This window comes from Citrobacter sp. CK188 (assembly GCF_030333525.1).
In the GTDB taxonomy this organism is placed as follows: Bacteria; Pseudomonadota; Gammaproteobacteria; order Enterobacterales; family Enterobacteriaceae; genus Citrobacter_B; species Citrobacter_B koseri.
In genome coordinates this window covers 862,937-920,607 of the sequence record NZ_JAOWFU010000029.1, presented here as the reverse complement: position 1 = coordinate 920,607, position 57,671 = coordinate 862,937, and the positions used below count along the sequence as shown (strand labels likewise).

Sequence of the window (57,671 nt, the reverse complement as noted above, 5' to 3'; positions counted from 1 at the left end):
GAAAGCAACATTCGTACTGCACGGTTGGTGGCGCACTTCCTGATTTCGGGCAGTGTATGACGTCTGCAATAAGCAACCAGATACCCGGCCCGCCAGATGAGCGGGCTTTTTTTTGAACAGAATGAATGAGAATAACGATGCAAATACAAAAACCAACACTCGAATTGCTTTCCTGCAATGCCGCCTACCGTGAGAACCCGACGGCGTTGTTCCATCAGGTTTGTGGCGACCGCCCGGCAACGCTGCTGCTGGAATCTGCTGATATCGACAGTAAAAATGATCTGAAAAGCCTGCTGTTGGTCGATAGCGCGCTGCGCATTACCGCTTTGGGTGACACTGTCACTATCGAAGCGTTAACGGATAACGGTGCATCCCTGCTCCCGCTGCTGGATGCCGCGCTGCCTGCGGGCGTTGAAAATGCAGCGCAGCCCGGCAGCCGGAAGCTGCGCTTTCCCGCAGTAAGCCCGCTGTTAGATGAGGATGCGCGTCTGTGTTCGCTGTCGGTATTTGACGCATTCCGTCTGTTGCAGAACCTGGTGAATGTGCCTGCTGAAGAGCGCGAAGCCATGTTTTTCGGCGGTTTGTTTGCCTATGACCTGGTGGCGGGATTTGAAGCGTTACCGCAACTGGAAGCCGGTAATCGCTGCCCGGATTACTGTTTCTATCTGGCGGAAACGCTGATGGTGATTGACCATCAGAAGAAAAGCACCCGTATTCAGGCAAGCCTCTTTACCGATAATGAAGCGGAAAAACAGCGTCTGACGGCGCGCCTCGCGCAGCTGACGCAGCAATTAACCGAACCCGCGCCGCCGTTGCCCGTTACGCCAGTGCCGCAAATGCGCTGCGAATGCAGCCAGAGCGACGAAGAGTTTGGCGCCGTTGTGCGTACCATGCAGAAAGCGATTCGCGCAGGAGAGATTTTCCAGGTGGTGCCTTCCCGCCGCTTCTCATTACCCTGCCCGTCACCGCTGGCGGCCTATTACGTACTGAAAAAGAGCAACCCAAGTCCATACATGTTCTTTATGCAGGATAACGATTTCACCCTGTTTGGCGCCTCCCCGGAAAGCTCGCTGAAGTACGACGCGACCAGTCGCCAGATTGAGATATACCCCATCGCCGGCACGCGCCCGCGCGGTCGCCGTGCCGATGGCTCGCTGGATCGCGATCTCGACAGCCGCATTGAGCTGGAGATGCGCACCGACCATAAAGAGCTGTCTGAACACCTGATGCTGGTCGATCTGGCGCGTAATGATCTGGCGCGCATTTGTACTCCCGGCAGCCGCTACGTTGCCGACCTGACGAAAGTCGATCGTTATTCGTTCGTTATGCACCTGGTGTCCCGCGTGGTGGGTGAATTACGCAGCGATCTGGATGTGCTGCATGCTTATCGCGCCTGTATGAATATGGGCACGCTGAGCGGCGCGCCAAAAGTTCGCGCCATGCAGCTTATCGCCGGTGCCGAAGGGCGTCGTCGCGGCAGTTATGGCGGTGCGGTGGGCTACTTCACCGCGCATGGCGATCTTGATACCTGCATTGTGATTCGCTCTGCTCTGGTAGAAGACGGCATCGCCACCGTGCAGGCCGGTGCCGGAATCGTGCTGGATTCTGTTCCGCAGTCTGAAGCCGACGAAACCCGTAATAAAGCGCGCGCGGTTCTGCGTGCTATTGCCACCGCGCACCATGCACAGGAGATTTTCTAATGGCTGACATTCTGCTGCTCGATAACATCGACTCTTTTACTTACAACCTGGCAGATCAGCTACGGGCCAACGGCCACAATGTGGTGATTTACCGTAACCATATCCCGGCGCAGACCTTAATCGACCGTCTTGCGACGATGAAAAACCCGGTGCTGATGCTTTCTCCAGGGCCAGGCGTCCCCAGCGAAGCCGGTTGTATGCCGGAGTTGTTGACCCGTCTGCGCGGCAAGCTGCCCATTATCGGCATCTGCCTCGGACACCAGGCGATTGTTGAAGCCTACGGTGGCTACGTCGGTCAGGCGGGCGAGATTCTCCACGGCAAAGCGTCGAGCATTGAACATGACGGACAGGCGATGTTTGCCGGTCTGGTGAACCCGCTGCCGGTTGCTCGTTATCACTCTCTGGTGGGCAGCAACGTGCCTGCGGGGCTGACGATTAACGCCCATTTTAACGGCATGGTGATGGCGGTACGTCACGACACGGATCGCGTCTGTGGTTTTCAGTTCCACCCGGAGTCCATTCTTACTACGCAAGGTGCGCTGTTGCTGGAACAAACGCTGGCCTGGGCGCAACAAAAACTGGAGCCGACCAATACGCTGCAACCGATTCTGGAAAAATTGTACCAGGCGCAAACCATGACCCAGCAGGAAAGCCACCAGCTTTTCTCTGCCGTGGTCCGTGGCGAACTGAAGCCAGAACAACTGGCGGCGGCGCTGGTCAGTATGAAAGTGCGTGGCGAACATCCGAATGAAATCGCTGGCGCCGCTACCGCGCTGCTGGAAAATGCCGCGCCGTTCCCGCGCCCGGACTATCTGTTTGCCGATATTGTCGGCACCGGCGGTGACGGCAGCAACAGCATCAATATTTCCACCGCCAGCGCCTTTGTGGCGGCGGCCTGTGGACTGAAGGTGGCCAAACATGGCAACCGCAGCGTTTCCAGTAAATCCGGTTCGTCCGATCTGCTGGCGGCATTCGGTATCAATCTGGATATGAACGCCGATAAATCGCGTCAGGCGCTGGACGACCTGGGCGTCTGCTTCCTGTTCGCACCGAAATACCATACAGGTTTCCGTCATGCGATGCCGGTTCGCCAGCAGCTTAAAACCCGCACCTTGTTCAATGTGCTGGGGCCGCTGATCAACCCGGCTCACCCGCCGCTGGCGCTGATTGGCGTCTACAGCCCGGAGCTGGTACTGCCCATTGCCGAAACCCTGCGGGTACTGGGTTATCAGCGTGCGGCGGTGGTTCACAGCGGCGGTATGGATGAAGTGTCGCTGCATGCGCCAACCATTGTGGCTGAACTGCACGACGGCGAAATCAAGAGCTACCAGCTCACGGCGGAAGACTTCGGCCTCACCCCGTATCACCAGGAACAGCTGGCAGGCGGCACGCCGGAAGAAAACCGTGACATTCTCACCCGCTTGTTACAAGGTAAAGGTGAAGCCGCTCACGAGGCCGCTGTCGCTGCGAATGTCGCCATGTTAATGCGCCTGCATGGTAAGGAAGATTTAAAGGCCAATGCGCAAACTGTGATTGATGTACTGCGCAGTGGCGCAGCTTATGACCGGGTTACCGCACTGGCGGCAAGAGGGTAAATAATGCAAACCGTTTTAGCGAAAATCGTCGCGGATAAGGCGATCTGGGTAGAAGCCCGTAAACAACAACAACCGTTAGCCAGTTTCCAGAATGAGGTTCAGCCAAGTGCCCGCCATTTCTATGATGCGCTGCAAGGCACGCGTACCGCATTTATTCTGGAGTGTAAAAAAGCGTCCCCCTCCAAAGGGGTGATTCGTGATGACTTCGACCCCGCGCAGATTGCCGGTGTTTATAAACATTACGCGTCGGCGATTTCCGTTCTGACCGATGAGAAATATTTCCAGGGGAGTTTTGACTTTCTCACTGTTGTCAGTCGTATCGCGCCGCAGCCGGTTCTGTGTAAGGACTTCATCATCGATCCTTACCAAATCTATCTGGCGCGTTACTACCAGGCCGATGCCTGTCTGCTGATGCTCTCCGTACTGGATGACGAGCAATATCGCCAGCTTTCCGCCGTCGCCCACAGTCTGAAAATGGGCGTGCTGACGGAAGTCAGTAACGAAGAAGAACTGGAGCGCGCCATCGCGCTGGGTGCGAAAGTCGTCGGCATTAATAACCGCGACCTGCGCGATCTGTCGATTGACCTTAACCGTACCCGTCAGCTTGCGCCAAAACTGGGGCACGGCGTGACCGTGATCAGCGAGTCCGGGATTAATACCTATGCACAGGTGCGCGAGCTAAGCCACTTCGCTAACGGTTTCCTGATCGGTTCTGCATTGATGTCCCATGCCGATCTGCACGCCGCCGTGCGTCGCGTGTTGCTTGGCGAGAACAAAGTCTGCGGCCTGACGCGCGGGCAGGATGCAAAAGCCGCTTACGAAGCGGGCGCCATTTATGGCGGGCTGATTTTTGTTCCCTCGTCGCCTCGCGTCGTAAATCTCGACCAGGCGCGCGAGGTGATAGCCGCCGCCCCCCTGCAATATGTCGGCGTATTCCGCAATACCGCTATCACCGAGGTATGTGAAAAAGCGACCACCTTGTCGCTCAAGGCCGTGCAACTGCATGGCAGCGAAGACCAGGCTTATGTCGATGCTCTGCGCGCTGCATTACCGGAACAGGTACAAATCTGGAAAGCGCTTAGCGTGGGCGACACACTGCCTGCTCGTGATTACCAGCACGTTGATAAGTACGTTCTTGATAACGGCCAGGGCGGCAGCGGCCAACGTTTTGACTGGTCGTTATTGAACGGTGAAACGCTGGACAACGTATTGCTGGCGGGCGGATTAGGCGCAGACAACTGCGTGGAAGCGGCAAAAACCGGCTGTGCCGGTCTCGATTTTAATTCTGGTGTAGAGTCACAGCCGGGCATCAAAGATGCACACCTTCTGGCCTCGGTCTTTCAGACACTGCGCGCATATTAAGGAAGAAAACATGACAACATTACTCAATCCCTACTTTGGTGAATTTGGCGGCATGTATGTCCCGCAGATTCTGATGCCTGCCCTGCGCCAGCTGGAAGAAGCGTTCGTCAGCGCGCAGAAAGATCCGCAGTTTCAGGCCCAGTTTGCCGATCTGCTGAAGAACTATGCAGGCCGTCCAACCGCGCTGACCAAATGCCAGAATATCACCGCCGGCACCAAAACCACGCTGTATCTGAAGCGTGAAGATTTACTGCACGGCGGCGCGCACAAAACAAACCAGGTACTGGGTCAGGCGCTGCTGGCGAAACGCATGGGTAAAACAGAGATTATCGCCGAAACGGGCGCAGGTCAGCATGGCGTGGCTTCCGCGCTCGCCAGCGCCCTGCTCGGTTTGAAATGCCGTATCTATATGGGCGCAAAAGACGTCGAGCGTCAATCGCCAAACGTCTTTCGTATGCGACTGATGGGCGCGGAAGTGATCCCTGTACACAGCGGCTCCGCCACCCTGAAAGACGCCTGCAACGAAGCGCTTCGCGACTGGTCCGGCAGCTATGAATCCGCGCACTATATGCTCGGAACTGCGGCAGGCCCGCACCCGTTCCCGACCATCGTCCGTGAATTTCAGCGCATGATCGGGGAAGAGACGAAAGCGCAGATCCTCGAAAAAGAAGGTCGTCTGCCGGATGCCGTGATTGCCTGCGTGGGCGGCGGCTCCAACGCAATCGGCATGTTTGCGGACTTCATCAACGAAACCAGCGTGGGTTTGATTGGCGTCGAACCTGGTGGCCACGGGATTGAAACAGGCGAGCACGGCGCGCCGCTGAAGCACGGCCGCGTAGGCATCTATTTCGGCATGAAAGCGCCGATGATGCAAACCGAAGAAGGGCAAATTGAAGAGTCCTACTCCATTTCCGCCGGGCTGGATTTCCCGTCCGTTGGGCCGCAGCACGCGTATCTGAACAGCATTGGTCGCGCCGATTATGTGTCGATCACCGATGATGAAGCGCTGGAAGCCTTTAAAACGCTCTGTCTGCATGAAGGGATTATCCCGGCGCTGGAGTCGTCCCACGCCCTGGCTCACGCCCTGAAAATGATGCGTGAAAATCCAGAAAAAGAACAGTTGCTGGTCGTTAACCTTTCCGGTCGCGGCGACAAAGACATTTTCACCGTACACGATATTCTGAAAGCGCGAGGGGAAATCTGATGGAACGCTATGAAAACCTGTTTGCACAGCTGAAGGATCGCAAGGAAGGCGCATTTGTCCCCTTCGTGACCCTGGGCGATCCTTCCGTTGAACAGTCACTGAACATTATTGATACGCTGATTGAAGCCGGCGCCGACGCCCTTGAACTCGGCATTCCGTTCTCCGATCCGCTGGCAGACGGGCCGACCATCCAGGAAGCCACGCTGCGCGCGTTTGCCGCAGGCGTAACGCCTACGCAATGCTTTGAGATGCTGGCGCTGATTCGTCAGAAACACCCGACGATTCCGATTGGTCTGCTGATGTACGCCAACCTGGTGTTCAGCAAAGGGATCGCCGAATTCTACGCGCAGTGCGAGAAAGTCGGCGTGGATTCCGTACTGGTGGCGGATGTGCCTGTTGAGGAGTCTGCGCCCTTCCGTCAGGCGGCATTACGCTACAACGTGGCGCCGATTTTCATCTGCCCGCCCAATGCCGATGACGAGCTGTTGCGCCAGATAGCCTCTTATGGACGCGGCTATACCTATCTGCTTTCGCGGGCAGGCGTGACGGGCGCAGAAAACCGCGCCGCATTACCGCTGCATCATCTGGTGGAAAAACTGAAAGAGTATAACGCCGCGCCCCCGTTGCAGGGCTTTGGCATCTCTTCCCCGGAACAGGTTACAGGTGCCATTGAAGCCGGCGCCGCCGGGGCGATTTCCGGGTCAGCAATCGTTAAGCTCATTGAGAAAAACGTCGCAAACCCCGGGCAGATGCTGACCGAGCTGAAAGCGTTTGTCACGGCAATGAAAGCCGCGACCCGCGCATAATATTGCTCAGGCAACAGGCCCGATAATGCCATGCTTATCGGGCCAATCCCGTCATTCCCTCACCTGCTTCATTTTGTACATTTCGTTATCCGCATCCTGAATAGCCGTATCCAGATCGCGGGTTACTTCTGCGACGCCCCATGACACCGACAGCGGTACAACATGACCATCAACCATAAATGCATAATCATTTATCTGGCCGGTTATCCGCTCCGCGATGGCTATCGCGTCACCGATCTGCGCACGGTAAAGCAAAATAACGAACTCATCGCCGCCGGTACGAATCACCAGGTCATGACTGGTGCGGGTGTTAGAGAGCATTCTGTTGGCGATGATTTGCAACGCCCGGTCTCCCGCCACATGCCCCCAGGTGTCGTTGATGGTTTTAAACTTATTACAATCCAGCAGCACCACGCAGCTGCGCGTTAAGTCCCTGCGCTTCACAATATCAAGGATCTTGCGGTTAAAGCAGCCCGTCAGCGAGTCGATATACACCTTCAGGTCGCTCGCGTTCAGCCAGTATTTTAAGCCGAGGAAGATCAGGATAAAGAAGAATGGCGCCAGCAGAATCGCAATCCCGGCCTGCGTGTCGTATCTGACGAACCGATGCAGAGAGAGCGAGGAATGGAACGCATATTTTGCAGACATTGCGCGGATGGACTCCCCGGCGACAGGCTGGCAATCACCGCTCAGGCAGAGACTTTCCTGCGTGGGCGTATGCACCAGAGCCACATTAAGGCCGGGTGGAATATGATGTTCAAAGGCCTCCGTCAGCGCCTCCTGTAGCTCAGGTTTAGAATGGTCATACACCAGATACGCAACGATATGATCGGAGATCTCTTTTCCAGAAAGATCGTAAATATAACTGACTACGCTGTACGCTTTTTCATTCGTGATTTTGTCCGTATAAAAGTCCGTTGAACTGAGCGACTTGGATTTGACATTCTTTTGCAGCAGACGCGTATAAAAGCCCACGGGCGGTAAGAAAAAGTCGGTGATATCGCCCGCCATTTTAGAGTCGCTAAAATAGAAGGGTTTTGCATCTGCTGGCGTGAACCAATAAAAATAGCTGGCATCTTTGGCGATAATGTAGCGATGCGCGGCATAATTCCCCGGATTAAGGGTGTTCATCCGATCCCGAATAAACTCCGCCGCCGCAAACATACATAAAGCGTTAATATTGGGCTGACGGGAAACAATAGTGCCCGTTGCGGAATGGATCCGCGCCCGGTCGGCATTGATTCCCCATGAATCCGCATCTCTGGGGGAAAACCTTGAGAGGTTGCCGCACTGCCCGGCATTTTTGATCTGGTGATAGCGAACCCCTGTCGCATCGGCGATGAGTTCGTTATCGTTGAAAATATCCATCATCCGCGTTTGCAGACGACTCATCCCTTCATTCACAACGGCCTGTCGTTGTTCGTAAATAATAAAGAGATACAGTGAAGTAAAAAGTAAAGTGATAAGCGCTGACATCAACAACGCCTGGCTATTTCTTAGGCTGTCCTGAACAATCTTCACTGAGGCACCTTAAGCCTGAATCGCGGGGCCGAATACGTTAGTAGATTTTGCTGATACAGTACAGTTTTCAGTGATTAATCATCTCCTTCAATCGGGTATCCCGCCCTGCGAATAGCCTCACGGCAGTCACTGACGCCAGCGGCGTACCCAGCTTCAATCTCACAAACCGGACTCGAACTGCAATAAGGTAAACGGACGGGCGTAGTAATATTCTCTTCCAGCGCATCAATCTTATGCATTGCATCCAGCAGCATACGCAGCGCCTGTAAAGTGAACTCAGCCTCTTCATCTCTGACTATCGATTCCAGGGTCGCGATTTTTTGTTGCAGAAGGGCTTGAGTTACTATCATCGTCAATGCTCTCAAAACAGGCTTGTTTCAAAGATAGCATCTCAGGGAGAGGTATGATGTTGAAATCAGCAGAATATAAAAAGCGGGCTGTATGACAGCCCGCTTTTTAGATGGGTCACATAAACTCAGAAACGATAACCGGCAGAGAACATAAATACCCACGGGTCGAGGCGGACGCTGTCATGCTGCTGGGCACCACCGAGTTTATAGCTTGCGGTAGTATCGATATCCATATACCAGACCGACATGTTAATTAACCAGTCCCGGTTAATCAGGTAATCCATACCCACCTGCCCGGCCATTCCCCAGGAATCCTTCAGACTCAGATCGGACAACCCTGTCTCTTTACCATTGTTGTTGAAACCTTCGTCAAAGAAGGTGGTGTAGTTTACACCTGCGCCAATATAAGGACGCAGTTTGCTACTGGCGTCGCCAAAGTACCACTGCGCCATTAATGTCGGCGGCAGGTGACGCACGGTAGCGATATCACCGGTATCCCCTGTCCCAATTTTATGACGGAACGGCGTCGCCGCCAGCAGTTCAATACCAATGTTGTCGGTTGCCATATAAGTAAAAGTCAAACCGAGTTGCGTATTGTTACTGACGTCAAAACCGTTCAGATGCCCCAGCGTTCCGCCTGCCCCTTCCGTCGGTCTCACGGTCGCCGAGCCCGCACGGATAAAAAACTCACCGCTCTCATGCGCAAGCGCACTACCAGAGAGAAGAGTACTTACTGCCAGGGCTGCCACTGTTAACTTTTTCATATCCGCTCCATCGTTATGGTTATAAATGCGTCACGAATATACCTACAATGGAGTAATAAGTGATCCAATACAGATCACATTAGGCCCTGTAATTTAACCTTTATTGATCCAGATTAATTTAGAACTTGCATCTAAAATCCTGGTTAAAGCCGTTTGAATCAAATTTTCCGAATTTTAGTGATAAATGGCTTTTTTCAACCAGGCGGATGGATTGTAAAAGAGAGGACGGCTGGCGCTTTCGCAGCCAAAATTACCCGCGCTTTACAAAGATATGCTTTTCCATACACCCCGTGATGCTGCCACTGTAGAGTTATCCAGGGTACAATTGCCCGCAAATTAACACCTGCAAAACTCAAGGAGAGTGCATGTCTATCACGGCGAAGTCCGTTTACCGTGACACGGGGAACTTTTTCCGTAATCAATTTGTAACCATCTTGCTGGTTTCGTTGCTGTGCGCATTTATTACGGTGGTTTTAGGTCATGCCTTTTCCCCCAGCGATGCCCAAATCGCGCAACTCAGTGAAGGGGACCATCTGACCGGTAGCGTTGGCCTGTTCGATCTGGTGCAGAACATGACGCCGGAACAGCAGCAAATATTATTACGGGCTTCAGCGGCATCAACATTTTCAGGACTCATTGGCAATGCGATCCTGGCAGGGGGCGTTTTGCTGATGATCCAGCTGATTTCCGCCGGTCATCGGGTCAGCGCATTACGTGCTATCGGTGCCAGCGCGCCGGTTTTACCTAAATTGTTTGTCCTGATTTTTCTGACTACCCTGTTAGTGCAAATCGGTATTATGCTGATTGTCGTACCGGGGATTTTGATGGCGATTCTGCTGGCGCTTGCGCCGGTGATGCTGGTTCAGGACAAGATGGGCGTATTTGCCGCCATGCGCAACAGTATGCGTCTGGCGTGGTCTAATATGCGACTGGTCGCTCCGGCGGTGATCGGCTGGTTACTGGCGAAAACGCTCTTGCTGCTGTTTGCCCCCAGCTTTGCAGCGCTGACGCCAAATGTTGGCGCAGTGTTGGCGAATACGCTGAGCAATTTGATTTCCGCCATATTGCTCATCTATTTGTTCCGCCTGTATATGTTGATTCGCCAATAACCCTGAACGTGTTAAGGGCCAGTTTGCCCAAAACTTTTGATTACGGAATCGAAGAATGAAGCAGTTTCTTGATTTTTTACCGCTGGTTGTCTTTTTTGCTTTTTATAAGCTGTACGACATCTATGCGGCGACCTCCGCCCTGATTGTCGCAACAGCCATTGTGTTGATCTACAGTTGGGTTCGCTATCGCAAGGTCGAAAAGATGGCGTTGATCACTTTCGTTCTGGTTGCCGTGTTCGGCGGCCTGACCATTTTCTTCCACAACGATGAGTTTATTAAGTGGAAGGTGACGGTGATTTACGGCCTGTTTGCCGGTGCGCTGCTGATAAGCCAGTGGGTCATGAAAAAGCCGCTGATTCAACGCATGTTAGGGAAAGAACTGACGTTGCCGCAGCCGGTCTGGTCTAAGCTGAACCTGGCATGGGCCGTATTTTTCATCCTCTGCGGGCTCGCCAATATCTACATCGCGTTTTGGCTGCCGCAAAACATCTGGGTCAACTTCAAAGTGTTCGGTTTAACCGCGCTGACGCTGATTTTTACCCTTCTGAGCGGGGTCTACATTTACCGCCATCTGCCGCAGGAAGATAAATCCTGAGTTCTGTTTGCCAGACCGTCTGGTCTGGCATCCCCCTTCACGCCAGCCTGGCGCACGTTTCCCCTCTGTTCTCCCTGCGCAAATCATAGTAGCATTCGCGCCTGAAATCTTTCTTCACAGTCGGTTCTACAATGACAACAACAAATAACGCTCCTCAGGGCGAACTGGTTTTACGCACGCTGGCCATGCCCGCCGATACCAATGCTAACGGCGATATTTTTGGCGGCTGGCTCATGTCACAAATGGATATTGGCGGCGCGATTCAGGCTAAAGAAATTGCTCATGGTCGCGTAGTGACCGTGCGCGTTGAGGGAATGAGCTTTCTGCGCCCTGTCGCCGTAGGCGACGTCGTATGCTGTTATGCCCGCTGCGTTAAACGCGGCACAACGTCTGTCAGCATTAATATTGAAGTGTGGGTGAAAAAGGTGGCGTCAGAGCCAATCGGTCAGCGTTATAAAGCAACCGAGGCGCTGTTCATCTATGTGGCGGTAGACAGTGACGGTAAACCTCGCCCGCTGCCGGTTCAGGCATGAATTACCGGATAAGGCGGTACGCCGCCTTATCCGCTCTACGATTTAAGGGGATCGCGATTACTCGATCTGCGTGGTGCCGTTCAGACGGAAGATGATATTAACCACTAAGCCCGACCCCGGTTTCCCTGCTTCATAGCGCCATCTGCGCATCGCGTTTTTCACTTCACGCTCAAACATGTTCGCTGGCTGAGCGGAAAGCACCTGAACATTCTCCACTCGCCCGTCCGAGGTGACGTCGAATTTCACTTTCACGCGGCCTTCAATACGCAACGCTTGCGCTCGTGCCGGATACTGCGGCTGGTTGCGGCTCAATGCGCGAGGCCCCGCAGGAACACTGACGGCCGGTTTGCTGGTTGCCGCTGCGGTATTCGTTGTCGGACGTGACGGCGCCGTATTTTCAAACGGTGCGGCCGGGCGCGGTTCAGCAGGCTTAACATCACGTTTAGGCTGCTCCTGAACCTTTTTCACCGGTTTAGGTTTTGGCTTCGGCTTAGGTTTCGGCTTCTCAATCACCACCGGCGCCTCTTTTGGCGGCTCAGGAATAGGTTCCGGTTCCGGCTCAGGTTCGACGACGGGTTCCGGCGGCGGCTGAACCGCCTGTGGTGGCTCAAGATCGACAGGCGCGACCATTGTGATTGAGATCGGCTGCGCGGGCGCAGGCAGTTCAATAACCTGATGTACCGAGGTATACAGCAGACCCGCCACTACAGCACCATGAATGCCAACGGAAAGTAACGTCGGCCAGGGAAAGCGACGAGGTAAATCAAGGGTCATTGAAGTCATAATCGTTTCAGTTAAAAAACCAGGCCTCGATTTTAAATGCAAATAGCAATCATATTCAATAAGACATCACGGTAAGCCGCATTTAAAACGCAATATTACCGCAAAAAGTCCCTGTGTTATGCACGGTCTTAACAAAGTCGTTATCTTTGCGTTGCAGTTGAAAGACCTTTCCAATAACGTAATTAACGACTTTTACCGATTAAGGAGCTCTACCCGTGCTGTATGTCATTTACGCTCAGGATATCGCCGATTCTCTTGAAAAACGTCTTTCCGTCCGCCCTGCCCATCTGGCGCGCCTGCAACTGCTCCATGATGAGGGCCGACTGTTGACCGCTGGCCCTATGCCAGCCGTCGACAGCAACGATCCCGGTGCAGCCGGGTTTACCGGCTCAACCGTGATTGCACAATTCGAATCGCTGGAAGAAGCGCAGTCCTGGGCAGACGCAGACCCGTATGTGGCTGCGGGCGTGTATGCGCAAGTCTCTGTAAAACCGTATAAAAAAGTCTTTTAAATCAGGCGGGGTTTGCATTCATGGGCACCGAATACGGTGCCCTGGTTGTATCAGATGCTGTGAATCGCAAACAATAACGTGTTACGTTGATGATTGAGAATGCATTTTCTGATTGAGTGGATACGCATATTACGACGCGATTGTCCTTCAAGCCAACGCGCTTTACGGCGGCTAGCCTGACGTTGCATGCGCCAGCGTCCCACTTCCGTTCTACTACGCTTCATGTTAACTACTCTTACAGTGCCAGAGCAGGCATTATACCCTCTCGTCAGGAGCAGACCAGCGCTTTTCCGGTGTTTTTATTTGCCAGATGAAGCCTGATGCGTAAACTCTTAACAATACGCTTTCAAAAGGATTTTTAAATTTATGACAACCTTCTACACAGTGGTGAGTTGGCTGGTCATTCTGGGGTACTGGATACTTATTGCCGGTGTGACGTTACGTATTTTAATGAAACGACGCGCCGTTCCCTCCGCGATGGCCTGGCTCTTAATCATCTATATTCTGCCGCTGGTAGGGATTATTGCTTATTTATCATTCGGTGAGCTGCATTTAGGGAAACGCCGCGCCGAACGCGCCAGAGCGATGTGGCCGTCCACCGCTAAGTGGTTGAACGACCTCAAAGCCTGTAAACACATTTTCGCCGAAGAGAACAGCAGCGTCGCTTCGTCACTGTTTAAGCTGTGTGAACGACGCCAGGGAATCGCTGGCGTTAAAGGCAATCAGCTGCAACTGCTGACCGACTCTGACGATGTGATGCAGGCGCTTATCCGCGACATTCAACTGGCGCGCCATAACATTGAGATGGTGTTCTACATCTGGCAGCCCGGCGGCATGGCGGATCAGGTTGCAGAGTCGCTGATGGCGGCGGCGCGACGCGGCATTCATTGCCGTCTGATGCTGGACTCCGCCGGGAGCGTGGCCTTTTTCCGCAGCCCGTGGGCGGCCATGATGCGTAACGCCGGAATTGAAGTGGTTGAGGCGCTGAAGGTCAATCTGATGCGTGTCTTTCTGCGCCGTATGGATTTGCGCCAGCACCGCAAGATGGTGATGATTGATAACTACATCGCCTATACCGGCAGCATGAATATGGTCGATCCGCGTTTCTTCAAACAGGACGCCGGCGTGGGACAATGGGTTGATCTGATGGCAAGAATGGAAGGCCCGGTAGCGACCGCGATGGGGATTGTCTACTCCTGCGACTGGGAAATCGAAACGGGTAAACGCATCCTGCCGCCGCCTCCAGACGTCAATATCATGCCGTTTGAGCAGGCCAGCGGACACACCATTCATACTATCGCCTCAGGGCCCGGCTTCCCGGAAGATCTGATTCACCAGGCGCTGCTGACGGCAGCCTATTCCGCTCGTGAATATCTGATCATGACAACGCCCTATTTCGTCCCCAGCGACGATTTACTGCACGCGATCTGCACGGCGGCGCAGCGCGGCGTGGATGTCAGCATCATCCTGCCGCGTAAAAATGACTCCATGCTGGTCGGCTGGGCCAGCCGCGCCTTTTTCACTGAACTGCTGGCCGCCGGAGTCAAAATCTATCAGTTTGAAGGTGGATTGTTGCACACCAAGAGCGTGCTGGTGGATGGCGAGCTGAGTCTGGTTGGCACCGTGAACCTGGATATGCGCAGCCTGTGGTTAAATTTTGAAATCACGCTGGTGATTGACGACGCCGGATTCGGCGGCGATCTGGCTGCGGTTCAGGATGATTATATTTCGCGTTCTCGCCTGCTTGATGCCCGCCTGTGGGTAAAACGGCCATTATGGCAGCGGATTACTGAGCGACTGTTTTACTTCTTCAGTCCGTTGCTGTAAAACGTGCCCAAGAGACGGTAAACGGGTAGTCATTATGGAAATGGATCTGAACAATCGCCTGACTGAAGACGAAACGCTTGAGCAGGCCTATGATATTTTTCTCGAACTGGCGGCAGATAACCTCGATCCGGCAGATATTATTCTGTTCAATTTACAGTTCGAAGAGCGCGGCGGCGCGGAGTTATTCGATCCGTCAGAAGACTGGCAGGAACACGTTGATTTTGACCTCAACCCTGACTTTTTTGCCGAAGTCGTGATTGGCCTGGCGGATAGCGAAGACGGTGAAATTAACGATATTTTTGCCCGCGTGCTGTTATGCCGCGAAAAAGATCACAAACTTTGCCATATCCTTTGGCGTGAATAAGAAAGACGTCGAGCGATCGGGCCAGTGCCAAAAAAAAGGGCTGACATCATGTCAGCCCTTAAATTTATAGCGGGTCCACCTTCAGGCAGGAAACCGCATGCCTGAAACTGCCCTCCAGCACCGGTCGGGTTTTCGCGCACTCCGGCCCGGCAATCGGGCAACGCGTGCGGAAAACACACCCCGACGGCGGATTGATGGGTGACGGTAATTCTCCTTCCAGCAACTGAATCGTCTTGTTCTTTTCCAGATCGGGGTCGGGAATCGGCACGGCGGACATCAGCGCTTTGGTATAAGGATGCAGCGGATTATGATACACCTCATCGTAGGTTCCCAACTCCACCGCATGACCCAGGTACATCACCAGCACACGATCGGAAATATGCTTCACCACCGCCAGATCGTGAGCGATGAAGATCAGCGATAACCCCATTTCACGCTGTAGCTGTTGCAGCAGATTCACCACCTGCGCCTGAATCGACACATCCAGCGCCGAAACCGGCTCATCGCAAATAATCAGCTTCGGCTCCAGGATCAGAGCACGCGCGATACCAATACGCTGGCACTGGCCGCCGGAAAACTCATGCGGGTAACGGTTAATCAGATTCGGCAGCAGCCCCACCTTCATCATCATCGCTTTCACCCGATCGCGCACTTCCTGACGCGGCAATTTAGGATGATAAGTGCGTAATGGTTCAGCGATGATTTCTCCAATGGTCATGCGTGGGTTCAATGACGCCAGCGGGTCCTGGAAAATCATCTGAATATCGCTGCGTACGTCCCGCCATTCATCAGGTTTCATCCCCAGCAGATCTTTCCCTAACCACGCCACGCGGCCATCGGTCGCTTTCACCAGACCAATAATCGCTCGCGCAAAGGTCGATTTACCGCAGCCGGATTCCCCAACCACCCCCAGCGTTTCACCTTCATACAATCGCAGCGTAACGCCATCGACCGCTTTCAGGGTTTTCGCCGGCTGCCAGAACCACTGTTTGCCATCTTTGATATCGAAATGCACTTTGAGATCGGCAATTTCGAGGAGCACTTTTCTCTCCTGGGTCACAGCATTCATACCAGTTCCTCCACCGGTTTAAAGCAGGCGCGCAAACGCCCCGGACTGAACTCCTCCAGGGGTGGAGTTGAACTGCAAATCTCCATCGCATACGGGCAACGCGGCTGGAATGGACACCCTTTAGGCAAGCGCAGCAAGTTCGGCGGGTTGCCCGGAATGGTCAGCATCGTTTCCCCTTCGGCATCCAGACGCGGAACCGCATTGAGCAAACCGATGGAATACGGATGAACAGGCTGGTAAAAGACGTCGCGCGCCTTGCCGTATTCCATCGTACGCCCGGCGTACATCACCAGCACCTTATCGCAAATACCGGCCACGACGCCAAGGTCGTGCGTAATCATGATAATCGCCGTGTTAAATTCGCGTTTCAGTTCATTAAGCAACGTCATGATCTGCGCCTGAACGGTCACGTCCAGCGCGGTTGTCGGTTCATCCGCAATCAGTAATTTCGGCCGACACAGCAGCGCCATCGCAATCATCACACGCTGGCGCATCCCGCCGGAAAACTCATGCGGATACATCTTCATCCGTTTCCGCGCTTCCGGCATTTTCACCGCGTCCAGCATTCTGACAGACTCTTCAAACGCTTCGGCCTTGCTCATACCTTTATGCAGCATCAGCACTTCCATTAACTGCTCGCCAACCCGCATATACGGGTTAAGAGAGGTCATTGGGTCCTGAAAAATCATTGAGATTTGTTCAGCGCGTAGCCTGTTGAGTTCACGCTCCGGCAGGTTGAGAATTTCGCGGCCGTTAAACGTCGCAGAACCACCAATGCGGCCATTCGCCGCCAGCAGCCCCATCAACGCAAACGCCGTTTGCGATTTGCCTGAACCTGACTCGCCGACAATGCCTAAGGTCTCCCCGGCACGCAGCGTAAAGTTCAGGTCGTTTACGGCCGTCACATCGCCGTCGGGTGTACTAAACGTCACGCGAAGATCTTTCACGTCCAGCAGTGCGTTAGCCCGTTGCTGCGCGAGTGGCGCGGTTGAGGTTTCAATTACGCTCATGGCTGCACTCCTTAACGATCTTTCGGGTCGAGGGCGTCACGCAGGCCATCGCCGATAAAGTTAAAACAGAATAAGGTCACAACGAGAAAACCCGCCGGGAACAGCAGCAACCAGGGTGAAACCTCCATAGAGTTCGCACCATCGCTCAACAATGCGCCCCAACTGCTCAGCGGCTCCTGCGTCCCTAAACCCAGAAAGCTGAGGAAGGATTCAAACAGGATCATGCTCGGCACCAGCAGCGATGCATAAACCACCACCACGCCCAGCACGTTCGGCACAATATGACGCACAACAATACTGACCGTTGAAACCCCGCCAACCTGCGCCGCTTCGATAAACTCTTTGCGTTTCAGGCTTAACGTCTGCCCGCGAACGATACGCGCCATATCCAGCCAGGAGACCATCCCGATCGCCACAAAAATCAGCAGGATGTTTTGGCCGAAGAAGGTCACCAGCAAAATGACGAAGAACATAAACGGAAAAGAGTTGAGGATTTCCAGCAGACGCATCATTACGGAGTCAATTTTGCCGCCAAGATAGCCGGACAGCGACCCGTACAGCGTACCGACAACCACCGCCACCAACGCGGCAGCAATGCCGACCATCAGCGAGATTCGCCCGCCTATCGCCACACGAACCAGCAGATCGCGCCCGGAGGAGTCCGTACCAAAATAGTGGCCCGACTCCATATCCGGCGCGCTGGACATCATGCCCCAGTCGGTATCGAAATAGGTGAACTGCGACAGCATCGGCGCCAGTGTGACAAACAGCGCGATAATGACCAGAACGATAAGGCTGGCCACCGCCGCGCGGTTATGCATAAAACGACGGCGAGCATCCTGCCACAGGCTGCGCCCTTCAACCTCCAGCTTCTCACTGAAATTCTCCAGCGTCTCGCTGTTTTTCTTACTTAACATCATAGCGAGCTCCAGTATCAGTAACGAATTTTCGGGTCGATAACGGCGTACAGCACATCGACAATCGCATTAAACAGAATGGTGAGCGTACCGACGAGAATGGTCAGACTCAGCACCAGCGAATAGTCGCGGTTCAGCGCCCCGTTCACGAAAAGTTGCCCGATACCCGGCAAACCATAAATCGTCTCGATAACCATTGAACCCGTAATGATACCGACAAAGGCCGGGCCCATATAAGACAGTACGGGTAACAACGCCGGTTTTAAGGCATGACGGAAGATAATCCGGCGCATCGGCAAACCTTTTGCGCGCGCGGTACGGATAAAATTGGAGTGCAACACTTCAATCATGGAGCCACGGGTAATACGGGCGATACTGGCGATATAGGCGAGCGACAGCGCGACCATCGGCAGAATCATAAATTTCAGCGCCCCGCCATTCCAGCCGCCGCCGGGCAGCCATTTTAAGGTGATGGCAAATATCATGACTAATAAGGGGGCGACCACGAAACTGGGAATCACGACCCCGGTCATTGCCACCCCCATCACCGTATAATCCCAGCGCGTATTTTGTTTCAGCGCCGCAATCACGCCCGCGCTCACGCCAATAATAACGGCAAGGAAAAAGGCGGCTGCACCCAGCTTCGCCGAAACCGGGAAACTCGATGCCACCAGATCGTTGACCGTATAGTCCTTATATTTAAACGAAGGCCCAAAATCGCCATGCGCCAGTTGTTTCAGATAGCTGAAGTACTGCGTCATGATGGGATCATTAAGATGGTATTTCGCTTCAATATTCGCCAGCACTTCCGGCGGTAATGCGCGCTCTCCGGTGAAAGGACTTCCCGGTGCGAGACGCATCATAAAGAACGAAATCGTAATAAGTATAAAAAGCGTCGGAATCGCTTCCAGACAGCGACGTAAAATAAATTTTAACATTGCCCGTACCTTCTGGCGTGTGCCTTTACATCTCGTCATTCAGACGCACTGAAAGAGAGATGTTTATAGTGCGATGAAAATAAGACACTGTGGGGCAAAACACATTTGCCCCACGCTTTGCCATTAATGCTTGATAATATACAAGTTCTTAACGTAGATATTATCCATCGGGTCTTTACCGGTATAGCCGCCTACCCACGGTTTCACCAGACGCGCGTTCACATAGTAATAGAGCGGCACAATCGCAGAATCTTTATCAAGCTGCTGTTCCGCTTTGGCATACAACTCGGTGCGTTGCGCTTCGTCGGTCACTTTCAGCGTGTCGGCAATCAGCTTGTCAAACTCCGGGCTCTTATAGTGAGCGGTGTTGTTTGAGCTGTCGGACAGCATGGTGTTCAGGAAGGACGTCGGTTCATTGTAGTCTGCGCACCAGCCCGCACGCGCGACATCAAACGTCCCCTGATGACGGGTATCAAGGAAGGTTTTCCACTCCTGGTTTTCCAGCTTCACGTTGGCACCCAGGTTTTTCTTCCAGATTGATGCGACCGCGATCGCCAGTTTTTTATGCAGATCGGAGGTGTTGTACAGCAGGTCAAACGTTAACGGCTTATCGGCGGTATAACCGGCTTCCGCCAGCAGTTTTTTCGCTTCTTCGTTACGTTTTTCCTGTGACCATGTGAACCACTCAGGCTCAACCAGTTTCGCGCCATCGGTATACGGAGGGGTGTAGCTGTAGGCTGGCAAATCGCCCTGGTTCTTCACTTTATTAACGATAATGTCGCGATCCATCGCCAGTTTCAGCGCGGTGCGAACGCGTACGTCGTTAAACGGCGCTTTCTGGTTATTAATTTCGTAATAGTAAGTGCACAGATACGGGTCAACGCGCACTTCATTTGGGATCTCTTTTTTCAGCTTCTGGAATAATTCAATCGGCATGTTGTTATAGGTCATGTCGATTTCACCGCTGCGGTAGCGGTTCACATCAGTTACTTCAGAAGAGATTGGCAGATAAGTCACCTGGTTGATAACCGTTTTATCGTTATCCCAGTACTGGGTATTACGTTCCAGAACAATCCGCTCGTTGACGACCCAGTTTTTGAGTTTATACGCGCCGTTGGTCACGATATTCGCAGGTTGGGTCCATTTCTCGCCAAATTTTTCCACAGCCGCTTTAGGAACCGGAGAAACGGACGGGTGAACCAACAGTTTGTAGAAATAAGGCACCGGTTCGCTCAGCGTCACTTCGAACGTATTATCGTCGATGGCTTTTACGCCGAGATCGGTCGCCGGTTTTTTGCCCGCAATAATGTCATCGATATTCGCGATGTGCCCGTATTGCAAATAGCTGGCATACGGTGATGCGGTGTTCGGATTCGCCAGGCGCTGCCAGCTATATACAAAATCGTGCGCGGTAACAGGCGTGCCGTCTGACCATTTTGCGTTTTTACGCAGATGGAATGTCCAGACTTTAAAATCTTTATTTTCCCACTTTTCAGCGACGCCCGGTGACGGGTGGCCTTCAACATCGCTGATCAGTAAACCTTCAAACAGGTCGCGGCTGACGTTTGACTCCGGGACACCCTCAATTTTATGTGGGTCGAGAGACTGAACTTCAGAACCATTATTGCGAACCAGCGTCTGCTTGTCAGACAGCTGAACACCCGCCGGGACATCTGCGGCCATTGCGACATTCCCGCCGATTAGCGCAGTTAAAATCCCCGCCGCCAGCAAACTTTTTTTTGTGATGTTGGACATTGTGTTTGTACTCCACTCATTATAATTACTGGTTTTCTTAACCAGCCTGTTTAATCCCGTTAGGGTCCTGTACAGCACTGGAGATTTTGCTGCTGCCAGGTCGTTTACTGCTTTGCTATCACCGACTTTATTTATTCTGACGATTCGTACGATCGCCTTACGTCGATTCCGTATCCGCCTCCCCTGTCAGAGACGGACATTTATTCTGTCTGGTGCAAGAAGATTATTGAAAATAATTCTCATCACCGCAAAATCTTCTGCAAAATATCTGGCCGGAAAGTACCAAATGCGTTTCTTAACCGCCAATACATTTTACAGATTTGTTAACTAATTCTCTTTTACGGAAAAATTTTTGACCAGAAAGACATCTCCAAAAGAGACGTTTAGGAAAAATTATTTGCCCAGTCAATATGTTAACTACTCACCCGCAATCTGACCTCGTTCTGTTGCTGCCGCCAGGCCAAAATGCACATAAATTTAACAATTGGTTATTATTTAGCACATTCATCTGAGAGAGCGTTGAAATAACTAATAACATTTCGATAATCCTTCATCAAGCCCCAGAGTATGATGTTAAGAAAATAACAGGCGACATAACGGCAGGCGTGAGTGTTATTAGAATAATTTATAATAGAATCAATAACAAAGAGGCATAAACATTATCAGCATCTTTTATTATTTCAACGCTGAATTTCAACTTTAGTGAGAAGATTTACTGATAATGAAAAAGAAACGGAGCCTGAAGCGGCTCCGTTTTATCGGTCAGGATCGTTAACTCAGTAAACCGGGGAAAATCGCTTTAATCCCCGTAACAATGAATTCAATGCCCAATGCCATCAGCAACAAGCCCATAATACGCGTAATGACGTTGATGCCCGTTTGCCCCAATAACCGCACCAGCCAGGGCGCCATGCGGAACACCCCCCAACAACAGAACGCAAACAGAGCGATGGCCACAGAGAAGCCGATTAAATGCATAATGGTGTGGTAACGCGTTCCCCACACAATCGTCGAACTAATGGCCCCCGGCCCTGCCATTAATGGTAAGGCCAGCGGAACCACGCCAATACTTTCGCGAATGGCGGTCTCTGATTTTTCCTGTTTGTTTTGCTTATCTTCACCCAGCTTCCCGCTGATCATCGACATCGCGATCGTCACCACCAGAATCCCACCGGCAATTCTGAACGAATCGATCGAAATGCCGAAGAGTTGCAAAATGCCATCTCCGAGAAAGAGCGAAATCCACAAAATGATGGCTACCGACAGGTTTGCCGTGAGATTTGTTTTGTTGCGCGCCGCTGCCGTCTGGTAGCTGGTCATGCTGATAAAGACGGGGATAATCCCTACCGGGTTTACCAGCGCAAATAACCCTATGAAAAACTTGGAATAAACAGGAAAATCAAAAAGCGTTTGGGTCACGGTTAGCTCCGAAACGTTGGCCGGATAAATGATGTCGATAAAAATGGTGAAAAACGCGCTGAAGATACGCCTTTTGTCAGCATATTTCACCTCCTGACTGCTTGAAATTACGACTATTTCTCGGTGTTATAAATATGTGTAGATTATGCTAACTTCACCTCTATTCATCACCACTATTTATTAACACTTGGCGGAAATGGCTTAAATGGGCTGCTGAAAGGTGTCAGCTTTGCTTAAATTTGATCTGGATCACGCAATTACTACTCAGAAGTGAGTAACCTTGCTTACGCCACCTGGAGGTAACGCGTTAGAGTTAGATAACGCTATCGCTTAAGCTCTTTTAGTAAATCAGAGCGAAATGGACGTTAAGTAACCGTTTGATTTTCAGACTGTTATACAAACTTTCGTCAATCTGTCTATACTCTCGTATCGAGCAGATGATTTACTAAAAAAGTTTAACATTATCAGGAGAGCATTATGGCTGTTACTAATGTCGCTGAACTTAACGCACTCGTAGAGCGTGTGAAAAAAGCCCAGCGTGAATATGCCAGTTTCACTCAAGAACAGGTTGACAAAATCTTCCGCGCCGCCGCTCTGGCTGCCGCAGATGCTCGAATTCCCCTCGCTAAGATGGCCGTTGCCGAATCCGGCATGGGTATCATCGAAGATAAAGTGATTAAAAACCACTTCGCCTCCGAATACATCTATAACGCCTATAAAGATGAAAAAACCTGTGGTGTGTTGTCTGAAGACGATACCTTCGGAACTATCACCATTGCTGAACCGATTGGTATCATCTGCGGTATCGTACCGACCACTAACCCGACGTCTACTGCGATCTTTAAGTCTCTGATTAGCCTGAAGACGCGTAACGCAATCATCTTCTCTCCGCATCCGCGTGCCAAAGATGCAACGAACAAAGCGGCTGACATCGTTTTGCAGGCGGCTATCGCTGCGGGCGCGCCGAAAGACCTGATTGGCTGGATCGATCAACCTTCCGTTGAACTGTCTAACGCGCTGATGCACCACCCTGATATCAACCTGATCCTGGCGACAGGCGGTCCGGGCATGGTTAAAGCTGCATACAGCTCTGGTAAACCGGCTATCGGCGTTGGTGCAGGTAACACGCCGGTTGTTATCGACGAAACAGCAGATATCAAACGTGCTGTGGCTTCCGTACTGATGTCCAAAACCTTCGATAACGGCGTAATCTGTGCATCTGAACAGTCCGTTGTTGTTGTTGACTCCGTTTATGACGCAGTTCGCGAACGTTTCGCCAGCCACGGCGGCTACCTGCTGCAAGGCAAAGAGCTGAAAGCCGTTCAGGACGTTATCCTGAAAAATGGCGCGCTGAACGCGGCTATCGTTGGTCAACCGGCATATAAAATTGCTGAACTGGCTGGCTTCACCGTACCAGAAACCACTAAGATTCTGATCGGCGAAGTAACGGCTGTTGATGATAGCGAACCGTTCGCTCACGAAAAGCTGTCTCCGACGCTGGCAATGTATCGCGCTAAAGACTTCGAAGACGCTGTTGATAAAGCAGAAAAACTGGTTGCAATGGGCGGTATCGGTCATACCTCCTGTCTGTACACCGACCAGGACAACCAGCCAGAACGCGTTGCTTACTTCGGTCAGATGATGAAAACCGCGCGTATCCTGATTAACACCCCGGCTTCTCAGGGTGGTATCGGCGACCTGTATAACTTCAAACTCGCACCTTCCCTGACTCTGGGTTGTGGTTCCTGGGGTGGTAACTCCATCTCTGAAAACGTTGGTCCGAAACACCTGATCAACAAGAAAACCGTTGCTAAGCGAGCTGAAAACATGTTGTGGCACAAACTTCCGAAATCTATCTACTTCCGCCGTGGCTCTCTGCCAATCGCGCTGGATGAAGTGATTACTGATGGCCACAAACGTGCGCTCATCGTGACCGACCGTTTCCTGTTCAACAATGGCTATGCTGACCAGATCACCTCCGTGCTGAAAGCGGCTGGCGTTGAAACTGAAGTCTTCTTTGAAGTTGAAGCTGACCCGACGCTGACTATCGTTCGTAAAGGCGCAGAGCTGGCGAACTCCTTCAAACCAGACGTGATCATCGCGCTGGGCGGCGGCTCCCCGATGGATGCGGCGAAAATCATGTGGGTCATGTACGAACATCCTGAAACCCACTTCGAAGAACTGGCGCTGCGCTTTATGGACATCCGTAAACGTATCTACAAGTTCCCGAAAATGGGCGTGAAAGCGAAAATGGTCGCAATCACTACCACTTCCGGTACCGGTTCTGAAGTAACGCCGTTTGCTGTTGTTACCGACGATGCGACCGGTCAGAAATATCCGCTGGCAGACTATGCGCTGACGCCGGATATGGCGATTGTCGATGCGAACCTGGTTATGGACATGCCGAAGTCTCTGTGTGCTTTCGGTGGTCTGGATGCGGTCACTCACGCTCTGGAAGCCTACGTTTCCGTACTGGCATCTGAGTTCTCTGACGGTCAGGCTTTGCAAGCACTGAAACTGCTGAAAGAAAACCTGCCAGCGTCCTACCACGAAGGGTCTAAAAACCCGGTAGCGCGTGAACGCGTTCACAGTGCAGCGACTATCGCCGGTATCGCGTTTGCGAACGCCTTCCTGGGTGTGTGCCACTCTATGGCGCATAAACTGGGTTCTCAGTTCCACATTCCGCACGGTCTGGCAAACGCCCTGCTGATTTGTAACGTTATCCGTTACAACGCGAACGACAACCCGACCAAGCAGACTGCGTTCAGCCAGTATGACCGTCCGCAGGCTCGCCGTCGCTATGCAGAAATCGCCGACCATCTGGGTCTGAGCGCACCGGGCGACCGTACTGCCGCTAAGATCGAGAAACTGCTGGCATGGCTGGACAGCGTGAAAGCGGAACTGGGTATTCCTAAGTCTATCCGTGAAGCTGGCGTGCAGGAAGCTGACTTCCTGGCTCATGTAGACAAGCTGTCTGAAGATGCATTCGATGACCAGTGCACCGGCGCTAACCCGCGTTACCCGCTGATCTCCGAGCTGAAACAGATTCTGCTGGATACCTACTACGGCCGTGAATTCACTGAAGGTGAAGTTGCTGCGAAGAAAGAAGCTGCCGCACCGAAAGCTGACAAGAAAGCGAAGAAATCTGCTTAATTCGTTAGCCCAGGCGACATTCTGAAAAAGCCCCCGTCTTCGGGGGCTTTTTTTTGCCTGATGGCGGCACAAGCGCCTTATCAGGCCTACAGGTTCTGCGTAACGTTGTAGGGATCGCCGGATGGCGGCACAAGTGCCTTATCCGGCCTACAGAACGCGTGCAATCACGCGTGGCGGTGTTTCTCCTGAATCGACGTCAGGGAGCCTTCGGCAAGGGCTTCTTTGTAATGCTTGCGGCATACAGAGACATAACGCTCGTTCCCACCAATCACAACCTGCTCCCCTTCATTATAAGGTCTGCCAGCCTGATCAAGACGCAATACCATGCTTGCCTTACGGCCACAAAAACAGATTGTCTTTAATTCGACGAGTTTATCTGACCACGCGAGTAAGTATTGGCTGCCGCCAAATAACTCGCCACGAAAATCAGTACGCAGTCCGTAACACAACACCGGAATATCCAGTTGGTCAACAACCTCAGATAATTCGTACACCTGCTGGCGAGTCAAAAACTGACACTCATCAACCAGAACGCAATGTATTGTCTGTTGCGCATTCTCGGTGCGAATCTCTTCAAACAACGATGAATTTTGGTTAAACAATTTTGCTGGCGAGGAGAGACCGATACGCGAACTGACTTTACCGGCGCCGAAGCGGTCATCAATTTCCGCTGTATATACAACGGTACGCATCCCGCGTTCCTGATAATTGTATGAAGATTGCAGCAATGCAGTCGACTTACCCGCATTCATTGCCGAATAGTAGAAATATAGCTGTGCCATTGGCAGCAGGCCCTCACCTGGCTGAAATAAAGATTGGGCGGGATTGTATCATAATTTACCGGCATGTCGGGGGCGCCTCGTCACGCCTCCGGTATAAAGAATTGAGCAAACATCGTTCGGTTATACACATTCCTTCACAAATTGTGCCTAAGATATTCATCAATGCTGCTTATCATCTCATCGCATAACCGGGCGCTCATACTTATTGTTACGCTTCCTCATAAATGTGGCAACGTATTAGGACTTTCCCGTAAGGGAAACTAATACAAAAGGTTGAAATTACTGCAATGACAGCCTATTCCACCCTGATAAAATGTGACTAAAATCCTGGAATTTTAACGTTATGCCAGGAGTAACCTCGTTGCCAATAAGCTCTTTTTTGTGCGGTTCTTCAAGAAAAATTTAAGATGGGATAATTAATATCTGTACTTAATAAAGAGCAATTTTGAATTCCTTACATTCCAGGCTATTGCACATCTGAATTTATCGCTCTATTATTAGCTCAACAAACCACCCCCAATATAAGTTTGAGATTACTACAATGAGCGAAGCACTTAAAATTCTGAACAACATCCGTACTCTTCGTGCACAGGCAAGAGAATGTACCCTGGAAACGCTTGAAGAAATGCTGGAAAAATTAGAAGTTGTTGTTAACGAGCGTCGCGAAGAAGAAAGCGCCGCCGCAGCTGAAGTTGAAGAGCGTACCCGTAAACTGCAACAATATCGTGAAATGCTGATTGCCGACGGTATTGATCCGAACGAACTGCTGAATAGCATGGCTGCCGTTAAATCTGGCACTAAAGCTAAACGCGCTGCTCGTCCGGCTAAATATAGCTACGTTGATGAAAACGGTGAAACGAAAACCTGGACTGGCCAGGGTCGTACACCGGCAGTGATCAAAAAAGCGATGGAAGAACAAGGTAAACAACTGGACGATTTCCTGATCAAGGGATAATTCGGAATATGTTTGCTTAAAATCCCGCCAGTGGCGGGATTTTTTTTGCCCTTCCCCCATACCTCGTCTGTTCAGGGCAAAAAAAAACGGCGCTGTTAAACAGCGCCGCGCCTTTCAGATTATACCGCTTACTTCTTAATACCCAGCTCATCTTCAAGCCATGCTTTAAATTCAGCGCCCAGAGAATTATGACGGATGCCATATTCAACGAACGCCTGCATGTAACCTAATTTATTACCGCAGTCGTGGCTTTTGCCCTTCATATGGTAGGCTTCGACCGTTTCTTTTTCGATCAGCATATCAATCGCGTCGGTCAGCTGAATTTCGTCGCCCGCTCCCGGAGGGGTTTTCGCCAGCAGAGGCCAGATGTCCGCGCTCAGGACATAACGGCCAACTACCGCGAGATTAGACGGCGCGACATCCGCTTTCGGCTTCTCTACAACGCCAACCATCGGCACGCTTTCGCCCGGTGCTAACGCCGCGCCTTTGCAATCAACAACGCCGTACGCGGTAACATCCTCAACAGGCTCAACCATAATCTGGCTACAGCCGGTTTCGTCAAAACGACGAATCATTTCAGCAAGGTTATCCTGAGACAGATCGGATTCGTATTCATCCAGAATAACGTCCGGCAGAATCACCGCGACGGGCTCATTACCAACAACAGGATGCGCGCACAATACGGCATGACCCAGGCCTTTCGCCAGCCCCTGACGCACCTGCATAATCGTTACGTGCGGAGGGCAAATAGATTGCACCTCTTCCAGCAGCTGACGCTTAACACGTTTTTCCAGCATAGCTTCCAGCTCGAAGCTGGTATCGAAATGGTTTTCGATCGAGTTTTTGGAAGAGTGCGTCACCAGCACAATTTCAGTGATGCCCGCAGCAATACATTCATTCACGACATACTGAATTAATGGCTTATCAACCAGCGGCAGCATCTCTTTCGGGATCGCTTTCGTCGCCGGTAACATCCTGGTTCCTAATCCCGCGACCGGGATAACGGCTTTTTTGACTTTCGAATTTAGGGCAGCCATTTAAAAATCTCCTGGACTGTTCATGTATTGAACGTGTTCATCAATCTGTATCGCATCCGAGTATATCAGCACTGGAACAAGCCTCAGTTCCGAAAAGGACGCGTGTTAGTATAATTAAGACAAATACGTATAATCTGGCGCTGATAGTAGCACCCACAGAGAAAGGCGGGTAAATCAATTTCACTTTGCCTTTTCATTTGCTCATTCCGCAGACAACATAAGACGCAAACGCCCGCCCGCGCCCCAAATTTGGCACTGCCATGACTCGCAGCGTTGGCTTAATTGGTTCAGGTAGGTATTGCCCAACGTGCCCAGCGGAACGCCATTACTGATCTGTACCTGGTGAGAACCGGTATTTAACGTCGCATTCAGGCCTGCTGAAACCAGTATCAAATTTTTAAGACCGCTGTGGTAATAACCCACTAATAGCGGAAACTGTCCCGGCAAATTCGCCTGCCGAAGCAAATGATTGACCTGTTTCAATAACGCCCCCAGTTCCGGCAAACGCTGATTCTGATGAGCGAGCTGTTCCTGCAATAAGCCATTAAATAGCGCCCGCAGTAATAACGCGGCCAGTACGCCATTATCCCCTGCCCGCGTCACGTCGAGGCAATAAAAAGCGAGATCGTTATCAGACAGCGGCGCAATATCCAGCACCAGGCCGGGTTTGTCTGCCGCAACAAGTTGGCGGTAATTGATTCGGCAATGCGAGATAACCTGCTGAACCGGAGGTTGCAACTCCTGCAACAGCTTTGCTGCCGCCACCGGGTTATCAACCATCGCATCCCAGTCCCGAAACAGGCGTTCTTCTTCTTCAACCCGAGAGTTAAACATATTGGGATAGAGGCAGGCGAAGACGGTTTCCCGCAGACGATTGAGATCTTTCACTGGCTTTAGCAGGACGTCCTCAACGCCCAGTCGCAGCGCTTTGGCGATATCTGCCATATTTTCTGTCGCCGAGATAACCAGAATGGGGGTCTGATCGCCCCGATTACGTAAATGCTCTACCAGTTTGAGACCGTTCATCCTTGGCATCGCAAGATCGCAGATCATCAGATCAGGCGTAAAACTTCCCAGTAACTCCAGGGCGTCAAGACCATCGCCCGCCAGTGCCGTTGTCGCTCCCAAAGAGGAAAACCACGAATCCAGAAGCGAGCGAAATACAGGCTCGTCCTCCACAATAAGAATCTGTTTTCCGACCAATGGCTGCGTCATGTTTTCTCCCCTGACTGGCTTTAGTAAATAGTGGCATGCTATTGCCGCTCGCGCCTGTCAGAATTTGCTTAAGTGTGTATAAAAGGTGCGTTAAACGTCGGTACGCACCAAAGGCAAAAGTTCGTCCATCTTTTTCTCTACCGCCAGTTGTCCCGCAGCAATAGCGGCACTGGCACGGTGGAAGTCCAACGTGGATATTTGCGGACAGAACGGTTGAATCAGAATATCCGGCGGGTCGCCTGCCATTCGGTTGCGTTTAAGGCGGTTTTCCAGCACCTGAATGGACGTTGTCATAATCTCCATCGCCGTTGGCGCGGTGACCGCACGGCGTGAAGTCATGCTGCTGAGGCGCTCTTTCAAACGCGCATGCCAGGAGAGCGAATCATCACTCTCGTCGTTATCATTGCTGACATTCAAAGACAGAAGATCTTGCTGCATAAGGTGCGCATCGTGCTGAAGATCGACCGCAATAACAATATCGGCGCCCATCGCACGCGTCAGAGAAACGGGAACAGGGTTAACGACGGCGCCATCCACCAGCCAGTAGCCGTTATGCGCCACCGGAGACATCAGGCCTGGCATACTGCAAGACGCGCGAACCGCAAGGTGCAGGTCGCCTTCGGTAAACCACAATTCTCGCCCTGTACTCAGGTTGGTCGCCACCGTACCAAAACGTCGGGTGCATTGTTCAAAATCCAGTACCGGCATAACGTTCCGGTACTGATTGAAGACGCGCTCGCCGCGCAGTAACCCTCCTCTGCGCCAGGAGAGATCCATCAGGCGCAGGACATCCCAGTAACTGAACGAACACACCCACTGTTCAAGCGCGGGCAGTTTATTGCAGGCGTATGCGGCGCCAACCAGCGAACCAATTGAACATCCCGCCACGATATCGATATCAATGCCCATGTGTTTCAGGGCTTTGATGACACCAATATGCGACCATCCTCTTGCGGCGCCGGAACCTAGCGCCAGCCCTATTTTAATTTTTCTCATCGTACGTAAAAACTTCCCCTGGCTTCCAGACGTAGCAACATCGTCACCACTCGGTTAACATAGCGCTACCCTGGCGTTTGTACGCCGTTTTTTTTATCCAGGGAGATGATTGTGTCTCAGCTTTGTCCCTGCGGTAGCGCTGTCGAGTATAGCCTATGTTGCGGCCCTATTGTGTCCGGTGAGCGAGTTGCACCCGATCCGTCACATCTCATGCGTTCTCGCTACTGCGCTTTTGTGATGAAAGACGCAAATTACCTGATTAGAACCTGGCATCCCGCATGTGGTGCAACCGCCTTTCGGGACGATATTGTCGCGGGGTTCGCCCATACTGAGTGGCTTGGGTTGACCATTTTTGAAGAGAGCGGGTCAGACGCGGAAAACACAGGGTATGTCAGTTTTGTGGCCCGTTTTATCGAACAGGGAACACCCGGCGCGATTATTGAACGTTCGCGTTTCTTAAAAGAAAACGGTCAGTGGTACTATATTGACGGTACGCGCCCCCAGTTTGGTCGAAACGATCCCTGCCCCTGCGGGTCCGGCAAAAAATTTAAAAAGTGCTGCGGCTAAAACGCCTGACAGTGCTGATACAGCAAACACATTAAACAGGATTTACCCGGTAATGCATTCACTACAACGAAAAGTTCTGCGCACTATCTGCCCCGATCAGAAGGGCCTCATCGCGCGTATTACAAATATCTGCTACAAGCACGAACTCAATATCGTGCAAAACAACGAATTTGTTGACCACCGGACCGGGCGCTTCTTTATGCGCACAGAGCTGGAAGGCATTTTTAATGATGTCACGCTGCTTGCCGATCTCGACAGCGCATTACCGGAGGGTTCGGTACGCGAGTTAAATCCTGCCGGGCGTCGCCGCATCGTCATTCTGGTCACCAAAGAAGCGCATTGTCTGGGCGATCTGTTAATGAAAGCCAACTATGGCGGGCTCGACGTTGAGATTGCCGCCGTAATCGGCAACCACGAAACCCTGCGACCTCTGGTTGAACGTTTCGATATTCCTTTCGAGCTGGTCAGCCACGAAGGGTTAACGCGCGATGAGCACGATAAACAGATGGCGGACGCCATTGATGCGCACCAGCCTGATTATGTCGTGCTGGCTAAGTATATGCGCGTCCTGACGCCGGAATTCGTTTCCCGCTTCCCGAATAAGATTATCAATATTCACCATTCGTTCCTGCCGGCTTTTATTGGCGCGCGTCCTTACCATCAGGCTTATGAGCGTGGCGTGAAAATTATCGGCGCTACTGCGCACTACGTGAACGATAATCTGGACGAAGGCCCGATCATTATGCAGGACGTAATTCATGTCGATCACACCTATACGGCTGAGGATATGATGCGTGCAGGGCGTGATGTTGAAAAGAATGTTTTAAGCCGCGCATTGTATAAGGTGCTGGCCCAGCGTGTGTTTGTTTACGGGAATCGCACCATCATTCTGTAATCGTCAACGATATGAATTGATTAGCTTTACTCCGTTACGGATGAAAAGTACGCAAACAGTTCATTTTAAGCAAAGGAATGCTTTACAGCGGCGTGTCATTTGATATGATGCGCCCCGCTTCCCAACAGGAAGCAGGCCAGTACAAAGCATTACCCCGTGGTGGGGTTCCCGAGCGGCCAAAGGGAGCAGACTGTAAATCTGCCGTCATCGACTTCGAAGGTTCGAATCCTTCCCCCACCACCATCTCTTCGCAAGACCTCTACAATTTGAATTACCCCTGGTGGGGTTCCCGAGCGGCCAAAGGGAGCAGACTGTAAATCTGCCGTCATCGACTTCGAAGGTTCGAATCCTTCCCCCACCACCATTATTTATCTGTTGCACCCCAGCCAAATTAAATTCCTGTACTCCATATTTTGCCCGGTGGCACTCCGTTTACCGGGCCTACATGATTACATAACCACATCTTATGTCCGATCGTAGGCCGGATAAGGCGCAGCCGCCATCCGGCAGACAGGCATAAAAAAACCCTGCCGAAGCAGGGTTTAGCCGCACGCAAAGCCGTATCAGCGACGGGCGCGCACGACCTGGTATTTACGCGTCAGGTACTCGACCGGCGCGCTCCAGATGTGAACCAGGCGCGAGAACGGGAACAGCAGGAACAACGTCATCCCCAGCACCAGGTGCAGGCGGAAAATGAACGCTACGCCCTCTAAATGCTCAGACGCGCCGCCGTGGAACGTCACCACAGATTGCGCCCATCCCACCAGTTTCATCATTTCGCTACCGTCCATGTGTTGCGCAGAGAACGGAATAGTCAGCAGTCCCAGCGCGCACTGAATCACCAGCAGAGAAAGGATCAAAATATCCGCTCCCGTGGTCGTTGCACGCACGCGTGGGCTGAACAAACGGCGTTTGAGCAGCAGTACGCCACCGACCAGCGTCATCACGCCACAAGCGCCGCCTGCAATCATCGCCATTTTCTGCTTCACTTCAATCGGCAGGAACGCTTCGTACATCCAGTGCGGCGTCAGCATCCCCAGGAAGTGACCCGCGAAGATCCCCAGAATACCGAAGTGGAACAGGTTCGAAGCCAGGTTCATCCCTTTGCGATCCAGCATCTGGCTGGAAGCCGCACGCCAGGTGTACTGACCGTAGTCATAGCGCAGCCAGCTGCCAATCAGGAACACTGACCCGGCAATGTACGGATAGATATCAAAGAAGAACATATTCAGGAAGTGCATTATTGCTGTCCTCCGGTGGTGATATTCAAATATTGCGGAGCGACAGCCCCGGCAAAACGACGCTGGTGAGCGGAAATCTCCGACTCGCCGCAACCCTGCTCAGCAAAGAATTTCACCTGTTCTTCTTCCCAGACGGCATCCAGTGCTTGCGGGGTATCGTCACGGACTTCATCCGCAATTTTCTCTGCCACTTTGTCGCTGTCGATAACGGTATTAGCCAGCTTCAGCAGCAGATCGAACAGCACCGCATAGCGACTTTCCCGCTGTTGCAGACGTGCGCCCAGCAACGCCAGAATCGGCGCGATGTCCTGCAAGCCGCCAAGCGCGTCGTTTTTCGGCAACTGCGCCAGATACTCCAGATACAGCGGCAGATGGTCAGGCAACTCACGACTGTCGAGTTGCAGGCCGTGCTGCTCGTACTGCGCCATCAAATCGACCATTGCCTGGCCGCGATCGCGGGATTCACCATGAACATGCTCAAACAGCAACAGCGACGTGGCGCGACCGCGATCAAACAGTTCGCTGTAGCTTGCCTGTACATCCAGCATCTCCTGCGCAGTGAGATCGCGCAGGAAAACCGCCAGACTCTGGGCATCTTCTTTATCCAGGTTTTCGGATGACGCGAGTGCATCGAAAAGTTCCTGTTGATGCTGCCATAAGGCAGCATCCGGGTACTCGAGCAGACGCGAAACAATGACGAGTTCAATCATTGGTGCGGCTCCGTTTTGCTGCTCACATCGATGGCATCAATGCGGCGGCTGTTGAACAGGTTGAATTTGGTATCTGAACCGTGGCAACCATCGCCGAACGTAAAGCCGCAACCGCTTTTCTCCGGGAACGCCTCACGCGCCAGCTCACGATGGCTGCTAGGGATAACGAAACGATCTTCATAGTTCGCAATTGCCAGGTAACGGTACATTTCCTGCGCCTGCGCTTCGCTCAGACCCACCTCTTCCAGCGCGCGGGTATCCAGTTTACCGTCAACGGTTTCCGCACGTTTGTAGTGACGCATCGCCAGCATACGTTTCAGCGCCAGCAGTACCGGCTGGGTGTCGCCTGCGGTCAGCAGGTTCGCCAGGTACTGAACCGGGATACGCAGGCTTTCCACGTCCGGCAGGATGCCGTTGCTGCCCAGTTCGCCGGCGTCCGCCGCAGACTGAATCGGTGACAGCGGCGGCACGTACCAGACCATCGGCAGCGTACGGTATTCCGGGTGCAGCGGCAGCGCCAGCTTCCAGTCCATCGCCATTTTGTAAACCGGGGACTGCTGCGCCGCATCGATAACGCTCTGCGGAACGCCGTCTTTCAGCGCTTGTTCAATGACCGCCGGATCGTTCGGATCGAGGAACACATCCAGTTGGCGCTGATACAGATCTTTCTCGTTCTCCGTGCTGGCTGCGCTTTCAATCGCATCGGCGTCATACAGCAGCACGCCAAGGTAACGGATACGACCCACGCAGGTTTCGGAACATACGGTCGGTTGACCCGCTTCAATACGCGGATAGCAGAAAATACACTTCTCGGACTTCCCGCTCTTCCAGTTGAAATAGATCTTCTTGTACGGACAACCGGTGATGCACATACGCCAGCCGCGGCATTTGTCCTGATCAATCAGGACGATGCCGTCCTCTTCACGCTTGTAGATGGCGCCGCTCGGGCAGGTCGCCACGCACGCCGGGTTGAGGCAGTGCTCGCACAGACGCGGCAGATACATCATGAAGGTGTTTTCGAACTGGCCGTACATCGCCTTCTGCATGTTTTCGAAGTTCTGGTCTTTGGCGCGTTTTTCAAATTCGCCGCCCAGAATTTCTTCCCAGTTCGGACCGCTGGTGATTTTGTTCATCCGCTGACCGGTGATCAGCGAGCGCGGGCGCGCAATCGGCTGATGCTTGCTTTCCGGCGCGGTATGCAGGTTCTGGTAGTCGTAATCAAACGGCTCGTAGTAATCATCAATGCCCGGCAGATGCGGGTTAGCGAAGATTTTACCCAGCAGCATCGCACGGTTGCCCATGCGAGGTTGCAGTTTGCCGTTAATTTTACGGACCCAGCCGCCTTTCCATTTTTCCTGATTTTCCCAGTCGTTCGGGAAACCGACGCCTGGCTTACTTTCCACGTTATTGAACCAGGCGTATTCCATACCTTCACGGCTGGTCCAGACGTTTTTACAGGTCACTGAACAGGTGTGGCAGCCGATGCATTTATCGAGATTCAGCACCATGCCGACTTGTGAACGAATTTTCATTTTACGCTCTCCTGTACCTGGTCATTGCCTTCGCCATCCAACCAGTTAATGTTCTTCATCTTACGCACCACAACAAACTCATCGCGGTTTGAACCGACCGTACCGTAATAGTTAAAGCCGTAGGCCAGCTGCGCATAGCCGCCGATCATGTGGGTCGGCTTCGGCGTGATACGGGTTACAGAGTTGTGAATACCGCCGCGCTGCTGGGTAATTTCTGAACCCGGCAGGTTAACGATACGTTCCTGCGCGTGGTACATCATGGTCATCCCGGCCGGAACACGCTGGCTTACCACCGCGCGTGCCGTCAGCGCACCGTTGCTGTTAAAGACCTCGATCCAGTCGTTATCTTCAATACCCAGATCTTTAGCATCGGTTTCGCTCATCCAGACAATCGGCCCACCGCGCGACAGCGTCAGCATCAGCAGGTTGTCGCTGTAGGTGGAGTGGATACCCCACTTCTGGTGCGGCGTCAGGAAGTTGAGCGCTTTTTCCGGGTTGCCGTTAGATTTCTCACCCATCACCGCTTTCACTGAACGCGTGTCGATCGGCGGACGGTAAACCAGCAGGCTTTCGCCAAAGTCACGCATCCACTGATGATCCTGATACAGGGACTGGCGGCCAGACAGCGTACGCCACGGAATCAGCTCGTGAACGTTGGTATAACCGGCGTTGTAAGAGACGTGTTCATCTTCCAGGCCAGACCAGGTCGGGCTGGAGATAATCTTACGCGGCTGCGCCTGAATATCGCGGAAGCGAATTTTCTCTTCTTCTTTATTGGTCGCCAGATGCGTATGGTCGCGACCGGTGAACTCACTCAGCGCCGCCCAGGCTTTCACCGCTACGTGGCCGTTAGTTTCCGGCGCCAGCGTGAGGATCATCTCGGCGGCATCAATCGCAGTATTCAGCATCGGCTGGCCTTTTGCCGGGCCTTCAGCTTTGGTGTAATTGAGCTTGCGCAGCAAATCCATTTCGCTCTGAGTGTTCCAGGCGATACCTTTGCCACCGTTGCCGATTTTCTCCATCAGCGGGCCGATAGAGGTAAAGCGCTCATACGTCGCCGGGTAGTCGCGTTCCACCGGAATGATGTGCGGCGCGGTTTTACCTGGGATCAGGTCGCATTCGCCTTTTTTCCAGTCTTTCACGTCCAGCGGCTGCGCCAGTTCGGCAGCGGAGTCGTGCTGAATCGGCAGCGTCACCACATCGGTTTCTTTGCCAAGGTGTCCCACGCAGACTTCAGAGAATTTCTTCGCGATGCCTTTATAGATTTCCCAGTCGCTTTTCGATTCCCAGGCCGGGTCAACGGCGGCAGACAACGGGTGAATAAACGGATGCATATCCGAGGTATTCATGTCGTCTTTTTCATACCAGGTGGCGGTCGGCAGCACGATGTCGGAGTACAGGCAGGTGCTCGACAGACGGAAGTCCAGCGTCACCACCAGGTCCAGCTTGCCGTCAAGACCGTTATCCTGCCATTCCACTTCTTCCGGCTTCACGCCACCCTGCATACCCAGATCTTTGCCCTGAATACCGTTTTCCGTACCCAGCAGGTACTTCAGCATGTACTCATGCCCTTTACCGGATGAACCCAGCAGGTTCGAGCGCCAGATAAACAGGTTACGCGGGTGGTTTTTCCCGTTTTCCGGCTGCTCCGCCGCAAAACGAATCGAGCCTTCTTTCAGCGATTTAACGGTGTAATCCACCGCCGTCATCCCGGCTTTTTCCGCTTCACGCGCGATGTACAGCGGGTTGGTGCCCAACTGCGGCGCAGACGGCAGCCAGCCCATGCGTTCAGCACGCACGTTGAAGTCGATCAGATGACCGCTGTAGCGGGATTTATCCGCCATTGGCGACAGCAGTTCCTGCGCGGTAACCGTCTCGTAGCGCCACTGGCTGGAGTGGTTATAGAAATAGGAGGTGCTGTTCATGTGACGCGCCGGACGCTGCCAGTCAAGAGCAAACGCCAGCGGCTGCCAGCCAGTCTGCGGACGCAGTTTTTCCTGGCCGACATAGTGCGCCCAGCCGCCGCCGCTCTGACCGATACAGCCGCAGAACACCAGCATGTTGATAAGCCCACGATAGTTCATATCGAGGTGATACCAGTGGTTCAGACCGGCGCCAACGATGATCATTGAACGACCATGCGTCTTATCGGCGTTATCCGCAAATTCACGGGCGATACGGGTGATTTGCGCACGCGGTACGCCGGTTATCTGCTCTGCCCACGCCGGAGTATAGGCTTTAATGTCGTCGTAGCTGGTTGCGCAGTTTTCGTCGTTCAGACCGCGTTCCAGGCCATAGTTCGCCATCGTCAGATCGTAAACGGTAGTTACCAGCGCGGTGGTTCCGTCTGCCAGTTGCAGGCGTTTCACCGGCAGCTTGTGCAACAGAACGTTTTGCAGCTCGACTTTGTTGAAGTGTTCAGTGCCTTCACCGCCAAAGTACGGGAAGCCCACTTCTGCGATATCGTCCTGGCTACCCAGCAGGCTGAGTTGCAGTTCGGTTTCTTCGCCTGACGTACCGTCACGCTGTTCGAGGTTCCATTTGCCTTTCTCACCCCAACGGAAGCCAATAGAACCGTTCGGCGCAACCATATCGCCGCGGGTGTTGATGGCAACGGTTTTCCATTCCGGGTTGTTTTCCTGACCCAGCGCGTCAATAAGATCGGCGGCGCGCAGCATACGGCCAGCGGCATAGTAACCGTCGCGTTCTTCAAGCATCACCAGCATCGGCATGTCGGTATAGCGACGGACGTAATCGGTGAAATACTGGCTCGGGTTATCAAGGTGGAATTCACGCAGCATAACGTGGCCCATCGCCAGCGCCATCGCGGCGTCAGTCCCCTGCTTCGGTGCCAGCCACAGGTCGCACAGCTTGGCGATTTCAGCGTAGTCAGGCGTAACGGCAACCGTTTTGGTGCCTTTGTAACGCACTTCAGTAAAGAAGTGGGCATCCGGGGTACGGGTCTGCGGAACGTTAGAGCCCCAGGCGATGATGTAGCTGGAGTTGTACCAGTCAGCGGATTCCGGTACGTCCGTCTGCTCGCCCCAGGTCTGCGGAGACGCAGGCGGCAGGTCGCAGTACCAGTCGTAGAAGCTCAGGCAAGTCCCGCCGATTAGGGACAGGTAACGCGCGCCGGATGCGTAAGAGACCATCGACATTGCCGGAATCGGCGAGAAGCCCGCCACGCGATCGGGACCGTAATTTTTGATGGTATAAACGTTGGATGCCGCAATCAGTTCGTTCACTTCCTGCCAGGAAGAACGAACGAAGCCACCACGACCACGCGCTTGTTTGAAGCTTTTTGCTTTATCGGCGTCTTCGATGATGGAAGCCCAGGCTTCTACCGGATCGCTGTGCAGTTTTTTCGCATCACGCCACATTTTCATCAGGCGCTTACGCATCAGCGGATATTTCAGGCGGTTTGCGCTGTAGAGATACCAGGAGTAGCTCGCGCCGCGCGGGCAGCCGCGAGGTTCATGGTTCGGCATATCCGGGCGGGTGCGCGGGTAGTCTGTCTGCTGGGTTTCCCAGGTGACCAGACCGTTTTTCACATAAATTTTCCAGCTGCAAGAGCCGGTACAGTTTACCCCGTGGGTTGAACGCACGACTTTGTCATGCTGCCAACGTTGGCGGTATCCATCCTCCCAGTCCCGGTTTGTTTCGAGAAGCTGGCCGTGCCCATCGGCAAAGGTTTCGCCCTTCTGTTTGAAGTAGCGAAACCGGTCCAGGAATTTACTCATCGGGTTTCTCCTGTTTGGAGCCTGACGGCTCTCTGATAAATCGACATTGCTGGATTGGCTGTGAAGGTAACGCTCTGAAAGGGCGTCAGAATTGATAACGATCAAGGCAGACGGGGATGAAAATCGAGGGTGTTTTTTGACATACCCCTTAAGGAGGATGATTTTTATTCATTCAACATACTGATTAATATGAATATTTTTAAATTCATCCATTATGTAAATGTTAAATTCTTTATAAGTGGGTATTAAGGGGTATGCCCCCTGCAAGGCATAAATGAACGCTGTTCTGACAAACCGGCGCTGTTTATTTATAAATAAGTATGTTGTAACTAAAAACAGACAAAAAAAAGCGCGGTCTAACGCCGCGCAATGGATAATCAAACAATTACTTTTTTATTTTTTAGAATGACGTCCGTATACCGCCCAGGTGATGACTACGCAGGCAATATAGAAAATCAGGAACACTTTCATCGCATCGACCGGTGAGCCGGTTAATGCCAGAGATGTCCCGAATGCTTTCGGAATAAAGAAACCGCCGATTGCGCCAATCGCAGAAATAAAGCCCAATGCGGCTGCGGTATCAGTCGCGGCTTCACGCAGCGCTTTCTCTTCAGAACCCCCTTCCGCTTTAACCCTGTCCATCGTCAGCTTGCGGAAAATAACGGAGATCATCTGGAAAGTAGACCCACTGCCCAGCCCGGCAGTCAGGAACAGCGCCAGGAAGACAACGAAGAAGGCGATAAAGCTGCCGCCCTGGCCGTTAGAAGGCAAGGTCAGGAACAGTAAGGCGCTGAAAATCGCCATCAGCACAAAGTTAACCAGCGTCACCCGCGTTCCGCCCAGACGGTCGGAAATTGCCCCGCCCGCAGAACGGGCCAGCGCGCCGATTAACGGCCCGAAGAAGGCATAATGCAGGATCTGTACTTCCGGGAACTGCGTTTTAGACAGCATCGCAAACCCGGCGGAGAAGCCGATGAATGAACCGAACGTCGCCAGATACAGCAGGCTCATCATCCACAGATGCCCACGTTTAAGTACCGGCAACTGATCTTTCAGCGAAGCCTTCGAGGTCGCCAGCTCATTCATACCGAACCAGGCGGCCAGGGTGAAAATGGCCAGGAACGGCACCCAAATCCAGGCGGCATTCGCCAGATACAGCTGCGAACCGTCCGGCTGTTCCACACCGTGACTGCCAAATACGGCAAAGACAGACAACGAGACCACCAGCGGCGCGACCAGCTGCATAACGCTCACGCCCATGTTGCCTAAACCGCCGTTCAGACCCAGCGCACCGCCCTGTTTCTGTTTTGGAAAGAAGAAGCTGATGTTAGCCATGCTGGAGGCAAAGTTCGCGCCGGCAAAACCGCACAGCAGAGAAATCAGAATAAAGGTGCTAAACGGCGTGGAGGTGTCCTGCACGGCAAAACCTAACCATACGCAAGGAATGACCAGAATCCCGGTGCTGAACGCCGTCCAGCGGCGGCCGCCAAACAGAGGAACCATAAAGGAGTACGGCACACGCAGTAATGCGCCAGAAACAGACGGCAAGGCGGTCAGCATGAACAGCTGATCGGTGGTGAAGTTAAAACCGACCTTCGGTAAATTCACCGCGACGGCGCTGAATAACATCCATACACAAAACGCCAGCAGCAAACAGGGGACGGAAATCCACAGGTTGCGGCTGGCAACACGATGACCACGCTGTTCCCAGAAAGCGGGATCTTCCGGCCGCCATTCTGTGATTACAGCTCCAGATGCCCTTTCGGGGGCAGATGAGTGACTCATAGACACCTCTGTTACTCGATTCGATGTCTGCCACATTAGGGTTTACAGCCGGGGGTAAGTTGATATAAATCAAAGGAAAAGCCGTCATTATTCGCGGCTAAAAATTATCATGCCCCTTAGTGAGTAGGCTTTGTCGACAAAAAAGATGTGGTTTTTCACGGTGCTGTATAACCCTACCCCCCGGCTTCGCGATCCCCTCCCACCACCAGCAATTAAGAGGTAACTCGTTATAGGTATGGGTATACTCCAGGGTATGGCTGAGAATAACGTCACTGTCGAAACGCCCCTCGGTGAGCATCCCGGCAGAATCGTCATTCATTAAGGTTTCCTGAGCAGGAAGCCTGAAGGAAGAAGTCTACATGTTTAAACGTTGTCTCTCTCCACTCACGCTGGTCAACCAACTGGCGCTTATTGTTCTCCTGTCCACCGCTATCGGTGTGGCGGGCATGGCTATCTCTGGCTGGCTGGTTCAGGGCGTACAAGGCAGCGCTCATGCGATCAACAAGGCCGGTTCGCTGCGTATGCAGAGCTATCGCCTGCTGGCAGCAGTGCCGCTGAGCGCCCACGACCAAAAGCTGCTGGATGAGATGAAACAGACGGCGTTCAGCCCTGAACTGACCCGCGCTGCGGAACGCGACGGGCAACAAGAGCAGCTTCGCGCACTACAGGACTACTGGCATACGGAACTGGCGCCAGGGCTGCAACGCGCGCAGGACAGAAACGCCGTTGCCGGCGATGTTATGCGTTTTGTCACCGGTCTGGATCGGTTAGTCACCGCCTTTGATCACACGACCGAGCTGCGCATTGAACGCGTGGTGATGGTGCATCGGTTAATGGCCATCTTTATGGCGTTGCTGTTCGTCTTTACGATCATCTGGCTACGGGCGCGCCTGCTGCAACCGTGGAAACAACTGCTTTCGATGGCGCGAGCCGTCAGCCAGCGCGACTTCACCCAGCGGGCGCATATCAGCGGGCGCAATGAGATGGCGATGTTAGGCTCAGCGCTCAACAACATGTCGGAAGAGCTGGCCGAAAGTTACGCCGTGCTGGAACAACGCGTGCAGGAAAAGACAGCCGGGCTGGAGCATAAAAACCAGATCCTCTCATTCCTGTGGCAGGCCAACCGCCGCCTGCATTCCCAGGTGCCGCTGTGCGAGCGCCTCTCCCCGGTGCTGAACGGCCTGCAAAACCTGACGCTGCTGCACGATATTGAACTGCGGGTTTATGACCTGGAAGATGAAGATAATCATCAGGAGTTCACCTGCCAGTCCGACAGCAGTTGTGATGACAAAGGGTGCCACCTCTGCCCGCGCGGCGCGCTGCCCGCGATCAACGGCGGCACCACGCTGAAATGGCGACTTACCGATGCCCATACGCAATACGGCATTCTGCTGGCGACGCTGCCGCACGGGCGCCATCTGAGTCACGATCAGCAGCAGATGATTGATACGCTAGTCGAGCAATTGACCGCTACGCTGGCGCTGGACAGAAATCAGGAACGCCAGCAACAGTTGATTGTGATGGAAGAGCGTGCCACCATTGCCCGCGAACTTCATGATTCTATTGCACAATCGCTCTCCTGCATGAAGATGCAGGTCAGCTGTCTGCAAATGCAGGGCGCGACGTTGCCGGAAAGCAGCCGCGAGTTGCTCAGCCAGATCCGCAACGAACTGAATACCTCCTGGGTACAGCTACGTGAACTGTTGACCACCTTCCGGTTACAGTTGACCGAACCCGGCCTGCGGCCTGCGCTGGAGGCGAGCTGTCAGGAATATAGCGCCCGATTTGGTTTTACGGTGAAGCTGGATTATCAGCTCCCGCCGCGACGGGTGCCGTCGCATCAGGCTATCCACCTGTTGCAAATTGCCCGCGAAGCGTTAAGTAACGCCCTCAAGCATTCCCATGCCGATGAGGTGGCCGTCGCCGTGGTGCAAAATGGCAATCAGGTCAAACTGACAGTAAAAGACAACGGCTGCGGCGTACCGGAAAATGCCGAGCGCAGTAACCATTATGGCATGATTATTATGCGTGACCGCGCGCAGAGCCTGCGTGGCGATTGTCGTGTACGCCGTCGTGAGACGGGCGGTACGGAAGTTGCTGTCACCTTTATTCCCGAAACAAACTTCACAGAAGTCCAAGGAGATACCCATGAGTAATCAGGAACCGGCTACCATCCTGCTGATCGACGATCATCCGATGTTACGGACCGGTGTTAAACAGCTTGTCAGCATGGCGCCCGATATTAGCGTAATCGGCGAAGCCAGTAATGGCGAGCAGGGTATTGAGCTGGCAGAGTCTCTTGATCCCGATCTGATCCTGCTGGATCTGAACATGCCGGGCATGAACGGTCTGGAAACCCTGGATAAGCTGCGTGAGAAATCACTGTCAGGCCGTATCGTGGTATTCAGCGTGTCCAATCATGAAGAAGACGTGGTGACGGCGCTGAAGCGCGGCGCAGACGGCTATCTGTTAAAAGATATGGAGCCGGAAGATCTGCTGAAAGCCTTACAGCAAGCGGCCGCTGGCGAAATGGTGCTGAGCGAAGCGTTAACGCCGGTTCTGGCCGCCAGTCTGCGGGCAAACCGCGCGACCTCTGACCGCGACGTGACCCAACTGACGCCGCGCGAACGCGATATCCTGAAGCTGATCGCCCAGGGACTGCCGAATAAAATGATCGCCCGCCGCCTGGATATCACCGAGAGTACGGTCAAAGTGCATGTGAAACATATGCTGAAGAAGATGAAGCTGAAGTCACGCGTCGAAGCGGCGGTATGGGTGCATCAGGAACGCATCTTCTGATTACTCCTCCGGGAGCAGCTTCCAGCGCGGATCGTTATCGGGCATCGCCATAAACGGTTCAGTCAGTGATAGCGTGATCTCATTGGAGGAGACACGCTGGCCCTGCTCATCTTCAACAACGACCGACAGCCGCCAGCGATTTGTCGCCCCTTCGCTGCTGTCCCAGGCCGGCATGATAATGGTCCAGCCCTCTGTGCTGTCTGCCTTCGCTCCTGCCGTCAGACTCAGCGCCTGCGTATCGCCCTGCCACGTCACATGACGAACGCCATGCCGACTGCGAATCTGCACCTTCAGCGGCACCGTCTCGCCAGGCTGGAGATCCCACGGCGGCGTCGCCAGAAAAACAGTGAGCGTTTTACGCTGACGATACTCCATCGTCGGGAGATTATTGCGCTGCGGGTTGTCATAGCGACTGCCGCGCAACGACTGACTCTCCGCCACCTCGCTGGCCGACAGCTGTTTGTTCAGCGGCACGCCAAAACGGTAATTCAGGTTCAACCCCAGATTATTCTGGCTCACCCCGCTCTCGCCCTGTTTATGTTGCGCCGTCACCGTCACCAGCGGCACCGGCGTGTAATTAAGCCCCAGTTTTACCGCTACCGGATTATGGTATCCCGTGCCTGAGTCAAACAGATCCACCCGTTCGCCGAAATACTGTTCCACGCTGACGCTGGTGTTGAGGTGTTGATAAAACGGCATACGCATCTGCGCGGTAACATCGTAGCCGCGCGCCATACGCTGCTCTAAGGCGGTGGTCTGTTCATGCCAGGAAGCGAAAGGCTGGTAGTAATTGGCGGATAATCGCAGGTATTCGCCCCACGCTTCCGCGCCAAATCCCGCCCGTTGCAGATTCTCATCCAGCAGGTTGTCATAAAAAGTGTTGTACCCTAACAGCCAGCCGTCGCGCGCCCAGCGTTGGCCGATGCCGACATTACTGACCAGGCCATCGTCCTGCTGAGTCAGCCCGAGTTGACTCCAGGTCAGATACCGCGTGTTGTCCTGCCAGGGAATAAACCAGCCCCCACGACTGCCGGTAAAGCTCCCTTCGTTATCAATCCTGAGATCGACACTCGCATTCCCCCAGGGCGAAAGCCAGGACTCCAGTTGATGATTCACCTGTTCACTCACGGCGTCCCGCACCTGGCCAAACGCAAACTGACGCGCCTGCTCGCCGGTATCCAGCCCATTGTCGGTCATGCTCGCTTCGCCAAAGGCTTTCACCATCTCAGCAAACTGTTTTTCACCTTCGTGTGACTCAGGCGTCATGCCCAAATCAGGTAAACCATCCTGGTTGTTATCGAAGGGATTTTCCGCCTGTTGAATAAACGAGGATTGCGCGCTGGCAGTACCGCCTGCCAGCAGCAAGAGTATGCAAAGGGAAAGAGGGCGATAAACAATACGGCTCAAATTGTCAGCTGCTTTTACATTAAACGAATGAAATCTCACACTTAACTAAAACCATAACGTTTCCATCCGCGTTTTGCAGCCCTTTATCGCATTTTCAGGAGAATCCCAGGCTTCCGGCGGATGCCGTTTGCGCCAGCAGCGCTTTCAGCTCCGGTACGCATGAGCCGCAGTTGGTGCCGCAGCGTAATGTTTTGCCCAGCGCCTGAACGGAGTCGCACCCTTGTGCGATAGCCTGCTGAATAGCACACTCCCCCACGCTAAAGCAGCTACAGATAATGCGTCCCTGGTCGGGCATCCCGCCGCCCGGTTTGCCACTCAACAGGCCATGCCGTTCAGGGGCGTTTTCCGGCGGATGGCGGAACGCGGCAATCACCGCCGCATCGTCTGTTTCGGGTTTTATCGCATCTGACCAGAACCCCAGCATTAATTGTCCCGCCTGCCAGGCCAGAATATTCAGCCCCTGCGGCGTCTGCGCGGTCTGCAATTGCCAGTGCTGTTCGCGGCACATCGCCAGCAACCAGTCGCGATCGTCACGATCGCTTGCGAGAGTGAAACGCGCCACGCCTTCCGCCGCTTTACGCCACCAGTGAACAAAAGGAGGAAAGGTTATCTCTTCGCGGATGAACAGCTCCCCCTGCCAGCGCGGCTGCCACGGCGTGATGCGTACCGCCGTTTGTTTACTCTCCGGCTGCCCTGATTGAGGATCGCAGACGGGCGCGACCAGCGCATTCACCCTTCCCTGCCGGGCAAAGCGATTATTCCAGTGCATCGGCGTAAACGCCGTCCCTTCCCGCAAGCCGGCCTGAATCACCACTCTGGCGACCATTACCCCGCGCGAAGAGCTGATACGGCCAAATGCGCCATCCACCAGGTGGAAACGGGCGGCATCGGACGGTGAAACCTCAACAATCGGTTCGCTAATGTGCTGCATAAGCCGAACCACCGTTCCGGTTCGGGTCATGGTGTGCCACTGATCGCGCAGGCGGCCGCTGTTTAAAATAAGCGGATAGAGCGCGTCACAGCGCGTTCTCATGCCCTCCGGTTCAACGGGCACCAGCCGCAGACGCTTATTGCGATGCCAGCCGCGAGCCAGGTCCAGCGCTCCGTGGTGACGGCTGACCGGCCAGCGGACAGGCGCCATTTCATCCCACGCCGCGCAGTTCAGATCCGCCAGCGCGCCAATATCAAACGCGCGGTCGCCGTCATTTTCAAACCCCGACAGCGCAGCGTGCTCCCGAAAGACATCCCACGCATCCTGCCAGGCGAATGCCTCGCCAAAGCCGAGTTGTTTCGCCATCTGCGCGACAATCCACCAGTCTGCTCTGGCCTCGCCGGGGGCAGTTAAAAATGCGCGCTGACGCGAGATGCGCCGTTCAGAGTTGGTGACGGTGCCGTTTTTCTCCCCCCAGGCCAGCGCCGGAAACCGGATATGCGCCAGTCGACTGGTATCGGTATCGGCCACCACCTCCGAGACAATGACCAACGGGCAGGCAGACAGCGCCTGACAGACGGCATGAGTGTCCGGCAGCGATACCGCCGGATTCGTGCCCATGATCCACACCGCCTTCACCTCGCCGCGCGCGATAGCGTCGAACAGATCCACCGCCATCAACCCTGGCGTCTGCGCCAGCCGCTCCGTGCCCCAGAAACGGGCAACCCGCGACAGATCCTGCGGCTCAAAATTCATGTGCGCCGCCAGCTGTGTCGCCAGCCCGCCGACTTCACGCCCTCCCATCGCATTTGGCTGTCCGGTCAGCGAAAAGGGTCCACAGCCTTCCCGCCCGTATTTACCGCTGGCAAGGTGTACGTTAATGATCGCATTGCATTTATCACTGCCGCTGGCGGACTGGTTAATCCCCATCGTGTAAAGGGTGATTGCGCGCGGCGCGGTCAGAAAACCATCATAAAACCGGCGGATTTCCGCGGGTTCCAGACCACAAAATTGCGCGACTCGCTCAACAGGCCAGCGGCTGGCGCGGGCAAACGCCGCCTGCGCATCATCAAAATCGACGTCATGTTCGCCGCTTGTCGCGATGGCGTGCAGCAGCCCGACAAACAGCCCGCCATCGCTGCCGGGCGTCAGAGCCAGGTGCATATCCGCAATATCACAGGTGGCGGTGCGCCGGGGATCAATCACCACCACTTTCATAGACGGGTTCTCTTTTCGCGCCTGCACCAGGCGCTGATAGAGCACCGGATGCGTCCACGCCGCGTTCGAGCCGACCAGAATCACCAGATCGCTGCGCTCTATATCTTCGTAGCTGCATGGCACCACATCCGCACCAAACGCGCGTTTGTAGCCCGTAACGGCTGACGACATGCACAGGCGCGAATTGGTATCGATATTGGCCGCACCGATAAATCCCTTCATCAGCTTATTCGCCGCATAGTAGTCTTCCGTCAGCAGTTGTCCCGAGGCGTAGAAAGCCACCGACGTTGGGCCATATTGCGCGATGATGCTGCGCAGGCGCTCGCCCGCCGTGTTCAGCGCCTGCTGCCAGCTTACCGTTTCACCGTTAACCTGCGGGTGTAATAACCGTCCGGTCAGTCCGGTGGTTTCCCCCAGCGCGGCGCCTTTCACACACAGTCGCCCAAAATTGGCCGGGTGAGCGGGATCGCCCTGAACCGTGACGCCCTGTTCGCTGACGCGGGCGATCACCCCACAGCCGACGCCGCAGTAAGGGCACGTTGTCCGGGTTTCATTCATGACGCCTCCGCGCGCAGCAGTAGCGCCTGATTCCCGACCCATACCTTGCCTGCTTCGACTTTCACCGGCCAGGCGCGCACAACGGGCTCACCGCTGTCATACTGCCGACCATCGCGCAGGCGAATACGCTGTTTGTAGAGCGGCGAAATGACAACGGGCTCACCTCCTGCATCCCCCAGGATTCCCCGGGAAAGCACGTTTGCGTCGCTGCCGGGTTCATGGTTATCAAGGGCGTAAATCGTCTGACCAAAGCGAAACAGCGCAATTTGCAGGTTGCCTAAACGGGCGCCAATGCCCGCCTGCTCGGGGATCTCCTCCAGTTGACAAACCTCCTGCCAGGGTTTTGTCGGCAGGATGGTTCTCGCTGGCGCCGCCGGTTTCGCCAGCTGCGGCTGTCCACGTAGCATCTGGCGTGCTACGGCTTCATCCGGTTCGTCGCCGTTCACGCTGGAGCGGAACAGCGCCAGACGCTGCGGATCGTTTAGCGTGGTTTGCCATTCACACTGGTATGTTTCCACAATCCGCGCCATCTCCTGTTCAAGCTCGTCGCCGATACCCAGGCTGTCGTGTATAACCACCTCGCGCAGATAGTCGATGCCCCCTTCAAGATTATCCATCCAGGTGCTGGTGCGTTGCAGGCGATCGGCGGTACGGATATAGAACATCAGGAAGCGATCCACGAATTTAATCAGCGTGGCGTCATCCAGATCGCTGGCGAACAGATCCGCATGACGCGGCTTCATACCGCCGTTTCCGCAGACATACAGGTTCCAGCCCTTATCGGTGGCGATCACGCCAACGTCTTTCCCCTGCGCTTCGGCACACTCGCGGGTACAGCCGGAGACCGCCATTTTGATTTTGTGCGGGGCGCGCAGTCCCTTGTAGCGGTTCTCCAGCGTGACGGCCAGACCGGTTGAATCCTGAACGCCATAGCGACACCAGGTTGACCCGACGCAGGATTTCACCGTGCGCAACGACTTCCCGTAGGCGTGCCCGGTTTCAAAACCGGCGGTAACCAGATCGCGCCAGATATCCGGCAGTTGTTCGAGGCGCGCGCCAAACAAGTCGATACGCTGCCCGCCGGTAATTTTGCTGTAGAGCTGATAACGTTTGGCGATTTCGCCAATGGCGATCAGCCCATCCGGCGTCACCTCGCCTGCCGCCATGCGCGGTACGACGGAATACGAACCGTCTTTCTGGATATTGGCAAAATAACGATCGTTGGTGTCCTGCAACGGCAGATGCGCAGGTTTTAGCAGATACTCATTCCAGCAGGAGGCCAGCACCGAGCCCACCAGCGGTTTGCAAATCTCACAACCATGCCCGCGACCATAGCGGCTAATCAACTGCTCAAAGGTGTGGATGCGGTTCACCCGCACCAGGTGGTAAATCTCCTGTCGCGAGTACGCAAAGTGTTCGCAGATATCCTTTTTAACCTCCACGCCCTGTGCCGCCAGCTGGAACTCCATCACCTGTTTCACCAGCGCGCTGCACCCACCGCAGCCGGTTGCCGCTTTGGTGCACTGCTTGATTGCGCCCATCTCCGTTGCGCCCGCGCTGACCGCCTGGCAAATGTCTGCCTTGCTGACGTTATGACAAGAGCATATTTGCGCGCTGTCCGGTAATGCCGCAACGCCCAACGCTTTCGGCGCGCTGCCCGCCAAAGCAGGTAAAATCAGCGATTCCGGCTGTCCGGGCAGCGCCATACCGTTAAGCATCATTTGCAATAACGTGGCGTAATCCGCCGCATCACCCACCAGCACGCCGCCCAGCAGCGTCTTGCCGTCCGCGCTGACCACAATTTTTTTGTAGATTTGCTCCGGGCCATGCGTCCACTGGTAGCTTTGCGCGCCTGGCGTGCGCCCCTGCGCATCGCCGAACGAGGCCACATCCACCCCCAGTAATTTGAGTTTGGTGCTCATATCCGCCCCGCTGAACGCCGCATCTTCACCGGCCAACTGCGCTGCCGCCACGCGCGCCATCTGGTAGCCCGGCGCAACCAGCCCAAACACCCTGCCGTCCCAGAGCGCACATTCACCGATGGCAAAAACATCCGCGTCAGAGGTCAGACAGTGGTTATCAATACACACCCCGCCGCGTTCTCCGATACGAAGTCCGGCGCCGCGCGCCAGCGCATCCTGCGGGCGAATACCGGCAGAAAACACCACCATATCCGTCTCCAGACGCTCACTATCCGTAAACACCAACTGTAACCCTTGCGGGGTAGAGACAATTTCCGCAGTGGATTTCGAGGTATGCACGCTCACGCCCAGCGCCTCGATTTTTTCGCGCAGCATCGCCGCGCCAGCGTTATCAAGCTGAACCGCCATTAACGATGGCGCGAACTCGACAACATGCGTCTCCAGCCCTAATTGCCGCAAGGCGTTCGCCGCCTCCAGCCCCAACAGCCCGCCGCCAATCACCACCCCACGGCGAGAGTGTTTTGCCTTCGCGGCAATAGCATCCAGATCGTCCAGCGTGCGATAGACGAAACATTCCGCCGAATCACCGCCTTTCACCGGCGGAACAAAGGGATATGATCCGGTTGCCAGCACCAGTTTATCCCAGTGCGTTTCATGTCCGCTGGCGGTGCGAATAACGCGGGCATCCCGATCGATCGTCGTAACGCATTGCGACAACCGCAGTTCAATACCGTGGCGGGCAAAAAAATCGCCTTCCACCAGCGAGAGCGATTCTGCGCTGCGCCCGGCGAAATACTCCGACAGATGAACGCGGTCATAGGCGGCATAACGCTCTTCGCCAAAGACCACAATCTGATAGTCAAGATGCAGATTGCGGCTAACGCATTGCTCAAGAAAATGGTGGCCAACCATACCGTGTCCAACAACAGCCAACGTGGGTTTTGTCATAGTCACCTGTCCTGCAGCCGCAGGCTGCGTATCAAATCTGTCGAATAACCAGTCAGGATTCGCCGACGCAGCCTGCGCCAGCAAATCAGTCAACGGTGCGGCGCTGCGGCAATCGCCCATCAGCAGCACTCCCTGTAACCGTCCATTGCGGATCAGCAGACGACGGTAATGGCCGCTCAGCGGGTCAAATGTGCGCAGCAGATCATCACCTGCCGTGGCGTTTACCTCCCCGGCGCTGAACAGATCGATGCCCGTCACCTTCAGACGCGTACCGCTGTCCTGCCAGTGAAAATCAGCGCCGGGGGTTCCCGCCAGGCGAGCCGCCAGCACCTCCGCGTGTGCCAGACAGGGCGCGACCAGCCCCCAGGTCTGACCGTCGATTTCACAGCACTCGCCTATCGCGCTGATCCCCGCCACCGCCGTGCGCAGTTGCCCGTCCACCACAATTCCACGCTGACAGGGCACCCCGCTTGCCAGCGCCAGCGCCGTATTGGGTTTTACGCCAGTGGCAATCACCACGCGCGTTGCAGACAGCACGCAACCGTTCGTCAACGTGACGTCATCAGGCGTAATCCTGTCGATACCGGACGACAGCACGCAGTCAATCCCGCGTGCGTTAAGGTGTTCCGCCAGCAGTTCCCCGGCCTGCTCATCAAGCTGTTGCTCCATGAACCGATTGCCGCGATGAATTAACGTGACATTGTCACCTTTTAGTCGCAGCGCGGCGGCCGCCTCGACGCCAAGCACACCGCCGCCCAGCACGACAACCGGCCCGCAGCCATGCAGGATGCTGTCCACATCGTTAATCGTGCGAAAAGCATGCACATGGGGTAAATCAGCGCCGGGGATCGGCGGAATAAACGGAACCGAGCCGGTGGCAAACACCAGCGCATCCCACGCCAGCGTTCGACCGGTGGTGGTGGCGGTACGCGCTATCGCGTCAACGGCGATGACGGCTTCCCCCGTCAGCACCGTGACGCCGTGGCGCTGATACCACTCAGGCGGATGCAGCAGCGTCTGCGCAAAGCGCTTTTCGCCGCCCAGTACGGGCGAAAGCTGAATGCGGTTATACGCATGCCGCGGTTCTTCCCCCACCACGGTTATCGTGAAGGCCTGCGGCGCCCGCGCCAGCAGCGCCTCCACCAGACGGGTGGCGGCCATCCCGTTGCCGATAATGACCAGTCGCTGCGTCATACCGCCTCCCTACGCCGCCTTCGGCTGCTTTTCGTAGAGGAAGTGAAGAATCTGCTGGCGCAACTGGTGGTATCGGCTGTCGTCAGCCAGCTGCACGCGATTACGCGGGCGAGGAAGCGTGACGGGCAAAATGTCGCCTACCGTCGCCGCCGGGCCGTTGGTCATCATCAGCACGCGATCGGAGAGCAGCACCGCTTCATCCACATCATGGGTAATCAACACAATGGTGGTATTGAGCGACTGCTGGATTTGCATCACCGTGTCCTGCAAATGCGCGCGCGTCAGGGCGTCCAGCGCGCCAAACGGTTCATCCATCAGCAGCACTTTGGGTTTCATCGCCAGCGCCCGGGCGATGCCGACGCGCTGCTTCATCCCCCCGGACACTTCTCCCGGATGCTTGTGCATAGCGTGCCCCATTTGCACCCGTTCAAGATTGTGTTCAATCCATTCCCGACGTTCTGTTTTCCCCATCGTGCGGCGAAAGACCCGATCAACCGCCAGCGCAACGTTATCGAAGCAGGTCAGCCACGGCAGCAGCGAGTGATTCTGGAAGACCACCGCCCTTTCCGGCCCCGGCCCGGCGATTTCCCGGTTGTCGCAAATAAGCCCCCCGTCGGTAGGGAGCGTAATTCCGGCAATCAGATTCAACAGCGTCGATTTCCCGCAGCCGGAATGCCCAATAAGGCTGACGGTTTCACCTTCATGAATGTCGAAAGAGACGTTTTGCAACGCCAGAAATTCGCCGCTGGCGGTAGAAAAACGCTGACTGACGGCCTGTACCTGAATTAACGGTTTCATGATGTTCCCCTTATTTTTCCTGCCAGCTAAAACGACGCGCCACCAGCATTAAGCCCTGCTCCAGCAGCAGGCCAACCACGCCGATGATGACGATAGCGATGAGAATGTTTTCCACATTGAGGTTGTTCCACTCGTTCCAGATCCAAAAGCCAATGCCGAGGCCGCCGGTGAGCATTTCCGCCGCCACAATCACCAGCCAGGCGATGCCGATAGACAGGCGCACGCCGGTCAGCACCGCAGGCAGAACCGCCGGAAAGAGAATACGGCGCATCACCGTCCATTCCGGGAGTTGCAGGACACGGGCAACGTTAAGGTAATCCTGTGGGATGCGGCGCACGCCTTCGGCGGTGTTGATCACCATCGGCCAGATAGAGCAGATAAAAATGGTCCAGCTTGATGCCGGTTCCGCTTTCTGAAACAGCAGCAAGCCAATTGGCAACCAGGCCAGCGGGCTGACCGGTCGCAGCAGCGCGATCAGCGGGGTAAACATGCGCGAGAAAAAGGTGAACCGGCCGATCAGGAAGCCAAGCGGGATACCCACCAGCGCCGCCAGCCCAAAACCAATCGCCACACGCTGTAGCGACGCCAGCACATTCCAGCCAATCCCCATATCATTAGGCCCACCGTTATAAAACGGGTCGGCAAACAGCGTCAGCGCGGAATCAAGGGTGCTGAGCGGCGTCGGGAAGCCTTTGCTGTTAATGGCCGCCAGTTGCCAGCCCACCACCAGCAGCGCCAGCCCCAGCAATGCGGGAACGGTTCGCTGCGCCAGCGTTCGCATCAGATGCGACAGCGGCGGATTACGCCTGCGCACCGTAACGGGCGGCAGCGTAATCACTTCACCGGCGGCGGGTTCAGGAATGCGTCTTTGCACGTTTTGTACTGTTTTCATGTCAGGCCCCTTGATGATGGAGAGTGAAGCTGTTGGCGTAACGTTCGGGGTCCCGCCCGGTCCATACGGAACCATCCATGAGGGTGCTGGTGCGTAACAGCTGAGAAGGCGGCGTGATGCCGCCTACCGCTGCGGCGGCGTCCCGCCAGATGTCCGTGCGGTTAATCCGGGCGGCGATGGCGTTATAATCCGGCGCGTCCTTGAGCAGCCCCCAGCGACGAAACTGCGTCAGGAACCACATCCCGTCGGAATGCCACGGAAAACTCACTTCCGCATCGTGATAAAAACGAATGGCGTGCGCGTCCTGCCAGCGATGCCCTGCGCCGTTGTCGTACTCGCCCAACATACGTCCTGTCAGGTACTGCTCTTTGGTGTTAAGCCAGGCGCGACGGGCCAATATTTGTGCGGTTTCGCGTCGGTTTTCCACTGAGGCGTCGATCCAGCGCGCCGCCTCCAGTACCGCGCTGACCAGCGCTCTGGCGGTGTTTGGATGCTGTTCGACCCAGTCACGGCGCGTTCCCAGGATTTTTTCCGGGTGATCGGGCCAGATGGCCTGCGAGGTCGTGGCGGTAAAACCAATGCGATCATTAATCGCGCGGGCATTCCACGGCTCACCGACGCAAAAGCCCACCATGTTGCCAATACGCATGTTCATCACCATTTGCGGCGGCGGCACGACGACCATTCGGACATCAGAGAACGGGTTAATCCCCGCGCTGGCCAGCCAGTAATAGAGCCACATCGCATGCGTTCCGGTCGGAAAGGTATGCGCAAAGGTGTAAGTGCCGGGCGCTTGTCCGGCGATCATGTTTTTCAATCCGCCAGCGTCGGTAATGCCTTTCTCCTGGAGCGCCGTCGACAGCGTGATTGCCTGCCCGTTCTGATTTAGCGTCATCAGGTTCGCCATCGGCTGCGGCTTACTGGCGATACCAAGCTCAAGACCATAGAGCAGGCCATACAGCACATGCGCCGCGTCCAGTTCGCCGGAAACGAGTTTGTCGCGCACCGCCGCCCAACTGGCCTCTTTGGTCGGCACGAGGGTAATGCCGTATTTCTTATCAAACCCTTTCAACGCGGCGATGATCAGCGGAGCGCAGTCGGTGAGCGGAATAAAGCCGACTCTGACAATTTCAAGTTCGGGTTTGTCCGACCCTGCCGCCCACACGGACTGCATCAAACCGGGCACCAGCAGCGCCCCGCCCATCGCGGCCCCTGCCTGCAATAATCGACGTCGCGTCAATGAAACAGACCTGTCACCCATACATGCTCCCCATTGCAAAAAAAAAGCGCCCGGCAATGCCGAAGCATTGCAGGACGCCTTTATCCCAAACGCGCGCAAACCGTCGTTGGTTTGCCGCTAAACTGTTTTCAGAACTCTTTTACCATTTCAGTATTGCAATTCAGATGCCAACATCAACATGCCCTTATCCCGCCGCTTTTCAGGCGGTACGCGAACGCGCTTGCACCCGAATCTGGCACGCGATGCCCAGCCGTTGTGCAGCTACCCTTTGGTTGTCACCTGCCAGAGCGATTTCACCGTGAGCAGCGCACGCGCGATGTCCACCATCCGCTGGTTCTTGTCCATCGCCATTTTGCGCAGCGACTGCCAGGCCTGCTCTTCAGACAGATTCTGGTGATGCATCAGCACATATTTGGCTTTATCAATAACCTTTCGCTCCTCCAGCGCATCCTGTAGCGACGCCAGCTGCCCGCTGAGCTGCTCCAGTTCCCGCGCCTGTTGCCGCACAACCAGCAGCAACTGCTTATCCCGGCGCAATGAGAACGTATCGTCGGTGGCATCATCCAGCCAGCTGGCGAGCGGCAACGTTGTCTCATCCTGCGCCAGACGACGCTCCACCGCAGACATTAACTCGGCGATCAGCATCTCCTCGATGCTGCGCAGTTGCTCCAGCCGTTGCGTCTGGAGCGTGAACCAGCGTAAAGCGCTTTCGCCCTTATCGGGCGCAGGCTGGCGCGTACAGGCCAGGCGGCGCCACTGTTCGATAGCGGCTTCCGCTTCGCACTGTTGGCGAAATGCGTGAACCACCGCCGGTGACGCCAGCGATATAAAGGTGTCAAAGCAGAGCTGCTGTCCGTCAATGCGATCCACCAGTTCCTGTCGCATCTCGTGGCTGAACGCCCCTTGCGTGAACCCTATCGCCCCCAGCGCCCGCTCTTGCCCCACCAGCTCCTTACCCTGCATAAAGCTGTACAGCGCGACCATCCCTCCGGCGATGTGGGGATGGTCGATGTTGTCGTTAAGCTGCGGCACAATGCTTAGCAGGTGGCGCAGCGTTCGGCTGTACTGATCCATCGCCTGTGGCGCATCGCTATGCCGTCCACTGACCGCTTCGCGCAACTGCGGCAACTGCTCCAGACACCAGACAGCCCCGGCGATGCGATGACAGAGCGCGCTGTTCGCCATCGGCCTCATCTCCTGCAACAGGGACTGCAACCGGGCGTGTTCTTCGTCCACCAGCGCGCGGCTGGCGCGTATCTCCGGCCCATAAAGTTGCCCTGCGGAACACAACCAGATGTTGGATGCGCCGCGTTCGCACTGTAGCATATGCACCAGATGGCTAATCCGGGACACCAGCTTCCCTGACTGCGCCAGTTGGCGAAGCTGCGTATTCTCAAGCTGGCGCGCATAATGAAACCATTGGGTGGCGCCGGGGCGGCTTTCCATATTCGTCATCATCGTTGCTCTCCCGGGTAACAGGTCTACCCGTACTACAAGCAATATCCATGCCCCCCTGACAACAGGAGTCAAAATGCAAAAGATAGTGATCGTCGCAAACGGTGCGGCATACGGTAGCGAAGCGTTATTTAACAGCCTGCGTCTGGCCATTGCGCTACGTGAACAGGCCGGCGACCTCGACCTGCGTTTATTTTTAATGTCGGATGCCGTCACCGCAGGATTACGCGGACAGAAGCCTGCGGAAGGTTACAATATCCAGCAAATGCTGGAGATCCTGACCGCGCAGAACGTCCCGGTGAAACTGTGTAAAACCTGTACCGACGGGCGGGGAATCACCACATTGCCGCTCATTGACGGCGTGGAAGTCGGTACGCTGGTCGAACTGGCCCAGTGGACGCTGGCGGCGGATAAAGTTCTGACCTTCTGATCCCAGGCGCGGGAATTGCCCCTGGTTTCCGCGCACCTTCATTAGCGCTTAACGCGCGTTTAGCCCTGCTGATACTATTTTCTTATGGACGCGGTTGCAGCCTCAAGATTCGCCGCCCGGTAGCCGATAGGATTTCCAATACCACACTGAAGGAAATACTATGTTCAGCTCAATTCGCGCCCGTATTATTGCGGCGACAACGGGATGTCTGGTTGTCGCCCTCCTCCTTAACACGCTGATTAACCTTCAGGTAACGCGTCTCGATAACCAACAAGCGCAGCAGGATACGCTCACCAGTACCAGCGCCAGCCACAGTCTGGCGATTGCCGACTGGGTTAGCAGCAAAATGAATATGATTTCCTCGTTGCAGCAGGCGGCGCTAACCGACGATCCGGTGCCGGTATTTCGTCAAATGGCGCTGGGCGGCGGCTTTACGAATATCTATGTCGGGTATGCCAGCAAAACAGCAAAATTTTCCGATCCGGCAGGCATACCGCCAGATTTCGATCCGACGTCACGTCCCTGGTATCAACAGGTTGTCAACGCTGACGCCGCCGTCGTTACGGCCCCCTATGTTGATGCCGGAACCGGTAAGCTGGTGGTAACGTTCGCCGTTCCGGTGAAAGAGAACGGCGAACTGAAAGCGGTAGTCGCCGGTGATGTCGCGATGGATGCCGTCGTGGCGAATGTACACGGTATTCGACCGACGCCCGCCAGCAGCGGTATGTTGCTCGACCAAAACGGAACGCTCATCGCCGCCAACGATCCGGCGCTGACGATGAAACCTTTCGCGCAGGTCGTCAGCGGCGTGGATTTCAATCAGGTAAAAAGCGGACACCCTGTTCAGGCGCTGATCGGCGAGAGTAGTAAAACGCTGCTGGCGACGCCGGTGCAAGGAACCCACTGGTGGCTGGTCGTGGCGTTAGACGAAAAAGAGGCAACCTCCGGCATGCTGGCGCTGCTGAAGGCGTCCACCCTGTCCCTGCTACTGTTGGTTCTCGCGGGCGGCGCAGTGATGCACCTTCTGGTGGCTCGCCTGATGAAGCGTCTGTCCACGATTCGCGACGCGATGCATGCCATTGCCAACGGGACGAACGATTTGTCTCAACGTTTGCCGGACAGCGGCACGGACGAAGTC

The 57,671-nt window shown here is 54.5% G+C and carries 47 protein-coding genes, 2 tRNA genes, 1 pseudogene and 1 other annotated feature (2 of these 51 running past the window's edge); of the genes and pseudogenes, 23 read left to right on the top strand and 27 right to left on the bottom strand.

The genetic code is table 11. The features are described 5' to 3' along the window. From trpL to trpA, 6 genes are all read left to right on the top strand, one after another. Positions 1-43: the 3' portion of a trp operon leader peptide gene (trpL, locus tag OGV67_RS09820; protein WP_012905981.1), read on the top strand. The gene continues 2 nt to the left of window position 1, outside the view; only the last 43 of its 45 coding nucleotides appear in the window; its start codon straddles the left edge of the window (only 1 of its three bases is visible, at position 1); it ends in the stop codon at positions 41-43. Further along, positions 20-114, top strand: a sequence feature (Trp leader region). It overlaps the preceding gene by 24 nt. A 23-nt stretch (positions 115-137) precedes the next feature. After that, positions 138-1,700, top strand: coding sequence for an anthranilate synthase component 1 (locus tag OGV67_RS09815; RefSeq protein ID WP_047463534.1), 1,563 nt, complete (start codon positions 138-140; stop codon positions 1,698-1,700). Beyond that, positions 1,700-3,295 (top strand): bifunctional anthranilate synthase glutamate amidotransferase component TrpG/anthranilate phosphoribosyltransferase TrpD, encoded by a 1,596-nt coding sequence (gene trpD, locus OGV67_RS09810; protein WP_012132219.1) that lies wholly within the window; start codon positions 1,700-1,702, stop codon positions 3,293-3,295. Before OGV67_RS09815 ends, trpD begins: the two co-directional genes overlap by 1 nt. A gap of 3 nt (positions 3,296-3,298) precedes the next feature. Further along, a complete protein-coding gene (trpCF, locus tag OGV67_RS09805; protein ID WP_115609271.1) occupies positions 3,299-4,657 on the top strand; it encodes a bifunctional indole-3-glycerol-phosphate synthase TrpC/phosphoribosylanthranilate isomerase TrpF in 1,359 nt (452 codons plus the stop codon). Positions 4,658-4,667: 10 nt separating this feature from the next. Next, positions 4,668-5,861 (top strand): tryptophan synthase subunit beta, encoded by a 1,194-nt coding sequence (gene trpB / locus OGV67_RS09800; RefSeq protein ID WP_012132217.1) that lies wholly within the window; start codon positions 4,668-4,670, stop codon positions 5,859-5,861. After that, positions 5,861-6,667 (top strand): tryptophan synthase subunit alpha, encoded by an 807-nt coding sequence (gene trpA / locus OGV67_RS09795; RefSeq protein ID WP_115614755.1) that lies wholly within the window; start codon positions 5,861-5,863, stop codon positions 6,665-6,667. Before trpB ends, trpA begins: the two co-directional genes overlap by 1 nt. A gap of 51 nt (positions 6,668-6,718) precedes the next feature. Here the strand turns inward: trpA and OGV67_RS09790 are convergent, their stop codons facing one another. From OGV67_RS09790 to ompW, 3 genes are all read right to left on the bottom strand, one after another. Continuing rightward, positions 6,719-8,188: a GGDEF domain-containing protein gene (locus OGV67_RS09790; protein ID WP_200003524.1), complete on the bottom strand. Its 1,470-nt coding sequence runs from the start codon at positions 8,186-8,188 to the stop codon at positions 6,719-6,721. A gap of 74 nt (positions 8,189-8,262) precedes the next feature. Further along, positions 8,263-8,538: a hypothetical protein gene (locus tag OGV67_RS09785; RefSeq protein ID WP_110494199.1), complete on the bottom strand. Its 276-nt coding sequence runs from the start codon at positions 8,536-8,538 to the stop codon at positions 8,263-8,265. A 125-nt stretch (positions 8,539-8,663) separates the two neighbouring features. After that, on the bottom strand, positions 8,664-9,302 hold the full coding sequence (gene ompW, locus OGV67_RS09780) for an outer membrane protein OmpW (protein ID WP_047463524.1): 639 nt from the start codon (positions 9,300-9,302) through the stop codon (positions 8,664-8,666). Between the two features lie 250 nt (positions 9,303-9,552). Here ompW and OGV67_RS09775 point away from each other — a divergent pair. The 4 genes and pseudogenes from OGV67_RS09775 to yciA form a co-directional block, all read left to right on the top strand. After that, positions 9,553-9,642, top strand: a pseudogene (locus OGV67_RS09775) (YkgJ family cysteine cluster protein); the annotation flags it as partial. A gap of 25 nt (positions 9,643-9,667) precedes the next feature. After that, complete coding sequence (locus tag OGV67_RS09770) at positions 9,668-10,411, top strand: YciC family protein (protein WP_012132212.1); 744 nt, start codon at positions 9,668-9,670, stop codon at positions 10,409-10,411. Positions 10,412-10,466: 55 nt separating this feature from the next. After that, on the top strand, positions 10,467-11,006 hold the full coding sequence (locus OGV67_RS09765; protein ID WP_012132211.1) for a septation protein A: 540 nt from the start codon (positions 10,467-10,469) through the stop codon (positions 11,004-11,006). 131 nt (positions 11,007-11,137) lie between these two features. Next, on the top strand, positions 11,138-11,539 hold the full coding sequence (gene yciA / locus OGV67_RS09760; protein WP_012132210.1) for an acyl-CoA thioester hydrolase YciA: 402 nt from the start codon (positions 11,138-11,140) through the stop codon (positions 11,537-11,539). A 57-nt stretch (positions 11,540-11,596) separates the two neighbouring features. Here yciA and tonB read toward each other — a convergent pair whose 3' ends face one another. Continuing rightward, positions 11,597-12,313: a TonB system transport protein TonB gene (tonB, locus tag OGV67_RS09755; RefSeq protein ID WP_115615336.1), complete on the bottom strand. Its 717-nt coding sequence runs from the start codon at positions 12,311-12,313 to the stop codon at positions 11,597-11,599. A gap of 224 nt (positions 12,314-12,537) precedes the next feature. On the opposite strand from tonB, the gene OGV67_RS09750 reads away from it, so the two are divergent. Next, positions 12,538-12,834, top strand: coding sequence for a YciI family protein (locus tag OGV67_RS09750; protein WP_012132208.1), 297 nt, complete (start codon positions 12,538-12,540; stop codon positions 12,832-12,834). 50 nt (positions 12,835-12,884) lie between these two features. On the opposite strand, the gene OGV67_RS09745 is transcribed toward OGV67_RS09750, so the two are convergent. Further along, a complete protein-coding gene (locus OGV67_RS09745) occupies positions 12,885-13,058 on the bottom strand; it encodes a YciY family protein (RefSeq protein WP_012132207.1) in 174 nt (57 codons plus the stop codon). A 142-nt stretch (positions 13,059-13,200) separates the two neighbouring features. Between OGV67_RS09745 and cls the strand changes: the two genes are divergently transcribed. Continuing rightward, the gene (cls, locus tag OGV67_RS09740; protein WP_012132206.1) at positions 13,201-14,661 is read left to right on the top strand and encodes a cardiolipin synthase; all 1,461 of its coding nucleotides are present in this window, start codon (positions 13,201-13,203) and stop codon (positions 14,659-14,661) included. Between the two features lie 34 nt (positions 14,662-14,695). Beyond that, a complete protein-coding gene (locus tag OGV67_RS09735) occupies positions 14,696-15,025 on the top strand; it encodes an HI1450 family dsDNA-mimic protein (protein WP_012132205.1) in 330 nt (109 codons plus the stop codon). A gap of 64 nt (positions 15,026-15,089) precedes the next feature. Here OGV67_RS09735 and oppF read toward each other — a convergent pair whose 3' ends face one another. The 6 genes from oppF to OGV67_RS09705 all read right to left on the bottom strand — a co-directional run bounded on the left by oppF (position 15,090) and on the right by OGV67_RS09705 (position 22,133). Continuing rightward, on the bottom strand, positions 15,090-16,094 hold the full coding sequence (oppF, locus tag OGV67_RS09730; protein ID WP_012132204.1) for a murein tripeptide/oligopeptide ABC transporter ATP-binding protein OppF: 1,005 nt from the start codon (positions 16,092-16,094) through the stop codon (positions 15,090-15,092). Then, positions 16,091-17,104, bottom strand: coding sequence for a murein tripeptide/oligopeptide ABC transporter ATP-binding protein OppD (gene oppD / locus OGV67_RS09725; RefSeq protein WP_012132203.1), 1,014 nt, complete (start codon positions 17,102-17,104; stop codon positions 16,091-16,093). The genes oppF and oppD overlap by 4 nt, the downstream gene beginning before the upstream one ends. 11 nt (positions 17,105-17,115) lie before the next feature. Then, positions 17,116-18,024 (bottom strand): oligopeptide ABC transporter permease OppC, encoded by a 909-nt coding sequence (oppC, locus tag OGV67_RS09720; RefSeq protein WP_115614754.1) that lies wholly within the window; start codon positions 18,022-18,024, stop codon positions 17,116-17,118. Positions 18,025-18,038: 14 nt separating this feature from the next. Further along, positions 18,039-18,959, bottom strand: a complete 921-nt coding sequence (gene oppB / locus OGV67_RS09715; protein ID WP_012132201.1) for an oligopeptide ABC transporter permease OppB — start codon at positions 18,957-18,959, stop codon at positions 18,039-18,041. 123 nt (positions 18,960-19,082) lie between these two features. Then, positions 19,083-20,714, bottom strand: coding sequence for an oligopeptide ABC transporter substrate-binding protein OppA (gene oppA, locus OGV67_RS09710; protein ID WP_012132200.1), 1,632 nt, complete (start codon positions 20,712-20,714; stop codon positions 19,083-19,085). Between the two features lie 771 nt (positions 20,715-21,485). Then, positions 21,486-22,133 (bottom strand): YchE family NAAT transporter, encoded by a 648-nt coding sequence (locus tag OGV67_RS09705; protein WP_047464047.1) that lies wholly within the window; start codon positions 22,131-22,133, stop codon positions 21,486-21,488. A 477-nt stretch (positions 22,134-22,610) separates the two neighbouring features. Between OGV67_RS09705 and adhE the strand changes: the two genes are divergently transcribed. Next, entirely contained in the window at positions 22,611-25,286 is a 2,676-nt protein-coding gene (gene adhE / locus OGV67_RS09700; protein ID WP_286465456.1) for a bifunctional acetaldehyde-CoA/alcohol dehydrogenase, read from the top strand. 164 nt (positions 25,287-25,450) lie between these two features. On the opposite strand, the gene tdk is transcribed toward adhE, so the two are convergent. Next, on the bottom strand, positions 25,451-26,068 hold the full coding sequence (tdk, locus tag OGV67_RS09695) for a thymidine kinase (RefSeq protein WP_012132197.1): 618 nt from the start codon (positions 26,066-26,068) through the stop codon (positions 25,451-25,453). Positions 26,069-26,609: 541 nt separating this feature from the next. Between tdk and hns the strand changes: the two genes are divergently transcribed. Then, on the top strand, positions 26,610-27,023 hold the full coding sequence (gene hns / locus OGV67_RS09690; RefSeq protein ID WP_012132196.1) for a histone-like nucleoid-structuring protein H-NS: 414 nt from the start codon (positions 26,610-26,612) through the stop codon (positions 27,021-27,023). 128 nt (positions 27,024-27,151) lie between these two features. Here the strand turns inward: hns and galU are convergent, their stop codons facing one another. The 3 genes from galU to rssA all read right to left on the bottom strand — a co-directional run bounded on the left by galU (position 27,152) and on the right by rssA (position 30,271). Then, positions 27,152-28,060 carry a UTP--glucose-1-phosphate uridylyltransferase GalU gene (galU, locus tag OGV67_RS09685; protein WP_012132194.1) on the bottom strand — a complete coding sequence of 303 codons (909 nt, stop codon included), beginning with the start codon at positions 28,058-28,060 and terminating at the stop codon, positions 27,152-27,154. A 201-nt stretch (positions 28,061-28,261) separates the two neighbouring features. Further along, complete coding sequence (gene rssB / locus OGV67_RS09680; protein ID WP_012132193.1) at positions 28,262-29,275, bottom strand: two-component system response regulator RssB; 1,014 nt, start codon at positions 29,273-29,275, stop codon at positions 28,262-28,264. 90 nt (positions 29,276-29,365) lie between these two features. After that, the gene (gene rssA / locus OGV67_RS09675; protein WP_012132192.1) at positions 29,366-30,271 is read right to left on the bottom strand and encodes a patatin-like phospholipase RssA; all 906 of its coding nucleotides are present in this window, start codon (positions 30,269-30,271) and stop codon (positions 29,366-29,368) included. Positions 30,272-30,382: 111 nt separating this feature from the next. Between rssA and OGV67_RS09670 the strand changes: the two genes are divergently transcribed. The 4 genes from OGV67_RS09670 to OGV67_RS09655 all read left to right on the top strand — a co-directional run bounded on the left by OGV67_RS09670 (position 30,383) and on the right by OGV67_RS09655 (position 32,097). Beyond that, complete coding sequence (locus tag OGV67_RS09670) at positions 30,383-30,838, top strand: YchJ family protein (RefSeq protein ID WP_115182331.1); 456 nt, start codon at positions 30,383-30,385, stop codon at positions 30,836-30,838. Positions 30,839-30,890: 52 nt separating this feature from the next. Beyond that, positions 30,891-31,733 (top strand): formyltetrahydrofolate deformylase, encoded by an 843-nt coding sequence (purU, locus tag OGV67_RS09665; RefSeq protein ID WP_012132190.1) that lies wholly within the window; start codon positions 30,891-30,893, stop codon positions 31,731-31,733. Positions 31,734-31,891: 158 nt separating this feature from the next. After that, positions 31,892-31,976, top strand: a tRNA-Tyr gene (locus tag OGV67_RS09660). A gap of 36 nt (positions 31,977-32,012) precedes the next feature. After that, a tRNA-Tyr gene (locus OGV67_RS09655) sits at positions 32,013-32,097 on the top strand. Between the two features lie 199 nt (positions 32,098-32,296). Here the strand turns inward: OGV67_RS09655 and narI are convergent. From narI to OGV67_RS09630, 5 genes are all read right to left on the bottom strand, one after another. Then, a complete protein-coding gene (gene narI / locus OGV67_RS09650) occupies positions 32,297-32,974 on the bottom strand; it encodes a respiratory nitrate reductase subunit gamma (protein WP_012132187.1) in 678 nt (225 codons plus the stop codon). Next, complete coding sequence (gene narJ, locus OGV67_RS09645) at positions 32,974-33,684, bottom strand: nitrate reductase molybdenum cofactor assembly chaperone (RefSeq protein WP_012132186.1); 711 nt, start codon at positions 33,682-33,684, stop codon at positions 32,974-32,976. Before narJ ends, narI begins: the two co-directional genes overlap by 1 nt. After that, positions 33,681-35,216 carry a nitrate reductase subunit beta gene (narH, locus tag OGV67_RS09640; protein WP_012132185.1) on the bottom strand — a complete coding sequence of 512 codons (1,536 nt, stop codon included), beginning with the start codon at positions 35,214-35,216 and terminating at the stop codon, positions 33,681-33,683. Before narH ends, narJ begins: the two co-directional genes overlap by 4 nt. Next, positions 35,213-38,956, bottom strand: coding sequence for a nitrate reductase subunit alpha (locus OGV67_RS09635; RefSeq protein ID WP_012132184.1), 3,744 nt, complete (start codon positions 38,954-38,956; stop codon positions 35,213-35,215). Before OGV67_RS09635 ends, narH begins: the two co-directional genes overlap by 4 nt. A 393-nt stretch (positions 38,957-39,349) precedes the next feature. Next, positions 39,350-40,741, bottom strand: coding sequence for a NarK family nitrate/nitrite MFS transporter (locus OGV67_RS09630; protein ID WP_024130296.1), 1,392 nt, complete (start codon positions 40,739-40,741; stop codon positions 39,350-39,352). 359 nt (positions 40,742-41,100) lie between these two features. Between OGV67_RS09630 and narX the strand changes: the two genes are divergently transcribed. Continuing rightward, positions 41,101-42,897 (top strand): nitrate/nitrite two-component system sensor histidine kinase NarX, encoded by a 1,797-nt coding sequence (gene narX / locus OGV67_RS09625; RefSeq protein ID WP_049010662.1) that lies wholly within the window; start codon positions 41,101-41,103, stop codon positions 42,895-42,897. Beyond that, positions 42,890-43,540 (top strand): two-component system response regulator NarL, encoded by a 651-nt coding sequence (narL, locus tag OGV67_RS09620; RefSeq protein WP_012132179.1) that lies wholly within the window; start codon positions 42,890-42,892, stop codon positions 43,538-43,540. The genes narX and narL overlap by 8 nt, the downstream gene beginning before the upstream one ends. Here narL and OGV67_RS09615 read toward each other — a convergent pair whose 3' ends face one another. From OGV67_RS09615 to nasR, 7 genes are all read right to left on the bottom strand, one after another. Further along, the gene (locus tag OGV67_RS09615) at positions 43,541-44,947 is read right to left on the bottom strand and encodes a YchO/YchP family invasin (RefSeq protein ID WP_115614753.1); all 1,407 of its coding nucleotides are present in this window, start codon (positions 44,945-44,947) and stop codon (positions 43,541-43,543) included. It abuts the gene before it with no gap. 94 nt (positions 44,948-45,041) lie between these two features. Further along, positions 45,042-47,654, bottom strand: a complete 2,613-nt coding sequence (locus tag OGV67_RS09610) for a nitrate reductase (protein WP_200003522.1) — start codon at positions 47,652-47,654, stop codon at positions 45,042-45,044. Beyond that, entirely contained in the window at positions 47,651-51,718 is a 4,068-nt protein-coding gene (gene nirB / locus OGV67_RS09605) for a nitrite reductase large subunit NirB (RefSeq protein ID WP_115614752.1), read from the bottom strand. Before nirB ends, OGV67_RS09610 begins: the two co-directional genes overlap by 4 nt. A 9-nt stretch (positions 51,719-51,727) precedes the next feature. Continuing rightward, positions 51,728-52,516 (bottom strand): ABC transporter ATP-binding protein, encoded by a 789-nt coding sequence (locus OGV67_RS09600; protein ID WP_012132175.1) that lies wholly within the window; start codon positions 52,514-52,516, stop codon positions 51,728-51,730. Positions 52,517-52,526: 10 nt separating this feature from the next. Beyond that, positions 52,527-53,408: a nitrate ABC transporter permease gene (ntrB, locus tag OGV67_RS09595; RefSeq protein WP_115614751.1), complete on the bottom strand. Its 882-nt coding sequence runs from the start codon at positions 53,406-53,408 to the stop codon at positions 52,527-52,529. Between the two features lies 1 nt (position 53,409). Further along, complete coding sequence (locus OGV67_RS09590; protein ID WP_071258433.1) at positions 53,410-54,669, bottom strand: CmpA/NrtA family ABC transporter substrate-binding protein; 1,260 nt, start codon at positions 54,667-54,669, stop codon at positions 53,410-53,412. 240 nt (positions 54,670-54,909) lie between these two features. Next, on the bottom strand, positions 54,910-56,106 hold the full coding sequence (nasR, locus tag OGV67_RS09585) for a nitrate regulatory protein NasR (protein ID WP_081353188.1): 1,197 nt from the start codon (positions 56,104-56,106) through the stop codon (positions 54,910-54,912). Positions 56,107-56,179: 73 nt separating this feature from the next. Here nasR and OGV67_RS09580 point away from each other — a divergent pair, with 73 nt between their 5' ends. Together OGV67_RS09580 and OGV67_RS09575 are read left to right on the top strand one after the other, a co-directional pair. Continuing rightward, the gene (locus OGV67_RS09580) at positions 56,180-56,533 is read left to right on the top strand and encodes a DsrE/DsrF/TusD sulfur relay family protein (protein WP_049010651.1); all 354 of its coding nucleotides are present in this window, start codon (positions 56,180-56,182) and stop codon (positions 56,531-56,533) included. A 160-nt stretch (positions 56,534-56,693) separates the two neighbouring features. Beyond that, a protein-coding gene (locus OGV67_RS09575; RefSeq protein ID WP_115614750.1) for a methyl-accepting chemotaxis protein crosses the window boundary here: on the top strand, positions 56,694-57,671 show its 5' portion. Its footprint extends 807 nt past the window's final position; only the first 978 of its 1,785 coding nucleotides appear in the window; its start codon is at positions 56,694-56,696; its stop codon lies off the right edge, out of view.

Coding starts and splice junctions, on each gene's coding strand:
- OGV67_RS09815 (WP_047463534.1), top strand. CDS start 138: ATGCAAATACAAAAACCAACACTCGAATTGCTTTCCTGCAATGCCGCC.
- trpD (WP_012132219.1), top strand. CDS start 1,700: ATGGCTGACATTCTGCTGCTCGATAACATCGACTCTTTTACTTACAAC.
- trpCF (WP_115609271.1), top strand. CDS start 3,299: ATGCAAACCGTTTTAGCGAAAATCGTCGCGGATAAGGCGATCTGGGTA.
- trpB (WP_012132217.1), top strand. CDS start 4,668: ATGACAACATTACTCAATCCCTACTTTGGTGAATTTGGCGGCATGTAT.
- trpA (WP_115614755.1), top strand. CDS start 5,861: ATGGAACGCTATGAAAACCTGTTTGCACAGCTGAAGGATCGCAAGGAA.
- OGV67_RS09785 (WP_110494199.1), bottom strand. CDS start 8,538: ATGATAGTAACTCAAGCCCTTCTGCAACAAAAAATCGCGACCCTGGAA.
- ompW (WP_047463524.1), bottom strand. CDS start 9,302: ATGAAAAAGTTAACAGTGGCAGCCCTGGCAGTAAGTACTCTTCTCTCT.
- OGV67_RS09770 (WP_012132212.1), top strand. CDS start 9,668: ATGTCTATCACGGCGAAGTCCGTTTACCGTGACACGGGGAACTTTTTC.
- OGV67_RS09765 (WP_012132211.1), top strand. CDS start 10,467: ATGAAGCAGTTTCTTGATTTTTTACCGCTGGTTGTCTTTTTTGCTTTT.
- yciA (WP_012132210.1), top strand. CDS start 11,138: ATGACAACAACAAATAACGCTCCTCAGGGCGAACTGGTTTTACGCACG.
- tonB (WP_115615336.1), bottom strand. CDS start 12,313: ATGACCCTTGATTTACCTCGTCGCTTTCCCTGGCCGACGTTACTTTCC.
- OGV67_RS09745 (WP_012132207.1), bottom strand. CDS start 13,058: ATGAAGCGTAGTAGAACGGAAGTGGGACGCTGGCGCATGCAACGTCAG.
- cls (WP_012132206.1), top strand. CDS start 13,201: ATGACAACCTTCTACACAGTGGTGAGTTGGCTGGTCATTCTGGGGTAC.
- OGV67_RS09735 (WP_012132205.1), top strand. CDS start 14,696: ATGGAAATGGATCTGAACAATCGCCTGACTGAAGACGAAACGCTTGAG.
- oppF (WP_012132204.1), bottom strand. CDS start 16,094: ATGAATGCTGTGACCCAGGAGAGAAAAGTGCTCCTCGAAATTGCCGAT.
- oppD (WP_012132203.1), bottom strand. CDS start 17,104: ATGAGCGTAATTGAAACCTCAACCGCGCCACTCGCGCAGCAACGGGCT.
- oppC (WP_115614754.1), bottom strand. CDS start 18,024: ATGATGTTAAGTAAGAAAAACAGCGAGACGCTGGAGAATTTCAGTGAG.
- oppB (WP_012132201.1), bottom strand. CDS start 18,959: ATGTTAAAATTTATTTTACGTCGCTGTCTGGAAGCGATTCCGACGCTT.
- oppA (WP_012132200.1), bottom strand. CDS start 20,714: ATGTCCAACATCACAAAAAAAAGTTTGCTGGCGGCGGGGATTTTAACT.
- adhE (WP_286465456.1), top strand. CDS start 22,611: ATGGCTGTTACTAATGTCGCTGAACTTAACGCACTCGTAGAGCGTGTG.
- tdk (WP_012132197.1), bottom strand. CDS start 26,068: ATGGCACAGCTATATTTCTACTATTCGGCAATGAATGCGGGTAAGTCG.
- hns (WP_012132196.1), top strand. CDS start 26,610: ATGAGCGAAGCACTTAAAATTCTGAACAACATCCGTACTCTTCGTGCA.
- galU (WP_012132194.1), bottom strand. CDS start 28,060: ATGGCTGCCCTAAATTCGAAAGTCAAAAAAGCCGTTATCCCGGTCGCG.
- rssB (WP_012132193.1), bottom strand. CDS start 29,275: ATGACGCAGCCATTGGTCGGAAAACAGATTCTTATTGTGGAGGACGAG.
- rssA (WP_012132192.1), bottom strand. CDS start 30,271: ATGAGAAAAATTAAAATAGGGCTGGCGCTAGGTTCCGGCGCCGCAAGA.
- purU (WP_012132190.1), top strand. CDS start 30,891: ATGCATTCACTACAACGAAAAGTTCTGCGCACTATCTGCCCCGATCAG.
- narI (WP_012132187.1), bottom strand. CDS start 32,974: ATGCACTTCCTGAATATGTTCTTCTTTGATATCTATCCGTACATTGCC.
- narJ (WP_012132186.1), bottom strand. CDS start 33,684: ATGATTGAACTCGTCATTGTTTCGCGTCTGCTCGAGTACCCGGATGCT.
- narH (WP_012132185.1), bottom strand. CDS start 35,216: ATGAAAATTCGTTCACAAGTCGGCATGGTGCTGAATCTCGATAAATGC.
- OGV67_RS09635 (WP_012132184.1), bottom strand. CDS start 38,956: ATGAGTAAATTCCTGGACCGGTTTCGCTACTTCAAACAGAAGGGCGAA.
- OGV67_RS09630 (WP_024130296.1), bottom strand. CDS start 40,741: ATGAGTCACTCATCTGCCCCCGAAAGGGCATCTGGAGCTGTAATCACA.
- narX (WP_049010662.1), top strand. CDS start 41,101: ATGTTTAAACGTTGTCTCTCTCCACTCACGCTGGTCAACCAACTGGCG.
- narL (WP_012132179.1), top strand. CDS start 42,890: ATGAGTAATCAGGAACCGGCTACCATCCTGCTGATCGACGATCATCCG.
- OGV67_RS09610 (WP_200003522.1), bottom strand. CDS start 47,654: ATGAATGAAACCCGGACAACGTGCCCTTACTGCGGCGTCGGCTGTGGG.
- nirB (WP_115614752.1), bottom strand. CDS start 51,718: ATGACGCAGCGACTGGTCATTATCGGCAACGGGATGGCCGCCACCCGT.
- OGV67_RS09600 (WP_012132175.1), bottom strand. CDS start 52,516: ATGAAACCGTTAATTCAGGTACAGGCCGTCAGTCAGCGTTTTTCTACC.
- ntrB (WP_115614751.1), bottom strand. CDS start 53,408: ATGAAAACAGTACAAAACGTGCAAAGACGCATTCCTGAACCCGCCGCC.
- OGV67_RS09590 (WP_071258433.1), bottom strand. CDS start 54,669: ATGGGTGACAGGTCTGTTTCATTGACGCGACGTCGATTATTGCAGGCA.
- nasR (WP_081353188.1), bottom strand. CDS start 56,106: ATGATGACGAATATGGAAAGCCGCCCCGGCGCCACCCAATGGTTTCAT.
- OGV67_RS09580 (WP_049010651.1), top strand. CDS start 56,180: ATGCAAAAGATAGTGATCGTCGCAAACGGTGCGGCATACGGTAGCGAA.